The organism is Klebsiella sp. CN_Kp091 (assembly GCF_040065095.1).
GTDB classification, from domain to species: domain Bacteria; phylum Pseudomonadota; class Gammaproteobacteria; order Enterobacterales; family Enterobacteriaceae; genus Klebsiella; species Klebsiella aerogenes.
On record NZ_JBEAIO010000049.1, the window covers coordinates 508,555 to 566,225 of the forward strand.

Sequence of the window (57,671 nt, forward strand, 5' to 3'; positions counted from 1 at the left end):
CTGCGGCAACGACCGTTCCCACGGATATTCCGGCGTATGTACGCCAATCACCACCAGCCCCGCATCGCGATACTTATTGGCCCACGCCCGTACATAAGGCAGCGTATGCTGACAGTTGATGCAATCGCGGGTCCAAAAATCAATCAGCACCACCTTGCCCTTTAACGCCGCATTGGTAAGGGGTGGGCTATTAATCCATGCGGTACCGCCTTGCAATTCCGGCATAGCGCTGGTTGGCCGCGGCGCAACGATCGGCTCCAGCCGAACTCGTTGTTGATCCTGGGGCATAAACGCGCTGAGCCGCTGCTCCAGACGATGGGTTAAACCGCTGGCGCCCTGCAGATAACGATCGCTACCGCTGGCGATTAATGCCACTGCGGCCAACATTGCCACGCCAGCCAGTTGGCGTAACCGCCCACTTATCACCTGGCCACCGCGCAAACGGGAAATCAGCCGCGCGCCGAACCACCCCAATAGCAGCAACATCAGCGCGCATCCGCTGGCATAGGAAAGCAGCAAGATACCGGTAGTCACTGAATTTCCTTGCAACAACGCCAGGCTAAATATCGCCCCCAGCACCGGTCCCGCGCACGGCGCCCAAAGTAGTCCAATCGCCAGTCCGGCGAACACTGAAGCGAGACCACTGCCATAACGATAGCTCTGTTGGTTAAGTTGATTACCCAGCGCCACCGCTGGCGATCCGAGCCAGCCTGCAACGCGTGATGACAGCAAACTGATAGCCACAACGACCAAAAAGCCCAGCGCCAGCCAACGCCCGACGATGGTCAGATTGACTAACCATCCCCCTGCCGCCGTGGCCAGCAGCGATACAGCGGTAAACATCAATCCCATACCGAACAACAACAGGATGAGTTGTCCCTTACGCCCGCGAACGCTGGCAAACACCAGCGGGATCACCGGTAAGGTACAGGGGCTAAGCAGCGTCAACATACCGGCCAAAAATGCAATCACAACAGCCATGATCATTCTCCTTCGCAACGTTGCCGAAGTGGCAACGTCAGCATTACAACAGGCGATTGTATGGCGGATATGTCCGCGAAACGGCGGTTTAGTATAGGGATTTGTCTGCAGTTGGAATGGATACAGAAGGATACAAAACGGCGGCATTGAGACGTACGCGCGCCTCAAGACCGCCCTGTTGCATATTGTGCAGGGTCAAACTTCCCTGCATCTGCCCGGCGAGCTGGGCGGCGATTGCCAGCCCCAAACCGGTACCGCCGGTATCGCGATTACGTGACTGCTCGAGGCGATAGAACGGCTGCAGTACGGCGGTGAGCTCTCCTTCCGGGATGCCGGGGCCGTCATCAACAACGTGAATGATAACATCGCCATTCGGCGGATAACTCAGGCTGATTTCCACCTTTTCGGCGTATTTCAGCCCATTATCGATTAAGTTACTCATGATCCGCCGCAGCGCCTGCGGCTGAAGCGTCATGACGTCCGCCCCTTTACCGGCACGAAAACTGACCGCTTTACCGATATCGGCATAATCACAGGCGATGCTATCCAGTAACGCATTAAGACTCATCCGCTGCGGCGCTTCTGCCAGTGGTTCGGCCGCTCGTGCCAGCGCGATGCCTTCGCGAACCAGTCGGGTCATGCTATCGAGATCCTGTAACAGCTTATCGCGGAGTGCCGGTTGATCGGCCATCTCGACCCTTAGCTTCATGCGGGTAATCGGCGTCTGCAAATCGTGGGAGATCGCCGCCAGGATCCGCGCGCGATCCTGCAAATGGTCCTGTATTCGCTTTTGCATCGCGTTGAAGGCGCGCGCCGCGCGCTGCACCTCTTGTGGTCCCTTCTCGGCCAGCGGCCCTGCAGCCGGAGTAGCCGGTTGCAGCGTATCAATGGCGCGGGTAAAGCGGGTCATCGGCGCGACCACCTGGCGGACGGCGTACCAGGCGCAAAATAGCAGTAACAGAAACTGCGCGACCAGCACCAGCGGTAGCCAACGTGCGATGGCCGGCAGCTTTGGCCACAGGTCAATGCTGAGCGGCGCGCCGTCGCGCAGGGTCACGTGGGCCTGAATATGTTCGCGCGGTCCAGGGACGGCGATAATACTCACAGGATAGCGACCGCTCAGGGCTTCCTGTAACGAGCGTACCGCATCGCGGGTACGCCAGCTGGTGGGATAATCGCCAGTTTGTCCGGCTGAAAGCTGATAGCGGTAGTTACCGCGCGCCAGACGCGCCAACCAATGCGGCCGTTCTTGCGCAGGAAGACGATCAAGGATAGCCACGCTGGTGGCGACATCGTATTCAAGGTTGCCCAGCATGACGCTACGGGCACTGCTCATGCGCTCGTAGAGCAGAAGCGATAGCGTCAGGGCATTAGCGAGCAGCAGAGCGAGAAAAATCATTATCATTAAGCGCGACTGCAATGACGCCGGCCACACTTTCATTATCGCGCCTCGCGGATCGACACCGGCACTGACAGCACATAACCCTCGCTGCGCACGGTTTTGATATAGGCGGGCTCACGCGCGTCCTCCCGCAGGCGCTGACGCAGGCGGCTCACCAACAGATCGATAGACCGTTCAAACAGTTCGGCATCACGCCCCTGGGTAAGATTCAATAACTGATCGCGGTTGAGCACCCGTTGAGGATGATCAAGAAACACCCGCAGCAGGCGATATTCCGCCCCGCTTAGCGCCACAATTGTGCCACTCTCGTCCAATAGATGCCGCGCCGAGGTATCGAGCTGCCAGTCGCCAAAAGCGATAAGCCTGCCGGCTTCGCTGATTTGTAAATTGGGGGGAAGCGCGCGGGCGCGGCGTAAGATGGCTTTGATCCGCGCCAGTAGCTCCCGCGCCACGAAGGGTTTCACCAGATAATCGTCGGCCCCCATCTCGAGACCAAGTATACGGTCGCTATCTTCGCTACGCGCGGTCAACATCAGCACCGGGATATCCTGTTGGTCATCATTGCGCAACTGGCGACAAAGGGTTAAACCATCATCGCCGGGCAGCATGATATCGAGGACAATCAGATCGATTTGATGGTTTTTAAGTACAGACCACATCGCTTTGCCATTCGCTGCGCCGCTGGCGCGATAGCCCGATTTCTCCAGATACCCAACGATCAGTTCGCGGATATCGCGGTCGTCATCGACAACCAGGATGTGGTCAATACGTTCCAAAGGCGGCTCCTGCGGAAAAATAAGCTCATGAAAAGCATATGCGGCTTTTCCGCAAGCGCAACTCTGCGCTTGCGGCGCGGTGAGGCTTATAAGCGATCGGCATCAATAACCGCCTGAACAAATTCCGCTGGCGCCTCCTGCGGCGGGTTATGTCCCACTGCGCCTTTGAAATCCCGATGCTCATATTTACCAGTGAATTTCGCCCGATAGCTATCCGGCGCCGGATGCGGCGCGCCATTGTTTTCCCCCTCGATGGTAATCGTGGGTACGCTAATCGCCGGCAGTTTCGCGAGTCGCTGTTCGTAGGCCGCATATTTCGCTTCACCCTGCTCCAACCCCAGGCGCCAGCGGTAGTTGCTGATGGTGACGGCAACGTGATCCGGGTTATCCAGCGCTTTCGCGCTATTGGCGAACGTGGCCTCCGTGAATGTCCACCGCGGCGAAGCCTGATGCCAGATAAATTTGGCAAAGTCATAGGTATTTTGCCGGTAGCCCGCCTCGCCGCGCGGGGTGGCAAAGTAGAATTGATACCACCACGACAGTTCCGCCTGAGGCGGTAACGGCTTCTCGCCAATTTGCTGGCTGCTAATCAGATACCCGCTCACCGATACCAGCGACTTAACCCGCTGCGGCCAGAGCGCCGCGACGATATCCGCTGTACGCGCGCCCCAGTCAAAGCCGGCGAAATCCGCTTGCTTAATATTTAGCGCATCCATCAGATGCACAATATCCGCCGCCATCGCCGATGGCTGACCGTTACGCGGCGTTTTTTCCGACAGGAATCGGGTGGAGCCGTAGCCGCGCAGATACGGCACGATGACCCGGTAACCCTTCTGCGCCAGCGCCGGGGCCACCTGCGCGTAGCTTTGAATATCGTACGGCCAGCCGTGCAGCAAAATTATCGCCTGGCCATCGCGTGGCCCCATATCGACATAACCGATATTCAAATCGCCGGCGTTGATTTGTTGCACCTTGTCGAAAGCGCCTGCGTCTTCAGCAGCGCACACGCTGGCGGACCACAGCGCGGAGAGACACAGCGCCGCAGCGCTGACATGACGGATTGCGGATAAGCTGTTCATCCTCATTTCACCTTTTATCTGGAAGCGTTAAGCGAGTACGTGAACAGTTAATCAGGCCTGTGTATCCAGCATATGTGGGATTTATCGTGTTTTTGCATCGCCATGTATGAGGTTTGCCGATTGATACAGTGTGATACAAACGCCAGCTTTGGCGATTGTTGCTAAGTTGTGAATTTCCACTTGCCGCAGCGAACAAATCAGTTACCGTGTCAGGCATTTCCAGTACAACCAGCAGAGGGAGCGCGCTATGGCGATTTTTGATGGTCACAATGACCTGCTGCTCAATTTATGGCTTCACCATCGCGAGGATCCTGCAACCGCTTTCTTTGCCGGGATTGAGAACGGTCATCTCGACTATCCGCGCATGCAGCGAGGCGGATTTGCCGGCGGGCTGTTCGCGCTATTCGTGCCGCCGCAGGAATATATTGCCCGTATGGCGCCGCAACACGCCAACCAACGGTGGGATCCGATCGATATCCTCTGGCAGCAGCTGGCCATTCTGAAGCAACTTGTCGCGCAGTCCGCTGGACGCGTGAGATTGTGTCTGAGCGCGGCGGATATCGAACGCTGCCGCCAGGATAATGTACTGGCGATGGTGGCGCATATTGAGGGCGCCGGGGGTTTTGATGGCGAGGGCCGCGACCTGCAGGCCTTTTATGCCGCCGGGGTACGCAGCATTGGTCCGTTCTGGAATATTGCAAACCGCTTCGGCAGCGGCGTTAACGGTTCGTTTCCCGGTAGCCCGGACACTGGACCTGGACTGACAGCGGCAGGTATCTTTCTGATTAAGCAGGCCAATGCCTTGAAGATGCAGATTGACGTGTCTCATATGAATGAAAAAGCGTTCTGGGATACCGCCCATCACTCGACGTCTCCGCTGGTCGCCACCCACTCTAATGCCCATGCGCTATGCCCGCAGCCGCGTAATCTTACCGATGAACAACTGCTGGCGATTCGCGACAGCGGCGGCGTGGTCGGCGTCAATTTTGGCAACGCTTTCCTGCGCGCTGACGGCAAACGCGATAGCGATACCCCATTGCGTACCATCGTTCACCATATCGACTATCTTATTAACATCATGGGCGACGATCACGTGGCGCTGGGATCCGATTTTGACGGCATCACGCTACCGGACGAATTGGACGACGTCAGCGGTTTACCACGGCTAATCAATGCATTGCGCGATAGCGGTTATGAACAATTGGTGCTGGATAAACTGCTGTGGGGTAACTGGCAAAGAGTATTAAAAAATGTTTGGCAACAATAGGTTATATTGTAAACATAAGGTTAAATACTTACATGTTGCCGGTTGACCTTTATCCCCCTGAGGGGCAATATTTGATTGCCATCACAAAACCGACACAACCGACGATGTTGATGTCGCATTTTTATAGAGGAAAAAACAATGTGGAAGAAACCTGCTTTTATTGATTTACGTCTGGGTCTGGAAGTTACGCTGTACATTTCCAACCGCTAATCGCTCCGCCCGCCGTCCGTGCGGGCATTTTGTTTTTTTATCTGGTCCGTCTTCATGTTTATAAAAGTCCTCGGTTCCGCCGCTGGCGGAGGCTTTCCCCAGTGGAATTGTAACTGCGCCAACTGTCAGGGTCTGCGCAATGGCACGATTCAGGCCACCGCCCGTACTCAGTCTTCCATTATCGTGAGTGATAACGGTAAAGAGTGGGTGCTGTGTAACGCCTCTCCCGATATCAGCCAGCAGATTGCCCATACGCCAGAGTTAAATAAACAAGGCGTTCTGCGCGGCACGCATATTGGCGGCATTATCCTTACCGATAGCCAGATTGACCATACTACTGGACTACTGAGCCTGCGCGAAGGCTGCCCCCATCAGGTCTGGTGCACGCCGGAGGTACATGAGGATCTCAGCACGGGTTTTCCCATTTTTACCATGTTACGGCACTGGAACGGCGGCCTGATTCACCATCCTGTGACCCCGTTGAATCGCTTTACCGTTGACGCCTGTCCCGACCTGCAGTTTACCGCCGTCCCCATCGCCAGCAATGCGCCGCCCTACTCGCCGTTTCGCGATAGGCCGCTGCCGGGCCATAACGTGGCGCTGTTTATCGAAAACCGCCGTAACGGCCAGACGCTGTTCTATGCACCGGGGCTTGGCGAACCGGATGAAGCGCTCTTGCCGTGGCTGAAAAAAGCGGACTGCCTGCTGATTGACGGCACCGTCTGGCAGGATGACGAACTGCAGGCTGCCGGCGTCGGACGCAATACCGGTCGTGATATGGGCCACCTGGCGCTTGGCGATGAACACGGCATGATGGCGCTGCTGGCCTCACTCCCGGCAAAGCGCAAAATTCTGATTCATATCAATAACACTAATCCGATCCTTAACGAGCAATCGCCGCAGCGCAAGGCCCTGACGCAACAGGGAATTGAGGTGAGCTGGGACGGGATGCCTATCACGCTTCAGGACTAACTATGCAGATACGCGAAACCCTATCGCCACAGGCGTTTGAACAAGCGCTACGGGAAAAAGGCGCCTACTACCATATCCATCATCCGTACCATATTGCGATGCATAACGGCGAGGCCAGTCGCGAACAAATCCAGGGCTGGGTGGCGAACCGTTTTTACTACCAGACCAATATCCCGCTAAAAGACGCGGCGATTATGGCGAACTGCCCCGATCCACACACCCGCCGCAAATGGGTGCAGCGGATCCTCGACCACGATGGCAGTAATGGCCAGGAAGGCGGTATTGAAGCCTGGCTGCAGTTAGGCGAAGCCGTGGGTCTAAGCCGCGATGAGTTACTCAGCGAGCGCCACGTGCTGCCCGGCGTGCGTTTTGCCGTCGACGCCTACGTCAATTTTGCCCGCCGGGCCAACTGGCAGGAGGCGGCATGCAGTTCACTGACCGAACTGTTTGCCCCGCAAATCCATCAGTCGCGCCTCGACAGCTGGCCGCAGCACTATCCATGGATCAAAGAAGAAGGCTATTTCTACTTCCGCAGCCGCTTAAGCCAGGCCAATCGCGACGTTGAACATGGACTGGAACTGGCGAAGATCTACTGCGATAGCGCGGAAAAGCAGAACCGGATGCTGGAGATCCTGCAATTTAAGCTCGACATTCTGTGGTCGATGCTGGATGCCATGACCATGGCTTACGCGTTGCAGCGCCCTCCCTATCATACGGTCACCGACAAGGCGGCCTGGCACACAACCCGACTGGTATAACTATGCAAAAGAGCGCAATCATTGCCTTTCGTCGCGGCTACCGTCTACAGTGGGAAGCCGCTCAGGATAGCCACGTGATCCTCTATCCGGAAGGAATGGCGAAACTGAATGAAACCGCCGCCGCGATCCTCGAACTAGTCGATGGTCAACGCGACGCGGCAAAAATAATCGCCGAACTCAACGCCCGTTTCCCGGAAGCGGGCGGCGTCGATGACGACGTCATCGAATTCCTGCAGATAGCTTACCAACAGAAGTGGATTATCTTCCGTGAGCCAGAATAAACCCGCCGTTAATCCGCCGCTGTGGCTACTGGCGGAGCTGACCTATCGCTGTCCATTGCAGTGCCCCTACTGCTCTAACCCGCTGGACTTTGCTCAGCAGGAGAAAGAACTCACCACCGAACAGTGGATTGAGGTCTTTCGCCAGGCGCGGGCCATGGGTAGCGTGCAGATGGGGTTCTCCGGCGGCGAACCGCTGACGCGCAAAGATCTGCCGGAGCTGATTCGCGCCGCGCGCGACCTCGGTTTTTACACCAATCTGATTACGTCAGGCATTGGGCTCACCGAGAGCAAACTCGACGCCTTCAGCGAGGCCGGGCTGGATCATATCCAGATTAGCTTCCAGGCCAGCGATGAAGTGCTTAACGCGGCGCTGGCGGGCAACAAAAAAGCGTTCCAGCAGAAGCTGGCGATGGCGAAAGCGGTAAAAGCACGCGACTACCCGATGGTGCTGAACTTTGTCCTCCATCGCCACAACATCGACCAGATCGATAAAATCATCGAGCTGTGTATCGAGCTGGAAGCGGATGATGTTGAGCTCGCCACCTGCCAGTTTTACGGCTGGGCGTTCCTCAATCGTCAGGGGTTACTGCCGACCCGCGAACAGATCGCCCGTGCTGAACAGGTCGTTGCTGATTACCGACACAAAATGGCGGCTAACGGTAATCTGACCAATCTGCTTTTTGTCACCCCGGACTACTACGAAGAACGACCCAAAGGCTGTATGGGCGGCTGGGGCTCGATATTCCTCAGCGTAACCCCGGAAGGCACCGCACTGCCGTGCCACAGCGCTCGCCAGTTACCGGTCGAGTTCCCGTCGGTGCTGGAACAGAGTCTGGAATCGATCTGGTATGACTCATTTGGCTTCAACCGCTACCGCGGATTTGACTGGATGCCGGAGCCGTGCCGTTCCTGTGATGAAAAAGAGAAAGATTTCGGCGGTTGCCGCTGTCAGGCCTTTATGCTAACCGGCAATGCCGATAACGCTGACCCGGTGTGCAGCAAATCGCCGCACCACCATAAAATCCTCGAAGCGCGGCGCGAAGCGGCCTGCAGCGACATAAAAATCAGCCAGCTGCAGTTCCGCAACCGCACCCGTTCACAGCTGATTTATAATACCCGGGAATTGTGATGACCACCGCCACCAGCATCGTGGAACTGGCAGGCGGCATGCGCGCAACGCTGATTCATCAGCCGCAGACGACGCGTGCGGCGGCGTTGGTTAAGGTGGGCGCCGGAAGCCATCACGAAACCGATGCCCTGCCGGGGCTGGCTCATTTGCTGGAACATTTACTGTTTCGCGGCAGCCAGCGTTATCACGATGATGAGCGATTGATGGCGTGGATCCAACGCCAGGGCGGCAGCGTCAACGCCACCACCCTTGCCCGCCACAGCGCCTATTTCTTCGAGGTCGCCGCCAACAGTCTGGCCGAGGGCATCACCCGTCTACGGGATACGCTCCAGGCGCCGCTGCTGTCGCCTGAAGATATCCGTCAGGAACTGGCGGTCATCGATGCGGAAAACCGGCTTATCCAACAGCACGATCCCTCCCGCCGTGAAGCCGCGGCCCGTCACGCGATGGCGGCGCCCGCGGCTTTTCGCCGTTTTCAGGTCGGCAGCATGGATTCGCTGGGCGGAAACTTGCCTGCGTTGCAGAGTGCGCTCGGCGAGTTTCACCAGCGCTATTATGTCGCCAGCCATCTGCAGCTATGGCTTCAGGGGCCGCAGTCGCTTGATGAATTAGCCGAATTGGCCCATTTTTTTGCCGCGGGGTTCCCTGGCGGCCTGCCGCCGGAAAGCCCGCCGTCTGCGTATTTTAGCAACAATGTGGATCTTCAACTGGCCGTTGAAGACAAACCGGCGGTATGGCGTTGTCCGCTGATCGAAATAAGTGACAATGTCACTACTTTTCGCGAATTCTTACTGGATGAAGCGCCCGGCAGCCTGCTGGCCGGGCTGCGTGAATGCGGGCTCGCGGACGATATCGCGTTGAACTGGCTTTATCAGGATGAACGCGTCGGCTGGCTGGCGCTGGTATTTAGCAGCGACCATCCCGACGCCATCCAGCAGCATCTCGAGCGATGGCTGCAGGCATTGCGCCACACCTCGCCTGAACAGCAGTTGCACTATTACAGGCTGGCGCAGAGGCGTTTTAACGCACTCACCCCGCTCGAACAGTTACGTCAGCGGGCATTGGGTTTTGCGCCCGATTCCCCGCCCATCGACTTTGCCCGTTTCTGCGCCAGCTTGCTGACGGCGCCAGCCTCTTCGCTGGTGTGCCGCAAAATAGCGGCTGGCGATGGCGTGGCAACCCAGGGCTTTACCTTGCCGCTCGTCCGCAGGCAACCACGGACAGTCGTGATTGATCCGCTGGCATTTAGCTTTTATCCGCAGGCGGCGACCGCTGAGGCACCTGAACTGCCGCTAACGACCAGCCCGCTGTTGCACGTCATTGCAGATAATCAAACGCCAACGCTGATCGTTCGCAAACCTTTCTATAGCGTGCTTAGCCAGGCGCAAGGGATGGCGATAAGCCAGCAGATCCGTCCCTTGCTCGCGCAACTTCGCCATACAGGCGGCAGCGGCGAGTGGCAAACGGTGGACGGCAACTGGCAGCTTACTCTACAGCTACCTGAATCCGACGGCGTAGCGGAGCGCGTCGTCACCGCGCTCATGCGCCGATTATCGCAACCTGCACTGGGGACGACGGTCGCACCTGAAACCATTGCGATTCGCCAGCTACTGCAACAATTACCTGAACATCTGACTATCGCCCCGGCGCAAGAGGGTTGGCTGGCGGCGATGGTGGGCGGCAGCGGCAATCTGGCGCAGCAGGTTGCCCGTCAGTTGACGCTGCTCAATACCCCGGTTAACGCCGAACTTCACTCTTCGGCGGGCTGTCGCCGCGGTATTCAGCGTATTCCTCACGCCAGCTCGGATAACGCGCTATTAGTTTTTATTCTATTGCCCGAGGGGGCATCGCTGGCCGCGCTGCAACTGCTGGCGCTGCTTTGCGAGCCGCAATTCTTCCAGCGTCTGCGGGTCGAACAGCAGATTGGCTACGTGGTGAGCTGCCGTTATCAGCGGCTCGCCGATCGCGATGGCTTGCTGCTGGCGCTGCAGTCGCCCGACCGTTCCGCCGGTAATCTACTACGCTGCTGTAAAACTTTTCTTCGCCAGTTAACGCTGTGTGGGCAAGCTGAGTTCAGCCAGTTACAACACCAGCTGGCTGAGCAGAACGGTCAGGCGCGGGACGCCAGCGCAACCGCGCTCGCCGCCCTGCGCCAGCGCTATCATCTACCGGTAGCCACGCCGCAGAACGTTAACGACCTACAGCTGGACGAGATCATCGCGCTATGGCGTGAGATAACTCGCCGTCGCCGCAGTTGGCAAATCTTATATAGCGCGCCGACGACGTCCACCACTTAAGGTCGTCACTGCGCATCGGCGCTTTCGACCTGCGGTACGTTGCTTTGTGCGCTATCCGCAGCTGGCGCATTCGCCGGGTCGAAGATATGGTCGAGAATCGCGCGCGCCGTCGGGCCGGCGACAACGCCATCGCCGCCGCCATTTTCGAGAATGAGCGCCATCGCCACCTTCGGATGCTGATACGGCGCAAACAGGGTATAAAAAATGTGGTCGCGCAGACGCACCGGGATCATTTTGGCATTGTAGGTTTGATTCTCCTTCAGGCTAAATACCTGCGAGGTCCCGGATTTCGCCGCAATCTGGTACGGCGCGGTATGGAACAGCTTATATCCCGTCCCGTTCGGCAGGTTCGCCATGCCATACATACCGTTGCGGACAATCCCCCAGTATGGCGATTTCGGGTCGCCAACCTGCGGTAAATTGGCCGGCTGCTGGAAGCGTTCGACCTTATTCCCCTGCTTCATTGAATACAAAAGATGCGGGTTTTGTACCTTGCCGTTGTTGATTAGGGTGGTCAGCGCTTTCACCATTTGAATAGGAGTGGCGATCCAGTAGCCTTGGCCGATACCGACGGAAATCGTATCGCCCTGATACCACGGTTTTTTATGGACCCGCTGTTTCCATTCGCGGCTCGGCAAAACCCCGGCGTATTCTTCATTGAGATCGATGCCGGTCGATTGTCCGTAGCCGAACTTACTCAACCACTCGTGTATGCGATCGATGCCCATTTCAAAAGCGACCTGGTAGAAGAACGTATCCGCCGACTCTTCAATCGCTTTGGTCACGTTCAACATGCCGTGCCCCGTTTTTAACCAGTCGCGATAGCGGCGCTGAGTACCGGGTAACGTCCAGGTCGGTGCGCCAAAGAAGGTGGTATTTGGCGTGATCACCCCGGCAGAAAGGGCTGAGAGCGCCATATACGGCTTGACCGTAGAAGCCGGGGGATACAAGCCCTGAGTGACGCGGTTAATGAGCGGGCGATCCTGGTTATCGAGCAGTGATTTGTAAGCCTGGTAACCAATCCCCTTAACGAAGGGATTAGGGTCATAGCTGGGGCTGGAGACCATCGCCAGTACGCCGCCATCGCGCGGATCGACGGCCACGACCGCGGCGCGCTGGCCCTTCAGGACCGACTCAATATACTGCTGCAAATGCAGGTCGAGCGTCAGATAGATATTTTTGCCGGCGACCGGCGGGACTTCTTTCAACAGGCGAACAACGCGGCCATGATTGTCTACCTCGACTTCCTGATAACCAGTGGTGCCGTGTAGTTCTTTTTCGTAATAGCCTTCAATTCCCTGTTTGCCGATATTGCGGTCAGCCGCGTAGTTTTCTGCTTCGCCGTTTTTCGCCAGCCGTTGCAAATCGTTATCGTTAATTTTAGAAACGTAACCGACGACGTGCGCCAGTTCCGCGCCATAAGGATAACTTCGCTGCTGGTAGCTCTCGACGGTGACGCCAGGAAAACGGAATTCGTTGACCGCGAAGCGCGCCACTTCCACATCGGTAAGATCGGATTTCAGCGTCACTTCTTTATAGCGGCTATTGTGGTGCATATCGTCGCGGAAACTGGCGATATCATCCGCCGTCAGGTCGACAATCGGGCTTAACGCCTGGAGCAGCGCCGACATATCGGCAATCTTGCTGGGGATCACCTGCAGGCGATACAGGGTGATATTTTGCACCAGCGGAATACCGTTGCGGTCGAAAATCAGCCCCCGGCTTGGCGCGATCGGCAGCATTTTAATGTCGTTTTGATTGGAACGAGTCTGATAAAAATCGTGCTGCTCTACCTGGAGATGGTAGAGATTGAAAATCAACACGCCAAAGCAAACCACCACCAACAGGAAAGCAATAACGGCGCGGCGGATAAACAGCATCTCTTCTGCCGAGTGGTCGCGGATCTCATCTCTCAATAGGGGCATTGGCGGCAATTTACCTGCGTCACTGGAAAGCACAAAAAATAAAGGCGGGGAAGAATAGCTTTATTGACGCATTAGCCCTACAGAAAGGTTGCTAATGAACTGGCAGAAATGTATCAGTATGTTAGAACGTGAGATGCCTTTCTCCGGTTGAGAAAGGCATAAGCATGCGGGGTTTGCCAGCAACGGTTATTTTCTGGCCTCAAAAGCTATTTTCACGGCCATTCCGGCAAGTACCGTCGCCATCAGCCAACGTTGAAATTGTTGCCAGCCCGGCCGCCGCCCAAGAAAAAGCGCCACCTGCCCGGCCAGCATAATAATAAGTCCGTTTACCGCCACGCTTATTAGCGCCTGGGTGCAGCCTAGTATGAGCGACTGACTCAGCACGCTGCCGAGTCCGGGGGTGATAAACTGCGGCAGCAAAGACAAATACATAATAGCCACTTTAGGATTCGCCAGGCTGGTAAGAAAGCCCATCAGAAACAGCTTACGCCCGCTATCTGCCGGTAAGTCGCGTACCGCGAAAATCGGCCGCCCGCCGGGTTTAATCGCCTGCCACGCTAAATAGAGTAAATAAGCCACTCCGCAAATTCGCAACGCATCGTAGGCATAGGGTACGGCGAAAACCAGCGCGGTTATGCCAAAAGCGGCGCACAGCATATAACAGAAAAATCCCACCGCAACGCCAGCAAGAGATATAAAGCCGGCGCGTTTTCCCTGGCAAATCGACCGTGAAGTGAGGTACATCATGTTGGGGCCAGGCGTTAACACCAACCCCAACGCCACCGCGGCAAAAGCCGATAATGAAGCTAATTCAGGCATAACTTATCTCCAGATAGGGGTAATGCCCAGGCGCGCGGCGTACTTGACCATGCTCCCCAACAGTATTCTGTCTTTAGCGCCAGTCACATGGTGTCTAAGTATTAGCTTATTCCCGTTCGGTCGACAACCATTTCGCCTTTCCCGACCGTTTGGGTTTACCGGCGTTTTCGGCACTCCGCTTGACTGGCAACGCTAATCCTTTCATCGCAGTAAAATTGTCATATCTCAAACAATTAGCGATCCGTAGCGGTTAACGCATCATAACGTTTCCTTTACCGCTGCGTTACGACTATGTTTAAAGGTGTGGTTTTGAATTTCGCCGATTACACACAATAAAACGCTGGTTTTATTTATGTTTGTTGAACGGTAAAAGCTATTAAATCCGTAGACTCATTCAAATATCGCTTATTGGTAGCAGTGTATATCGTAATGGCATTCACAAAAGCAAACGGAGCCTGATATGAGCACGTCAAATGATCCCACTAACAACCCATCCGCAGGGAAATGCCCTTTCCACGCCGAGACGCCGAAGCAAAGCGCCGGCAGCGGTACCGCTAACCGTGATTGGTGGCCCAACCAACTTCGTGTTGACCTGCTGAATCAGCACTCCAACCGTTCTAACCCGCTGGGTGAAAACTTCAACTATCGGGAAGAGTTTAAAAAGCTCGACTACTCCGCATTAAAAGCCGACCTTCGCGCACTGCTGACCGACTCCCAGGAGTGGTGGCCCGCCGATTGGGGTAGCTACATTGGCCTGTTTATTCGCATGGCGTGGCACGGCGCGGGGACCTACCGTACCGTTGATGGCCGCGGCGGCGCGGGTCGCGGGCAGCAGCGTTTCGCTCCGCTTAACTCCTGGCCGGATAACGTCAGCCTTGATAAAGCCCGTCGCCTGCTGTGGCCGGTAAAACAAAAATACGGTCAGAAAATTTCCTGGGCCGACCTGTATATGCTGGCGGGTAACGTCGCATTAGAAAACGCCGGCTTCCGTACCTTCGGTTTCGGCGCAGGGCGTGAAGACGTGTGGGAACCGGACCTCGACGTTGACTGGGGCGATGAGAAAGAGTGGCTGAAACACCGCCACCCGGAAAGCCTGGAAAAACAAGCACTGGGCGCCACCGAAATGGGTCTGATCTATGTTAACCCGGAAGGCCCTAACGCCAGCGGCGATCCGCTTTCCGCTGCGGCAGCCATTCGCGCGACCTTCGGCAATATGGCGATGGACGATGAAGAAATCGTCGCGCTGATCGCCGGCGGCCATACGCTGGGTAAAACGCACGGCGCCGCACCGGCAAGCCACGTTGGCCCAGAACCAGAAGCCGCCCCGCTGGAATCTCAGGGTCTCGGCTGGAGCAGTACTTACGGCAGCGGTGTAGGCGCGGACGCTATCACTTCGGGTCTGGAAGTGGTATGGACGCAAACCCCGACCCAATGGAGCAACTACTTCTTCGAGAACCTGTTCAAATATGAATGGGTGCAGACGCGCAGCCCGGCGGGCGCAATTCAGTTTGAAGCGAAAGATGCGCCGGAGATTATTCCCGATCCGTTTGATCCGAATAAAAAACGTAAACCGACGATGCTGGTAACGGACCTGACGCTGCGCTTCGACCCGGAATTCGGCAAAATCTCACGCCGTTTCCTGAACGATCCGCAGGCCTTCAACGAAGCCTTCGCACGTGCCTGGTTTAAGCTGATTCACCGTGATATGGGGCCAAAATCCCGTTATCTCGGCCCGGAAGTGCCAAAAGAAGATCTGATTTGGCAGGATCCATTACCGGCACCGACACATAACCCAACCGCCTCCGATATCGCCACATTGAAAACGGCCATTGCGGATTCAGGCCTGTCGGTTAGCGAACTGGTCTCCGTTGCCTGGGCTTCCGCCTCAACCTTCCGCGGCGGTGACAAGCGCGGCGGCGCTAACGGCGCGCGTCTGGCCCTGCTGCCACAGAGAGAATGGCCGGTAAATGCCATTGCCAGCAAAGTGCTGCCAACGCTACAGGCAATCCAGAAAGCATCCGGTAAAGCTTCGTTGGCAGATATCATTGTTCTGGCGGGCGTCGTGGGAGTTGAGCAAGCCGCTGCCGCTGCCGGCGTTCGCGTAAACGTGCCATTCGCGCCGGGTCGCGTTGATGCGCGCCAGGATCAGACCGATGTTGAAGCAATGGATCTGCTGCAGCCGCTAGCCGACGGTTTCCGTAATTACCGTCGCATCGAAGGCGGAGTGTCGACGGAAACGCTGCTGATCGATAAGGCGCAGCAGCTCACCCTGACGGCGCCGGAAATGACGGCGCTGGTCGGCGGCCTGCGCGTGTTGGGCGCTAACTTCGATGGCAGCCAACATGGCGTCTTCACCGATCGCGTCGGCGTCCTCAGCACTGATTTCTTCGTCAACCTGCTGGATATGGGCACGGTCTGGAAAGCCGCTGATGATCAGGCGGAGCTGTTTACCGGTCGCGACCGTAAGAGCGGCGAAGAGAAATATACCGCCACTCGCGTCGATCTGGTGTTCGGTTCTAACTCGGTCCTGCGCGCGTTGGCCGAAGTCTATGCCTGCGCCGATGCGCAACAGAAATTCGTCACGGATTTCGTTGCCGCGTGGACGAAAGTGATGAATCTGGACCGCTTCGATCTGTAATTCCCCTGCCCGCCGGTGAATATCCGGCGGCAGGTTACTCGGTTAAAGCGCCGCTCATTATCGAGAGGCGCTTTTTTTATGCTTCCCGCGCGAGCTGCTGTAACCGACTAAAGGTGCGTTGAATATCATCCAGCTCCACATCCGCCACCAGTGTTTCCAGCCCGCAATCGGTAATTAATATTAAGCGGCACTGCTTTTCATACAAGATATCCACCACGTTGATAAAACGCTGCTGCGCCGCAGGGCTAACTCGCCCCAACGGTGGAACATTCTCGACGAGCCAGTTCTTATGCTGCTCACATAGCGTCAGGTAATCCATGACCGAGGTAGGCGCAAGGCAGAGCTGGTCGAAAGTGAAATGTAAAAAAGCGCTGCCTTGCGATGCCGTTTGCAAGGTCCGGTAACCCACCTCCAGAGTCTGCGCCTGCTGGGCAATATCCGGCAATCCGAGCGCCGCGCGGGTGCTGAGAGTTGGCTGTTCCAGCAGCTTCCCCCGGCAGAAATCATTCTCCAGCGAGGTATGTCGCTCGCGATAATCCTGTTCGCCGTTTAGCGCCGTTACCCTCATATGGTGTTTAATGAGGTTAATGGAAGGCAAAAACCGTTCGTGATAAAGCGGATTCGCCAGCAAACGGTCGGGCGGATAATTGGAAGTCGCTAATAAGACGATATTTCGCGCGAACAAATGCTCCAGTAGCACCTTTATCAACATCGCATCAGCCGGGTCATGAAGATGAAACTCATCAAAACAGAGCAGACGACAGTTGTCGGTCATTTGCGCGACAACTTGCGGCAATCGCGGCGCCGAAGAGGCGTTCAGCCGCTGATGGAGCTCGCGGAAAAAGTGATGAAAATGCACCCGCCGCTTTTCACGCAGCGGCAAGCTGGCAAAGAAACTATCGAGAATAAAGCTCTTCCCGCGCCCGGTTCGCCCCCAGACGTACAATCCTTGTATTGCCGTTTGCTGCCGGAATAACTGCTGGCTCAGCGTTTGCAAGTTGGCGACCAACGCGAGCTGGTCGGCATCAAGGGTGAGATTTTCTTTTGCCGCCCGTTGGGCCATCACGGCGCTAAAACAGAAATCAGCGTACTGTGGCATGCGATTCACTGGCGCTATTTTTATCGAGAATGGCCGCCATGACGTTGTCAAAATGCGGCAGATCCGTAGCCACGCTAAATGCGGGATTCATCGCTTTACGGCCAATCAGGCCATCGATGAACGCAAAGATGGTAAGCGTTGCTTCTTCGACGTTAACGTGTGGGCTGAGCTCGCCTGCGGCAATTCCTTGAGCAATAATCTGTGCCATTCCGTCGCGCATAATCCTGTCGCTTTTGACGAAAATCTGCCGCAGCGCCGGCTTTCTTGCCGATTCCGCAATAATTTCCACCCACAGCTGATGCGAAGAGGGATACCCCACTTCTTCTATACAGGAAACGGCTAAGGCGCAAATCTGCGCAAAATGGGAACCTTCGAAGCGCTCCTGATGCTTAGCTAATGCCGATTTTTGCTCTTCAAGGATAATCGCCTCAATGAGTTCATCTTTGCCTTTGAAGTAGGTGTACATCGCGCCGAGGCTAATACCTGCGCGCAGTGCAATTTCGCGCACGCTGGTTCCATTAAATCCTTTTTCGGCAAAGCACGCCGCCGCGGCGACAATCAGCTTATGGTACGTTTCTGAATTATTTAACATTTCAACTACCTCCGGCGATGGGCAATTCTACCTGCTTCAACCGCTTTTTGGCTAGCAACCTAATGTTAGGGTAAATAACCATTTTTACTTGCCATCACCGACTGTGCGCTTCATTATAAATGAATGAACGTTCGTTCATTTACCATGATAAATATGAGGAGAACCATGATGCCAAATACCCAAGCCAGTCTGCGTTTACTTTTCCCGCAGTGGCAAGGCGGTAACAATCCGCCCTACTTTTTCGGTTCGCAGCTACTGGCCTGGCTGGCGCCCCCAGCGCAAGGCGTCGTTCTGGAAATCAGCGTACCTGAACCCACAGACGCTGAACTGGCAAATGAAGAAGGTATTGTCGGCCGCCGGGCGATCGTTGAACAGTTGCTTGAGGCACAAGACAAAATCACGCGAAATCAGCCAGAGACCATCGTCACCTTAGGGGGTGATTGCCTGGTCTCTCTGGCTCCTTTTGCCTGGCTTGCGGAAAAATATGGCGATAAATTGGGGGTGTTATGGATTGATTCTCACCCTGACGTCATGACGCCCCAGCAGTACCCACATGCCCATGCCCACGTTCTTGGGGCGTTAATGGGCAATGGCGACGTGGAACTAACCCACGTGGTCAGAAAGCCCTTATCGCCTGGCAAAGCCCTTATTGCCGGGATCCATAGCCCGCTGGATATTGAAAGGCAGTTTATCAGCGAACACGGTATTACGACCTTGAGCCCGGCAGAACTACGCCAACATCCTCAAGCAATAGACGAGTGGATTGCGCGGGAAGGTATTGAGTACCTTGCCGTCCATCTCGATCTGGATGTCCTCGACCCGGCCCTGTTTCGCGCGGTGCTGTTTGCCCGACCGGGGCGCGGCGTACACGATTTTGGCGACGTCGCAGAAGGGAAACTAACAATTGACGAAGTGGTTAACCTTATCCACAAGGCCGCCGTGCAGGCCAAACCGGTGGGGCTCACCGTCGCCGAACACTTGCCCTGGGATGCCTTAAACCTGAAGAATATGCTCGAAGCTCTACCATTATTGAGCTAATCGTCGTGGGAAGTGTCTTTTGCCATGTTGCAGGCGCCAGAGCGAATACCGAAGGGACGTTACATCATGCCCGGAGCAATAATGCCCCGGGCCTTAAACTACCTAATCCAGACGGTGAGTAAGACTATCACCACCATCATCAACACAGCCTGGATAAAGATTGGGTCTAACGACGTTTTGCGCATAGTCCCCTCCGCTATTCAAAGATTTGCCGTATCGCCAGCGCCAGTACCAGCAAACCGGCCAGTAAAAACATCCAGGCGATGAGATCCTCCGGTGAACGATTCATCGTCATCCTCCTTTTTGTCATCAGAACCACTGGCCGAAGCGCTTGATATAGAAACGTTTCATACCCTGCGCCACCAGGCAGTAGCTCAGCAGCGTGGCAACCAACCACGGGAAATAACTTAGCGGCAGCGGCTCAAGCCCCACCATGGCGCCAAGCGGCGAGAATGGGATATAAATGCCGATGGCCATAATAGCGGCGGTGGTGAGCAATACAGGGAGCGTCGCGCGGCTTTGGATGAACGGTATTTTCTGCGTCCTCAACATATGCACCACCAGCGTCTGCGACAGCAGCCCTTCGATAAACCAGCCGGACTGGAACAGCGCCTGCGCCTCAACATGATTGGCGGCGAAGACGTACCACATCAGAGCAAAGGTGGTGATATCGAATATCGACGATGTGGGGCCAATCCACAGCATAAAGCGGCCAATGTTCTTCGCATCCCACTTGCGCGGTTTACGCAAAAATTCCTTATCCATTTTGTCCCACGGCAGCGACAGCTGTGAGATGTCGTACATCAGATTCTGGATCAGCAGATGAATAGCCAGCATCGGCAGGAACGGGATAAAGGCGCTGGCGACTAACACCGAAAACACGTTGCCGAAGTTGGAGCTGGCGGTCATGTTCAGGTATTTAATAATGTTGCCAAAGGTCTCACGTCCTTTAATAACGCCCTCTTCCAGCACCATCAGGTCTTTTTCCAGCAGAATAATATCCGATGACTCCTTCGCGATATCCGCCGCGCTATCGACGGAAATACCCACATCGGCATCGCGCAGCGCCGGAGCGTCATTAATGCCATCGCCCAGAAAACCAACGGTATGGCCATTTTTCTGTAGCATCTGCAGAATGCGCGACTTCTGCAGCGGCGTCAGTTTGGCGAACACCGCGCGTTTCTCCACCTCCTGCTGAAGCTGACGGTCAGTCATTGACTCAACCTGTTGGCCGGTGAGAATGTCGTGCGCATCAATACCCACTTCAAGACAAATCCGCGCCGTTACGACCGGGTTATCACCGGTAAGCACCTTAACCGCGACACCGTTATCACGCAGTGCGGTAATGGCTTTGCCCGCGCTTTCCTTCGGCGGGTCGAGGAACGTCAACATGCCTTCGACAGTGAGCCCCTGTTCATCGGCGGCAGTGAGCGGAACGCTTAGCGCGGCATCATCCAGCTTGCGGGTAGCGACCAGCAATACCCGGAAGCCCTGAGCGTTATAATCTTCGGTTTTCGTCAGCAGTAGTTCCCGGCGCAGCGCGTCCAGTTCAACGACCTTGTCGCCCTCACGGATATGGGTCGCGGCTTCGAGCATCTCTTCAACCGCCCCTTTGCAAATCAGGCTCTTATCGCCATAGCGGCTATCTTCCACCGAGACCGATACGCGGCGACGAACAAAATCGAACGGCAGTTCATCGAGCTTCACAAAGCGCTCTTTTTCCGTCGGCGCCAGCCGTCCTTCTCCATAACGAAGCACGGCTCTATCCATCAGATTGCGCGCCCCGCTTTGGCTGCTGCTATTCAGCCACGCCAGCATTAATACCCGATTGCTTTCCGCGCCGCCGACGTCGAGATGATGCTCAAGGATGATATTATCCTGGGTCAGAGTGCCGGTTTTATCCGTACACAGCACATCCATTGCGCCGAAGTTTTGAATGGCATTGAGACGCTTAACGATCACTTTGCGTCGCGACATGGCGATCGCGCCCTTCGCCAGATTCGAACTGACGATCATGGGTAACATTTCCGGCGTTAAACCGACCGCCACCGCCAGGGCGAAAAGCGAGGCTTCCACCCAATCACCTTTACTGAAGCCGTTAATCAACAACACGATCGGTACCATGATCAGCATGAAGCGAATTAACAACCAGCTGACGCTATTCACGCCGCGATCGAAGGCGGTCTGCGTACGGGTGCCGACGATCGATTTTGCCAGTGAGCCAAACCAGGTTCGGTCGCCGGTCGCCACCACTACCGCCTGCGCTCTACCGCTGGTAACGTTCGTCCCCATCAGACAGATATTACCCATCTCTAACAGACTGTTATTTTTATCCGGCGTCGGTAAACGATCGCTGCATTTACCCGACACGCTGGCCATGAGATCATATTTTTCTACCGGTAGTGATTCACCGCTAAGAATAGACTGACTGACAAAGAGGTCCCGTGATTCCAGCAGACGAACATCTGCCGGCACCAGATCGCCTGCGGCAAGAAATATAATATCTCCCGGCACCAGCTCTTCTATGGGTATTTCCTCCTGGCTGGGGCCAATATTGCCCGGCCCGCGGCGCAGTACCGTTGCGGTGGTACGGACCATGGATTTCAGCGCCTGCGCGGCTTTGTTGGTCCTGAACTCCTGCCAGAAGCGTAATAAACCGCTCAAACTTACCATCGTCAGGATAATAATGACGCCGGTAAGATCGGTCTCTTCACCGTTACGCAGCGGTAGCCAGTAATCGGTAATAAAACTGACCGCCGCCAGCGCCATCAGCACGTAAATAAACGGGTTATTAAATGCCTGCAGTAATTGAATAAAAAACGGCGGCGCGGTTTCTCGTGCCACTTCGTTACGGCCATAGTCTTCCAGCCGCTCCAGCGCATCGGCGGTCGTTAGCCCCTGCCGACTGCTATTTAAACGCGACAGCGTGTGATCCGGGCTATTAAAGGCCTCCGTTTCAATCGCAAAGCTCTTTTTATGCTGCTTATCATTTTCTGACGCAGACCGGTTGGTATTCCGGTTTTCTAATTTCATGTCAGTCATGATTCATCCCCAAATTTAGATGTGGTTGTCCCTGCATAAATAAATCATGCATAGCTAGATATTATTTTTCACACTCACCAATTCCACGCAGTAAATATCCCTACGTAGTTTGCTAAACCGCAGTGAGATAGCCTTAAGGGCCTGTGTGAGCGTGTATTACCGCGTCAAAGGCGGAGGGAACAGTGCGTAAAAAAACAATAGCATGATGAATTACCTCGCAAAAAAGCGAATTCCAGTTCTCAGGAGGCAATCGGGTTCGGGAAAGGATTGCTGCCTGCCGGTTGGCAAACAGCGCAGAATAGATAGCGTCAGTTTGCCTTGATGTTTAAATAAGGGTGACTGTCCAACATATCTCTCCTGTGTGAAGTTGTGCTTAGTATAGACGTGACTTGCCGGGAGTAAAGCTCCGTAAGCCCGTCAGTGAGGTTTGGTTTAGATTTGCTCTCGTTTAACGTCTCTCGTCAGAGGAGTCACAGCGCACAATCGTGTCGGCTGCCCATGCGTCAGACCGCCATCATACAACTCTTATCGTGAACATTGTGCCACCCACATCACCAAATCAGACTACATACCTATACGATAAACGTTATTTATATTAACATCTTAAATATTCGCATTATTTATTTATCTGTACGAAATACCATCATAATTTAAGCAAATTTACACAACTACATAAAGGAAACGGTATGAGCAAGAGAGTTTATTTGGTTTCATGTTCCGGAAGACCAAATTATGGCGATGAATTAATCACCGCCACTTGGCTATCTTTCCTTTATAAAAATTATCCACAGTATGAAGTTTGGCTTGATACCCCTGAACCGGGTAACGTGCAATCGTTGTTTATGAAATATCACCCAAATTTCAAAGCCATTAATACTCTGTGGAAAATATGCTGGCGTTCCGTCAACGATCTTAAGGATATAAATCATAAAACCGCCAGTCTTATTAAGGATTATGGTTCTCCTGATATTGACCTGAATATCGATATTTTACGCTCGGCTGATATTGTTCACATACTCGGCGGCGGCTATATCAATGCCAACTGGAAGGAAAACTATGCCATCCTGTTCGCTTGCCAGGCGTTAAAACAGGTCTCTCATGCTAAAACGATTGCTACCGGCATCAGCATTTACCCGCACGAAGAGTTCCTTGCCGCCGAAATTTTTAACGATGCGATAACCTCTTTTGATTACTTTTCCGTTCGCGATCCTGCTACTGCCAGTCGATTTGCGGTTGAAAATACTCAGGACGATGTGTTCCTGGGTTATGACCTGGATGTGGTATACAAAAACGATAGCCCCGATCTGCCGGATATTTTATGCTGCATTCAGAATGAACTCTCTGAAGACGATATATTTCAAAAACTTGTTTCCCAGGTTGCCGATTACCTTCAGCAACAGCATCAATGCGGCAAGAAAATAGGTTATATAGAAGCTATTCCAGGCGCCGACAACACGGCATTTGTCGAACTGCAGAAGGCCATCCCTGATATTGAGTTTTATCCTTTCTCGCATGTCTGGCATAGAGGTATCCCGGTTCAGGCTGATGGTGAGATGATTAGTACCCGTTTTCATCACCATCTGGTAGGCGCTTGCCTTGGGATTAAAGGCACCGCTCTGAATATTGATAGTGAATATTATAAGAACAAGCACGAATCGTTGAGCCTGCTGGGAACCGGCTGGAATGTGCAATCGGCAGACACCCTTGCTGGTAATTTACACTCAGCCATCAATGACGATTTTCAAGCGCAACTCAGTAATATTGCCTCTGCCAAGTCAATAAAGGCTTTGGCGCTGTATCAGGAATAACGGCACTCCAGTCCCCCGGCAACGCCGGGGGCTTCAGGTTTAATCAAATACGTTATTAATAATCGCGGTGACCACAGCGGTACTCAGCGCAATCAGTACCAGATCGTCACCAACGACCCGCCACTCATAGCCAGGATAATAAGGTAATTGGTTGAGCATCGAGGCGGGCACCGCTTTTTTAGCGATGCCCGGAGGTAATGGTTTTCCTCGTGCAAGATTTTTCGCAATCCCCGGAGGCAGCGCCTGATAGCCGGTTAAACCATAGTTCACCGCCAGCGCGCGAGCAGTGGTATAGCTGATATCACTGTTGACGTGATCCGGTTTGCCGTAGTTCTTACGCTGTCCCTTGCCTGCGGCGTTATCGCTTTGGCTGGCGCTATGGCCATTGTTGCTTTTGTCTCCATGGTTGCCACTATTGCCATGGTTGCCGCTATTACCATGACCACCGTTGCCATTACCGTTTCCGGGATTAGCAAGCGCCGGTGCCGCGGCCATTGTTAGCGACAGCACCATAGCCAATGTCGCTTTCACTACCTGACGCTTTAACATGATCTTTTCCTTTAAATGCACAGAGTACACGCTGCAAATGTAGGTGATATTCGCCACCGATACCATTTCACTTATTCTGATTTCTATCGCCGGTCGTTTACTTCAATTCCGCCGTGACTCCAGGCAAAAAACCAGCATATTCGCCATCCATAAACGCATTAAGCATGATTTCTGACTGTTAAATCGTGATGCCGCTAACAATTAAAAATTTAAAACCATTAACAACCAATTAACATTAGCAGGCAAACATTTCTCCTGAGGAAAATAATAATATGTCTACCACCCAGGTTCTCGGCGAGGCCTCCTTTAGCCCGCCAGGACAACATCCCGACAGCTTAACCGCGCGTATCGACGCTTTGCCCTCCTCGCCCAGTCTTTGGTCTTTTATCACCCTGCTGGCATTAGGCGGTTTTTTCGAACTCTACGACCTGTTCCAGACCGGTTATATCAGCACTGGCCTGCTCGCCGAGAATATTTTTCATACCGGAAAAGACGGGGTATTCGGTATTGCCGATCAGGCAGCCTTCGCTTCCTCGACCTTTATGGGGTTGTTTATCGGAGCCAGTCTGCTCGCGCCGCTCGCGGACAGGCTCGGACGCCGCCTGACCTTTATGTTCGCGCTGGCATGGTATGGCATCTTTTCGCTGATTATGGCGCTACAAAATAGCGCTGAAGGGGTCATTTTCTTTCGTTTCCTGGTCGGGGTCGGCCTGGGGATTGAACTGGTAACAATTGATACTTATCTCAGTGAGTGGATGCCGACGCATTTACGTAATAAAGCCTTCGCCTACGCCTTCTTTATTCAGTTTCTCTCGGTCCCGACGGTCGCGCTGATGTCCTGGCTACTGGTGCCAATGACCATCCTCGGCCTGAGCGGCTGGCGTTGGGTGATTATTCTTGGCGCCCTGTGTTCATTGGTCATTTGGGTCATCCGTAAAAAGCTGCCGGAATCCGCCCGCTGGCTGGAAAGCAAAGGCCGCCACGATGACGCGCACCGGGTGATGTGTGAAATGGAAAAGCGCTGCGGTTTATCGCCTTCCCGACGCCCTGCCACGTCGGCGGTAGCGCCGCCGCAGCGCGGTAATTTTAAAGAAATTTGGGCGCCGCAGTACCGGCAACGTACCCTCATGTTAATGGTGATGAACTTTTTCCAGGCCATCGGCTTCTTTGGTTTCGGTAACTGGCTGCCCGCGCTGCTTTCCGGCCAGGGTGCCAGCATTACCCACAGCCTGCTGTACGCCTTCTTTATCACCCTTGCCTATCCGCTTGGTTGCCTGTTCTGCACTCGTTTTGTCCATCGTTTTGAAAACAAATGGCAAATTGTCCTGTCAGCGCTGATGACGGTGATCTTCGGCACACTGTTCGCTTTACAAAATAACCCAGTACTGCTGGTTATCTGTGGCTTTATGATCACCTGGTCTAATGCCTGGCTCACCATCAGCTATCACGCCTATCAGGCCGAAGTGTTCCCGACCCACATCCGCGCTCGGGCGGTAGGTTTTTGCTACTCCTTTAGCCGTCTGTCTACCGCGGTCACCAGTATTATGATTGGTGTGATCCTGCAATATGCCGGTACCCCGGGAGTGATTAGCTTTATCGTCGCCAGTATGTTGATGGTCATGTTGTCGGTAGGCGTATTTGGGCCAAGAACCCGGGGAATTCGCCTGGAGAATATTTAAACCTCACTAACGCCGCCGGGCGCCCGTTCGGCGGCGTTGCGTACGAGTATTTTTTCTTGATAGCGCAGTAAACATGGCTGCAGCAAGGCGCTAACTCCGCTAAATGCAATCAAGCCAGTAGACGCCTGCCGACTCATCTCGCCATCGGCCAGCCACAGTGAGCAGAGCATAAAAGCAAGCGCGGTACTGAATGACATGAAACCGCCTTGCAGAGTGGTAAATCCCGCTCGCCAGTTATCGTCCGGGAACCGAATCGCCACCGCCGAGGAGGCAACCAGCCGGCTATAAGATGCTCCCAGGAAGGCAATCATGAACAGCCAGCTCGCACCGTCCAGCCAAAGCACCATCAGCAAACTGATGATAAAAACTGCGGTTGCCGCCAGGCTCAGCCGATAGCCGCCAAAGCGTTGACATAGACTGCCGCTAAACTTTGTTGCCGCGAATCCCGCGATCCCGCCGAGAAAGAATAACCACGGTAGCGCTTCACTGCTTGCCTGCATATTACCCATCAGCAAAGGCACCAGGATCGGCAGTAACAGCATCGGGCTAAATTGGGTTAACGCATTGCCGCTGGCGAATAACAGCATCGTTGGCGTGATGCGTATCTTTGTACCAGAGCCTGCGCCGCCGGAAGTCTTCGGCAGGCCAAGGTGGATCATGAATAGCGCCAGCAGGCAAAGAACGCCAATCAATGCCGGCGCGGTCTGCCAACCGAAACGTTCGCAGAGAAACAACATGGCGGGCATGCCGATAATACTGACTAGCGAAAAGGCAGAGATGACCGTCGCCAATAAGCGCGCGCGGTGTTGCTGGTCCGCCGCGTTGATCAGTAAACTGCTGGCCACCCCCATCGTCATCCCGCCGAGGAGCCCGGCCAAAAAACGCAGTATCAGCAACAATATGAAGTGCTGGGTAGCCAGAACCATCAGCGTTAACACTCCCAGTAACGCCATATTAACCAGTAGAAACGTTCGCGGATTTAGCCTTCCCACCAGGCGCCATGCCCCAATACCAGAAACGACCGATGCGAGCGTGTAAATACCGCTGACATAACCTGCCCAGCTCACCGGCACCTGAAAAGTTGGCGCCATGTAGACAAATAGCGGATTGAAAATCATATATTCGAGCGCGTTGGTAAATTGGATAAAAGCGATGATCGCGCCCATTCGCCGTAGATTTATGGTCATTACACTTCCTCTCATTAGGGGAAGCGTCAGTTTATCGGCTAGTAAAAATGCGCATAAGGCGGTAAAAATGGGCGGGTTAATTATCAAAAATGGGATAATCAGCAGTGAGTAAACTGGATTTGAATGCACTACGGCTGTTTGTGAATGTCGTGGAAAATGGCAGTTTCAGCGGCGCGGCGCGGGCGTTACGTATGCCATCGTCAAATGTCAGTCGCCAGATTTCTCAACTGGAAGAAAAACTGCAATTGCGGCTTATCCAGCGCAGCACCAGACACATGCATCTCACCGATGCCGGACAGGCATTTTTTAATAGTATGCGCCCCCTGCTCGATCAGCTCGCGGCAACCGAAGCGGCCTTGACTCAACAGCAGGCCGATCCTGAAGGACTGTTGCGCTTATGTCTGCCCAACGAGATTGGACCGACGATTTTTGGCCCCCTGCTGGCGCAGTTCGCCATGCGTTATCCCAACATTGAAGTAAGCTGTGTGGTCAGCCTTGCCGGAGCCGACGCGCTTAAAGAGGATATTGACATTGCCGTCGCCATCGTTCGTGGCAAGATGGATGATGCCAGCTATATCGCCAGGCCGTTAGCGACATTTCCCTGCTGTGTTGTCGCAGCACCTTCTCTGTTAGAAAAATACGGCCAACCAGTACGTTGCGAGCAGCTTGCCTCGCTTCCCTGTATCACCACCGTCAGCGCGCTGAAGGGGCAAGCCTGGCAATTCATAACCGCACGGAACGTGTTTAAAAAAGTGAACGTCCAGGCCCACTTTCGGGTGAATAGCGGAGAGATCGCCCTTTATGCCGCCGTCGCTGGCGTGGGTTTCGCCATCCTTGCTGAACAGGCTTGCCGCCCGTTTATCGCCTCAGGTCAATTAAAGGTGATTGAACTGGAGCTACCGCCGGCGCCGCTACATCTCGTGGCGCTGTATCGCGAACGCCATTTTTTACCCGCCCGATCTCGCGTCTGGCTCGATTTCATGCAACAACATTTTGCCGCCGATTAAGTGTGCGGCGTTTCGCTAAAGATCGCCTGTGCATCGGCGAAACATTTTTCCGCCAGCGACGACACCGGCTCCTGATTGCGCATGATGAGCGCAAGCGTGGAATCTACTTCGGTTTCCGCGATGGGAATAATCGCCAGATTGTCGCTCAGCGCTTCCAGGCCGTTATTGAGCGGCATGATGGCGCAACAGATCCCGGCCTGTACCGCCTGGATTATCTGAAATGTCGAATCGCTTTCAAAGACATATTTCGGCGTTAACCCTTTGGCTTTGAAGCTCATTTCGATCGATTCACGATAATACATTCCCTTGGTAAGGAAACCGAGCGGTAGCCCCGCTAATGTCTCCCACTCGGGTATGCCTGCGTCAAACTGGAAATGGCGACTGTCATGCAGCAGGCCCATTCGCGTTTTCGGCAGCCAGGTGACGTTAAATAATTCGCTATCGACGTGGTGCAAATAGCAGATGCCAAGATCGAGCTGGTTGCGGCTGACGCCGTCAATAATTTGCTCAGAGGTCATCGACAGCAGACTGAACTGCAGTTCTGGGTATTTTTCCGCCAGCGGTTTGATCAATTGCATCGGGTTCAGGCTGGCTAACGGCACCATGCCTACGCGTAACTGGCCCACCATCTGGCCGCGACAAATCGCCGCTTCAGCCGCCAGGCCGTCGTGCGCAGCCAGTAGCGCCCGCGCCCAGGCGAGGATGCGTTCCCCTTCCGGGGTGAAGCCTTCGAAGCGTTGGCCGCGCTGAATCAGCGTGAGATTAAGTTCGTCTTCCAGGTTGCGAATGCGCATTGAAAGCGTCGGTTGGGTGATATGGCAGGCCGCCGCGGCCTGGCCGAAATGGCGCGTCTGATCGAGCGCGATCAGATATTTCAGCTGTTTAATGTCCATCTTAACTTCCAGAATAGTGACGTCCGCTGGTCATTCGTGGACGCGATGCAGAACACAGCTGCGATAAGATATGTTATTTAAATGTTACTTGCGGTAGGGGCTTATTTCAAGATGCCATTTGCCAGTGGCCCGGTCTTAGGCCACTGGCAACATTCAGCAAATTAACGCAGACCGGGGACGGCGCGCACCTCTTTAGAACGCAGCGTCAGGCGGATAGGAACTGACTTGTACGACGGCGTTCCGCTCTCTTCATCGATGTAATCCAGCGGCACCAACACGTTGGCTTCCGGATAATAAGCGCCCACGGTGCCCGGCGCGATGCTATAAGCAACCACGGTGATATCCTCAAGGCGCAGGTCGCTATTCGGGAGCGCGGTGAAAATGTCGACACGATCGCCATGCTCCAGCCCCTGCTCGGCCATATCCTGCTCATTCATAAACAGCACATCGCGGCGGCCAAACACCCCGCGATAGCGATCGTCCATCGCGTAAATCGTGGTGTTGTACTGATCGTGACTGCGCAGCGTAACCAGGCGCATCACGTCGTCGCCGTCAACCCGGCTGTTCTCATGGACGCCTTTGAACACCGAGAACATCGCTTTGCCGGTCGGCGTCGGCCAGATCCGCTCGGTTGGCGGCAGCGGCATACGGAAACCGCCCGGATGACGAATACGTTCGTTATAATCCTCGAACCCGGGGATAGTCTGCTCGATGAGATCGCGAATGCGGTCATAATCCGCCACCAGCGATAACCAGTCGATCTTGCTGTTCGGCAGCGTCGCCGACGCCATCCCGGCGACAATAGCCGGTTCCGAGCGCAGTCGGTCAGAGGCCGGTTTCAGTTTACCTGATGAGGCGTGGACCATCGACATCGAGTCTTCTACGGTGATTGACTGGCGTCCGCTCTCCTGCATATCGAGTTCGGTGCGGCCCAGACAAGGCAAAATAAAGGTCTCTTTGGCTACCAGCAGATGCGAACGGTTCAGTTTGGTGCCGATGTGCACGCTAAGATCCAGCCCACGCATCGCCGGGAACGCCCGCTCATGATCCGGCATCGCCACCGCAAAATTACCGCCAAGGCAGATCAGCGCTTTCGCTTCACCGGCAACCATCGCCTGCAGGGCTTTTACCGCATCATGGCCATGTCCGCGCGGTGCGACAAAGCCGAACACGCTTTCAAGATTATTCAGAAAATCGGCACTCGGTTTTTCGGTAATACCAACGGTACGGTTGCCCTGAACGTTAGAGTGACCGCGCAGCGGGCAGATGCCGGCCCCCGGTTTGCCGATATTGCCGCGCATCAGCAGAAGGTCGGCGATCAATCGGACGTTAGAGGTGCCTTTGTTATGCTGGGTGATCCCCATGCCATAGGTCACGATAGTGGCGTTGGATTTGGCGTAGGCAACGGCAACGCGCTGCAGATCGTCACGAGTTAATCCGGACTCACGCTCAATTTCCGGCCAACTAGTCTGACGTAAATCTTCGGCAAAAGCGTCGAAGCCGAGGGTGTGCTCGTTAATAAACGTCTGGTCCAGCACCTGGCCCTGGTCCGCTTCAATCTCCAGTAACGCCTTAGCGATCCCTTTCAGCGCCGCGGCATCGCCGCCCGCTCTCACCTGGAAATAGGTTGAGGCGATATTCGTCGAGCTGTAGGTCGCCATTTCAATAACGTTCTGTGGGTCGGCAAAACGTTCCAGTGCCCTTTCACGCAGCGGGTTAAAGACGATAATCGGCACACCGCGGCGAGACAGTTCATGCAACGTGCCCATCATGCGCGGATGGTTGGTTCCGGGGTTGTGACCGATGGAAATAACCAGTTCCGTTTTGTCAAAGTCGTCCAAAGACACCGTGCCTTTACCGATACCGATCGATTGTGGTAGACCGACGCTGGTCGCCTCGTGGCACATATTGGAGCAGTCCGGGAAGTTATTGGTGCCGAACTCGCGGGCGTAAAGCTGGAACAGATATGCCGCTTCGTTAGAGGCGCGCCCGGAGGTATAGAACTCAACTTCATCGGGCTGCATGCCCTGTAATACTTCGCCAATGCGGGCAAACGCGCTTTCCCAGGAGACCGGGCGCAGCGTGTCGCTTTCGCGATCGTAAGACAAGGGATGGGTAATACGTCCGTAACCTTCCAGTTCAAAGTCGCTTTTCGCCAGCAGCGAGGTCACGGTATTGGCGGCGAGGAACTCTGGTGTCACGCGTTTGCTGGTGGCTTCCCAGGTAACCGCCTTCGCGCCGTTCTCACAAAACTGGAAGGTTGATTTATGTTCTTTATCCGGCCAGGCGCAGCCGGGGCAGTCAAAACCGTCAGGCTGGTTGGTACGCAGCAGCGTGACCGGGGCGTCAAGCGCGTCCATTTGCGTACGCACGGCGATGGCAGTCGCTTTTAACGCCCCCCATCCACCCGCTGGGCCATCATAGGGATGAACACCGGGGACAGCGCGTTTTTTCTTATTCATATGAACTCCTGAATACTCTCTTCAGCTAACGGATGTTATTAACAACATTGGTCACGGTTTTTTGCGGCGATGTTAAATAACCACAGTAATTAAGCGGGAAATACCACATTTCATTTTGCAATGAATAGCAAATGACAGGGTTAACTCGTTGTTTTTAATCTTTAACTAAATGTCTGGTTAAAATGAAATGAGCAATTTTGTTCGTTAACTAAATAATAACATGCCATTTCGTGTTGTATAATAGATGTTATCTATCGGGTGTTAAATTTAACCTATTTGATAATTAAAGAATTAATTTTAAACTTTATTATCAAGGGCATTAACATATTTCAATGCCCGGCAACGCCGTAATTTAATTGTCATTAACAGGAGGCTTTGCGCAGGTAAAGCCGTATCCGCTATGCAGAAAATATTCCATAAATACAATGAAGTAATGTCGTACAGGGGTGAGCCATGTTCGGATTAGATGCCTTTTATTTAGCCCGGATACAGTTTGCATTTACTGTATCTTTCCACATCATTTTCCCCGCTATTACCATTGGTCTCGCCAGCTACCTTGCGGTACTGGAAGGCCTGTGGTTAAAAACAAAAGAGGATACCTACCGCCAGCTCTATCATTTCTGGTCAAAAATATTTGCCGTTAATTTTGGCATGGGCGTCGTTTCCGGCCTGGTGATGGCCTATCAGTTCGGCACCAACTGGAGCGGGTTCTCGCAGTTCGCCGGTAGTATTACCGGACCGCTATTGACCTATGAAGTCCTGACCGCCTTCTTCCTCGAAGCCGGCTTTCTTGGCGTCATGCTGTTCGGCTGGCATCGCGTCGGCCGCGGCCTGCACTTCTTCGCGACCTGTATGGTGGCGCTGGGCACGCTGTTTTCCACCTTCTGGATCCTCGCGTCCAATAGCTGGATGCATACGCCGCAGGGCTACATTATCGAGAATGGCATCGTGGTGCCGGTAGACTGGCTGAAGGTCGTTTTTAACCCTTCATTCCCGTATCGCCTGCTGCACATGTCCACCGCCGCCTTCCTTGCCAGCGCCTTTTTCGTCGGCGCTTCGGCGGCCTGGCATCTGCTGAAGGGCAATGACACGCCGGCAATCCGCAAGATGTTCTCGATGGCGCTGTGGATGGCGCTGATCGTCGCCCCCATTCAGGCGATGATTGGTGATGCGCACGGTCTGAATACGCTCGAACATCAACCGGCAAAAATCGCCGCGATTGAAGGACACTGGGAGAATAAACCGGGTGAGGCCACGCCATTAGTGCTGTTTGGTCTGCCGGATATGGATGAGGAGCGCACCAAATATAAAATTGAGGTTCCCTATCTTGGCAGCATCATCCTGACCCATAGCCTCGATAAACAGGTTCCAGCCTTAAAAAGTTTCCCGAAAGAAGACCGACCAAATTCCACCATTATCTTCTGGTCGTTCAGGGTGATGGCCGGGCTCGGTATGTTAATGGTACTGCTCGGCGTGGTCAGCGCCTGGCTGCGCTGGCGTGGCCGGCTTTACACGTCAAAACCGTTCCTGCGTTTTGCCCTGTTGATGGGCCCTTCCGGGCTGGTCGCGCTACTGGCAGGCTGGTTTACTACTGAGATTGGCCGTCAGCCGTGGGTAGTCTATGGCGTTCAGCGCACCCGGGATGCGGTCTCCGCCCATGGCGATCTGCATATGTCCCTCAGCCTGCTGGCCTTTATCGTGGTCTACGCCTCGGTGTTTGGCGTCGGCTACGTGTATCTGATTCGCCTGATAAAGAAAGGGCCGGAAAGTGCGCACACGCCGGAAGACCCGACTCAGAACCAAACCCCTGCCCGCCCGCTGTCCGCAGTGCGCGAACCTATGAATACCTCAGGGAGAAAATAATATGGGTATCGACCTGTCAATTATCTGGTTCACGATCATCGTTTTTGCCACCTTGATGTATATCGTGATGGACGGTTTCGATCTCGGGATCGGCATTCTGTTCCCGTTTAATAAAAATGAAACCGACCGCGACATGATGATGAATAGCGTCGCGCCGGTGTGGGACGGCAACGAAACCTGGATGGTGCTGGGCGGCGCGGCGCTGTATGGCGCGTTTCCGCTGGCCTACGCGGTGATCATCGATGCGCTCAGCATCCCGTTAACCGCTATGTTACTGGGGCTGATTTTCCGCGGCGTGGCGTTTGAGTTTCGCTTTAAGGCGACGCCGGAACATCGTCCGTTGTGGGATAAAGCGTTTATCGGCGGTTCGCTATTGGCGACGTTTAGTCAGGGGATCGCCGTTGGCACCCTGCTCAACGGCCTCAGCGTCACGGGTCGTGAATTTAGCGGCTCAACCCTCGACTGGCTGGCGCCCTTCCCGCTGTTTTGCGGCGTCGGGCTGGTGATTGCCTACGCGCTGTTGGGCTGTACCTGGCTGATAATGAAAACCGAAGGCGCTCTGCATCGCAAAATGTCCGAGCTGGCGATCCCGCTGACGCTGGCGTTACTGGCAGTGGTCGCCATTATCAGCATCTGGACGCCGCTGACTCACCCGGAAATCGCTCACCGCTGGTTTACGTTCCCCAATATCATCTGGTTTATGCCGGTGCCGTTGTTGGTGCTGGTTTGCTGCTGGGGGATTGTCCGTAGCGCCTACAATCGTCAGGCCAGTTATGGGCCGTTTTTACTCACCCTGGCGCTGGTGTTCCTCGGGTTCAGCGGCCTTGGGATCAGCATCTGGCCGAATATTATTCCACCGGCAATCTCTATCTGGCAGGCCGCTTCGCCGCCGCAGAGCCAGGGCTTTATGCTGGTCGGCGGGCTGCTGATCATTCCGGTTATTTTGATGTACACCTGCTGGAGCTACTACGTGTTCCGCGGCAAAATCAAACCCGATGAGGGGTATCATTGATGGCGACTCAATCTGATAAAACGTTAACGACGCATCCTCGTCCGTTCTGGCACAAATTGATGTGGCTGGTGATTATCTGGGGGGCCAGCGTGCTGGCGCTCGGCGTGGTCGCCACCTTCTTTAAGTTATTGATGACGGCGGCAGGAATGCGCACTCACTAATACTAAACGCCGGACGGGCTGACCCGCCCGGCGTTTTTTTATGTAAGGTTGTAATAACGGTCAGGCTGCATTTTTTCCGGCAACGGATGTTGCCCGGTCATATCCATCAAATTACGTTCAATGGTATTGCACATTGCATTGAGCGGTAGATCGTTGGCCGAAGTGCCAAACGGATCCTCCAGCTCTTCCGCCAGGGAATCCCATGACAGGAAGGTGTAGGAAATAAATACCGAAACAAACGGCGTCATATAATGCAAATCGCCCACCAGCGCGAACGGCAGCAACGTACAAAAAAGATACACCGTGCGCTGTAAAATCAAGGTGTAAGCAAACGGCACCGGCGTACTCGCCAGACGCTCGCAGCCGCCCAGGACATGGGCTAGCTCGTCGAGTTTATTATCCATCAAGCCGTAGGTAATATCGCTGAGCATACCCTGCTCGCGCAGCTTCCCTAACTCATTACCAATCAATAATAAAATTCGGTTAGTCGGCATTGAGCTGGCGAGAATTTCCGCCACTTTCTCTTTCGGCAACAGGCGATACAGGTCGACCGCCGGGTCGGTTTTACGCAACTGATGCTTAAGGCTCCAGCTGAACGCCACCAGGTAACTGACTAACGTTTTATGCGTTTCCGCCTCGGCTGGAAGGATATTTTTCAGCTGCCGCACCAGCGTTCGTTCGGCAATCAGCACGGTTCCCCATAAATTACGCGCCTCAACGAAGCGGCTGTAGCTCGCGCTATTACGAAAGCCGAGAAAAATCGCAATCGCGATCCCCAACAGGCTAAATGGCGCAACGGTTAAGTGAATGCCAAGTTGTTCATACCATTGATAGCTGATGATGGCGATGACCGACATCAGGACGTTCAATAGCAGGCGGAAAACAATTTTTGACAGCACGGAACCGTGCCAGTCAAACAGACGAAAAAACCAGTGTTGTTCTGGCCGGATGATCATTGTATTACTTCCTGAAGACCCAATGATGCTCAGTACATACCCTAATGAAAAATGATGGGTATATACCCGTCATACTTCAAGTTGCATGTGCGTTGGCTTTCCTCGCTCACCCCAGTCACTTACTGGAGTAAGCTCCTGGGGATTCCCTGCGTCGCCGCCTTCCTGCAACTCGAATTATTTAGGGTATAGATATTATCTATTAAGCCATTGGTTAATTTTATTGTACACAAACACGACATCGCGTTGATAACCGCCATTAATTAGCGATGAATTAATGGTGGTTTAATTATGGGCTGTTTTTATTTTTCACGCAATATTCGGCCTGCAAAGCAGGCCGGAGAAATAAACCATCAGCGGCTGCGTAATGGCGGATATTATGCAGGGTTATTCAGCCTGACGACTGGATAATTCTTCAAGTAGCGTCGCAGAAGGTACAAAGAACAGACTGCCGGTAACCGGGCGGCTATAATCGAGCAGTCGATCGTAATTACCGGCTGGGCGACCGACAAACATGTTTTCCAGCATCTGTTCGATGGGCGCCGGGCTGCGCGCATAACCGATAAAATAGGTACCAAACTCGCCCATGCCGGGTTTGCCGAACGGCATGTTGTCGCGCAGGATTTTAATCTCCTCGCCGTTCTCTTCAAGGGTGGTCAGCGAACTGTGCGAACAACTTGGTTTGACGTCGGCATCCAGTTCGATGTTGGTCATTTTTTTACGCCCGATAATACGCTCCTGCTGCTCGACGGTTAACGCATTCCAGCCCGCCATATCGTGCAGATATTTCTGCACAATCACGTAGCTACCACCGGCGAAATCCGGGTCTTCATCGCCGATAATGGTGAAATCCGCCGCCGCGCGCCCCTGCGGATTTTCACTGCCGTCCACAAAACCGATCATCGCCCGACGGTCGAAATAGCGGAAGCCGTGCACTTCATCGACAACCGTCACCGCGTCACCCAGTTTATCCATCAACTGCGTCGCCAGTTCGAAGCTAAGCCCCATATCATCGGAACGGATATGCAGCAGCAGATCGCCCGGCGTAGAGACCGCCACGCGCTCTCCGCTGCCCACGCGGCGAAAAGGATGCAGCTGCTGCGGGGTGGGCTGGCCAAACAACTGCGGCCAGATTTCAGCGCCAAATCCGCAGATGCAGGAAATCCCCGCCTCCGGCATGCGGGTACCAACGGAACGCACCACCGCGGCGAAATCATCGCACCAGTCGCGCACGCGGCTCAGGCTCTCTGCGCTGCGCGCTACGGTCGCGACGATAAATATCGCCGTTCGCGGCAGGGGTAAAGTAATCGCCTGAGGTTCGTTAATTTTCATATCATCCTCTGTTATTGCCAATTAACGGCAAGGTAGCGTTGGCTCCTGCAGGCAGGAGTCGAAATGTTGTTTACGCGTGAGCCGGTTCGCCGCCGGGCGCTTCGTATGGATCAATGTGAATCATCACCTGTAGCACCGCATGGCGCGCGAGCACATTTTCCCGCACCGCCAGCGCGATAGCATGGCCTGCGCGAACCGACAGCTCGCCCGGAACTTCTATATGGACATCGACGAGGATCAGGTCGCCCGCCTTACGAGTTTTTAGATCATGCAGACCCACTACGCCGCCGGTTGCGGCGATGGTGTCGCGTATCGCATTCTGGGTTTGCGCGTCGACCGATCGATCCATTAAATCATGTAAAGCATCGCCGGCAAAAGTGTAACCCATTCGGGAAATCAATACCCCTACTAACAATGCCGCTACAGGATCCAACCAGACCATCCCCGCGAGATTGCCAACGATCCCCACCGCCACCACTACCGACGATGCTGCATCCGAGCGCGCATGCCAGGCGTTCGCAATTAATAATGACGATTGAATGCGCTTTGCTACCGCCAGCATATAACGGAACAGCGTCTCTTTTGCGATCAGCGCTGCAAGGGCTACCCATAATGCCGTTACATGCACGGATTGAATGGTTTCCGGATGGAGTAGTTTATCCACCGCCGACCACAACATGCCCACGCCGACAACCATTAAAATCGCGCCCAATATCAGCGACGCGCCATTTTCGTAGCGCCAGTGGCCATAATGATGATCGCTGTCGGAAGGTTTACGGCTTTTCTTATTGGCAATCAGAACTACAAAATCAGCAATTAAATCGGAAAGAGAGTGGATGCCATCGGCAATAAGTCCTTGCGACCCTGAAAACAGGCCGGCGATAATTTGCCCGGTCGATAAAAACAGATTAACGACTACGCTGACCAGGGTGCTTTTTCGCGCAGCCTGTGAACGCTGATGATATTTATTTTCACTCTGCTGTTTTTTATTTTCCATCATCCCTCCCGAATAAAGTGTGGATGATAGCCTGATATGAATCAGCGATATTCAATATTAATAGCTTGTTGATAATAAATTTAAAATAAATAGCCTGAGTTATAATATATAAATGCGAATGATTGCGCTTTAAAAATAGCCGACATTGAGCGGCTATTTTTTATTTTTATGACGTTGCCATTCGACGCATAGCGCAGTGATAAGCCCCATTGCGCACCGAAGCGCGGAGCACCCGCGCCACGCCATTGACCGCCACTCTGGCGGTTCGCCGCTGCAACGGATTGATAGGGATCGCCAGCATCTGCTGCGCCCAATCGGGGAGCAGATCGATTCCGGCGACCATCATCCAGCGTCCTACCGGCTGGCTTAGCCGGCCCGGCAGACGGGTGGTGAGCAGCACCTGCGCCACCTCCCGCGTTCGTTCATCACAACGTAACTGAGGGCGCATATCCTGCAAATACTCCGCCACCTGACGTGGCGTTTCGGGGATGTCTTCGGCGCCAAGTCGCCGGGCGACTTCCGCCGCTTCGCGATAGTATTGCTCCTGCCGCGCGGCAGTGACGATGGTGCGCTTATAACGCAGATGAGAGGCCATAAAGCTGCTGCATTCGGCCACGTGAACCCAGGTTAAGAGCGCCGGATCGCTGGCGCGATAAGGCGTACCGTCCGGCGCAACGCCGCTGATACGCTGATGGATCCCCTGTACTTTAGCGATTAATCTTTCGGCATCGTCGGTAGTGCCAAACGTGGTGGCTGAGATAAATTGACTGGTTCGGCGCAGGCGGCCAAAGATATCTTCACGAAAACGCGAATGATCCCACACACCGGCCAGCGCCAGCGGATGCAGCATCTGTAACAGTAGCGCGCTAATGCCGCCGCAGAGCATTGAGGTAAAGTCGCCGTGCACCTGCCAGATAGCCGACTGCGGGCCAAATAAACCCGGCTCGCCCTTGGGGTTTTCAAAATCAATCTCTTTTAGCGCCATCCCGGTTAAACCCAGGACCTGCGATTCAATCATGCCGCGTATGCTGTTCATTGCGTTATCCGTCGCTATCCGTAACGCCACCAACATATCACCATTCGCGGCGGCAGGCATTTGCCGACGGTGACTTTAAACGCCAACGCGCCCGCGCTACCGCGGGCGCGCCACGGATTAAGCGTTGAGCTGATAATCGAGGGAGATGTCGGCTTTCAGCACCTGCGAAACCGGGCAGCCAGCTTTGGCTTTTTGGATAATCGGATCAAAGGCCGCTTTATCGATACCCGGCAGGACAATATTGCTCTGCAGCGCGATCTTCGTGATGGCGAAGCCACCGCCGCTCTTATCCAGCGTGACCACCGCAACGGTATCGATAGAGGTCGCCGTATAGCCCTCTTCGCTGAGCATTAATGACAGCGCCATTGAGAAGCAGGCAGCATGGGCCGCGCCGATAAGCTCTTCCGGGTTAGTCCCTTTAACGCCTTCAAAGCGGGTATTAAAACCATAAGGTTGTTGGTTCAGCGCACCGCTTTCCGTCGAGACGGTGCCTTTACCGCTTTTCAAATCCCCTTCCCAATGCGCCTGACCTTTCTTATGAATTGCCATCGTTTCACTCCTTTTTGACGTTAAAGGAGTAAGTATAGACAGCTCTAGCTGACCTGGGACAACTGTTGCTGAATGGCCTCCAGAAACAGCGGCAGCGCGCTGGGCTGATAATCTCGTGACAGATAGATACCATAGACGGCCAGGGATTTTGGCGTATAGCCAGGCAGCACCTGTTTTAGCGCGCCGCTGTTAAGCGCGCGCCGGGCTTCCAGTTCCGGCAGCATGGCGATGCCGCACCCCGCCACCGCCGCTTCCATCAGCAGAGAGGAGATCCCGGCGCTCAGGTTGCCGGAGACGGCCACCGACACGGGTTCGCCCTGCGGATCGGTAAACTGCCATGTTGGGGTGGCGAAATGGCTATAGTGCAAACAGTTATGTTGACTGAGCTCCTCCGGCGAATTTATCTGGCCATGCTGCTGTAGCCATCGCGGCGATGCGCAGAGTACCGATCGGCAAATGCCGAGCCGCCGGGCTATTGCCCCCGGCTCCGGATTATCGGTGATCCGGATGGCGACATCGATACGCTCGCCAATCAGGCTCACCGGATGGTTGTTGATATCCAGTTCGAGACGCAGTTGGGGGTAACGGGCCAAAAATTCCGGTAGCAGCGGTGAGAGCAACTGCATGGCGGTAAAGTGCGCGCAGGCGACCCGCAACGTGCCGCTCGGCACCGCGCGTTCCGTCTGCCCCGCTATCTCATCCGCCAATTGCGTGAGGCTACGCGTTTTCTGCAATACCTTTTCACCAGCGCTGGTTAAGGTCAGTTTGCGCGTCGAACGATGAATGAGCCGGGTACCGGCCCAATGTTCCATCTGCTCCAGATAGCGACTCACCATCGGCCGCGACATTCCAAGCGCCCTGGCCGCCGCGCTCAAACTGCCCAGCTCGCATATCCGCATGTATACCTGGGCGGCGATAACTCGATCCATATCCGTATCCATCTGCACGTTTTATGAAACTCAGCATCTCTTTTTTCAGGAATTTTCGCAAATCGAGAATGACGTAAAATAAACCTATTCACCTGAAAGAGAGAAAACCAACATGAAAGTATCTGCCCTGGCCATCGCCACCGCCCTGTTCAGCACCACCGCTTTTGCCGCGCCGTTGACCCTGCAAACCTACAACCCGCAGGAGAACGCGATTTTCGCGGTGAACTCCACGCTGGCCTCCGGCCCGCACGAGGCGGTATTGTTTGACGCCCAGTTCAGCGTTAAAGATGGCGAAAAGCTGGTTGAGATGATCAACAAAAGCGGTAAGAAGCTCACGCACATTGTGATCACCTCTGGCGATCCGGATTTCTATTTTGGCCTTGAGCCGCTGGTGAAAGCCTTCCCGCAGGCCAAAGTGGTAGCGACCCCTCAAGTGGTTAAGCATATTGAAGAGACCAAAGCGGCGAAGCTGGCATACTGGGGCCCGCAGATGAAAGACGGCGCGCCGAAGCAGGTCTATGTTCCGCAGGTATTAGCCGCAGATAGCTTCACCATCGACGGCGAGAAAGTGGAAATTCGTCAGCCGCAGAACTACGGCGCATTCGTCTGGATCCCGGCGAATAAAGCGATTCTTGGCGGCACCGGCATCGCCTGGGGCATGCACGTCTGGACCGCCGATACCCAAAGCGCGGCGAGCCGTCAGCAGTGGCGCCAGACCCTTAACGATATGGCTGCGCTGCATCCGCAACAGGTGATCCCGGGCCACTACCTCGGCACGCCGCCGGCGGGCGATAAGGCTATCGTCTTCACCCGCGACTACCTGGAGAAATTCGAGCAGGCGCTGAAAGCGCATAAAGATTCCGCCAGCGTCATTAAAGCCATGCAGGCGCAGTATCCGGGTCTCGCTGAAGAAAGTTCGCTGGAGCTGAGCGCGAAAGTGAACACCGGCGAAATGAAGTGGTAATCGCCCGCGCCTGAATCGAGAACGCTCTTAATCTGCCGACGCAAGGTTGCTATTCGCAAAAAAATGGACCACGATAATCCCGTCGCGTTAAAAAGCGCGGCGTACTTAGGGTTACGTTTCGTCCGGCTTGCGTCGGGCTTGTCCTTGAAACCAGAACAGGATTAAGGAGTAAGAATGAAATCGAACCATCAGGCACGTCATCTTCTCGGTCTGAACTACAAGCTTTCCCGCCAGAAAAAAGTGGTGCTGGAAGGCGACGAAGAAACTACCGTTAACCATATCCATGCTACAGGCCGCAAACGCCGCGGTGGTTAATTTTTCAGCTGAGTGATGATAAAAACACCATCCGCTAAACAGGATGGTGTTTTTTTAAGACAATCCCACGCTTCGCATCCTTCTTTTGTTACCATCTGCTCTATACTCTGCCCGCTGCATTTCCTGCCAGCCCGATCGCTTATCGCCGCGCCCGGGTCTGAAGTGAACATCAAGGAGTTAGTGCGATGCAATTCATCTATAAAAAAAACCGTTCTCTTTATATCCCCTACGCTGGCCCGGTTCTGCTTGAGTTTCCGTTACTCAACAAAGGAAGCGCCTTCAGCATGGAAGAGCGTAGCAGCTTCAACCTGCTGGGCCTGCTGCCGGAAGTGGTCGAAACCATCGAAGAACAAGCTGAACGCGCGTGGATCCAGTATCAGGGATTTAAAACCGAGATCGATAAGCACATTTATCTGCGCAACATCCAGGACACCAACGAAACCCTGTTTTATCGCCTGATTGGCAATCATCTCGATGAGATGATGCCGGTTATCTATACCCCCACCGTCGGCGCCGCCTGTGAGCGTTTCTCGGAAATCTACCGTCGCGCGCGCGGCGTGTTCATCTCCTACCAGAATCGGCACAACCTCGACGATATCCTGCAAAACGTACCGAACCATAACGTCAAAGTGATCGTTGTGACCGACGGCGAGCGTATTCTCGGTCTCGGCGACCAGGGTATCGGCGGTATGGGCATTCCTATCGGTAAGCTGTCGCTCTATACTACCTGCGGCGGTATCAGCCCGGCCTACACCCTGCCTATCGTGCTGGATGTCGGCACCAACAACCAGCAACTGCTCGACGACCCGCTGTATATGGGCTGGCGTCATCCGCGCGTTACTGACGACGAGTATTATCAATTCGTTGACGACGTTATCCAGGCTATCAAAAACCGTTGGCCGGACGTGCTGCTGCAGTTTGAAGATTTCGCGCAGAAAAACGCCATGCCGCTGCTTAACCGCTACCGTAACGAGATTTGCTCGTTTAACGATGATATTCAGGGCACCGCGGCGGTCACCGTCGGCACATTGATAGCCGCCAGCCGTGGCGCGGGCAGCCAACTCAGCGAGCAAAAAATTGTCTTCCTCGGCGCGGGCTCCGCCGGTTGCGGTATTGCTGAACAGATCATCGCGCAAATCATGCGCGAAGGGCTAAGCGAAGAAGAAGCCCGCCAGCGCGTATTTATGGTGGACCGCTTCGGCCTGTTGACCGACGGTATGCCGAATCTGCTGTCGTTCCAGAGCAAGCTGGTGCAGAAGCGCGAAAACCTGCAAGGTTGGGATACGACCAACGAAGCGCTTTCGCTGCTCGACGTGGTGCGTAATGTGAAGCCAAATATTCTGATCGGCGTCTCCGGCCAGCCGGGGCTGTTCACGGAAGAAATTATTCGTGAAATGCACAAGCACTGCCCGCGGCCGATCGTCATGCCGCTGTCGAACCCGACCTCCCGCGTCGAAGCCACGCCGCAGAACATCCTGACCTGGACCGACGGCGAAGCGCTGGTGGCCACCGGCAGCCCGTTCACCCCGGTGACGGTTAAGGGCAAGCAGTACGCCATCGCGCAGTGTAACAACTCCTATATCTTCCCGGGCATCGGCCTTGGCGTGATCGCCGCGGGGGCATCGCGCGTCACCGACGAGATGCTGATGGCGGCAAGCGAAACCTTAGCCAACCACTCGCCGCTGGTGAATAACGGCGAAGGTCCGGTACTGCCGGAACTGAAAGATATTCAGGCCGTGTCGCGCGCTATTGCGTTTGCGGTCGGTAAAGTGGCTCAGGAACAGGGCGTGGCGGTGAAAACATCGGCCGAAGCGCTGCTGCAAGCCATTAGCGATAATTTCTGGCAACCGGAATATCGCAACTATCGCCGAACCTCGATTTAATACGTTATCTCTAACCGGGCCAAATATCGGGCCCGGTTTTTTTGTCCAATTCGCCTGCCGCTTATTTATATTTTTCCTCCTGATATTTCTTACACCAATATATAAATAAAAATACTTGCTACTTTTCCTTACCCATGCAACATTTCAAACCCCACATCAAACAAAGGAATGCAAAGTGGAAAATGTGACTATCAAAGAAAACAAAAAGACACAAACGATGATTCGCATCGTATTAGTCCTGATAGGTTTGAGCGCTATCTTCGCGGGTCTCTCTCTCCTTAGTGGCGATATGTGGCGCATCATACCCGATGCCGACTCGGAAAAAACCACTGCCGGTACTCTTGTTGGTCTTATTGTATATTCACCCAGCAAATTCTTTTTTGCGTTGTTATATATTTTTATCGCCCCTCTAATATGGCTTTTGCTTATTCGTAAAATTAATATTCGTCGCCTGCACCACCCTGTTATCCCTGTAATTCTGTTTCTCTGCGCAGGTGTCTTTGTTTTTTTGCACCCAGAAGTGACACCGGGCGAAGACTTGAGCATTCAGTACAGTCGCCACAATAGTTATCATACTTCTATGTTCTGGCGAGAAAGAATAACCCGTATCTATCTTAATAATACAATTAAATACGAAACATTTATCGAGGCTAAAGATTCCAGATGGGATTTTAGCAAGCATAATATTAAAAGTGCCTGGAACTGTAAAACAATACAATACTCAAGCTTTTTAACTTTAGGATTCTATGAAAGCTGGTTCCCAGGTAGCGATCCTCAACTGCTGGCCACGAACTGTAGCCAAATTACGGACATTGAAGGACTCTCTGAAGAAACACTCTACAGCACCCATCCTATTTCAACTCAAAATGATCAAGCGGGCGTACAGAAAAATGAACAATAAAGAAACAATTCTCAAACCTGCATTAAGAGTTTGGCTTGCGCTGTTTGGGGTTATAGTTTTGGCAAGCGTTTTGAGTGCTATTAATGGGAAACACTTGTATTTGGGTAACAGAGTCGATTTTTTGTTGGCAGAAACAGGAGAAGTTATTATTAATGAACTGTATAGCCCTGCTAAGGTTTTTTTTGCTCTTATCGCTTCCTTTATCCCGCCGATTCTGTGGCTACTGTTCTTGAACAATAAGCCGCAACGCCCATTTTTTTCCATAATCCTTCCGCTGTTACTATTTTTATCAGGGCTATTATTTTTCTTTCTTAAACCTCAAATCATTCCCGGCGAAGAAACAACCGCCTACCGCTACGGCCTCTCTGATCTAAATTATCAGACTATCCGTTGGCAGAAAATGGTTCCCGGAAAATTTATTGATACACATTCAAAATTTCAAATTTTTCTCGAGTATCTGGACCTTATGGCAGGGGAGACCTCCGACAATATAAAAAATGCTTATATCTGTGAAACTGAACGGGAGACTCAGTTTTATACTTTAACTATCAACCAACGATGGTTGCCGGATAAATACCCTCACATTCTGGATGCCCATTGCAGCCAAATAAAAGAAATCAATTCACTGACGGAATCTACCCTTTCACAGGCGCATTGGTTCCTGACAAGAGATTAATACGTTAACCAGACTGGCAGGATAGCTTCCACACTACTCCTGCCATTTTTGCGGCTATAGTAACCAACCGCCGTCCCACATTACTCTCCGGATTGCCATCGCCGAAAAAAAAACAGCACTGCCGCGCTTCATTTTCCCCCCTGTTTACTAAACACCTGCCCATCCTTACGAGGCGCTTCACAGATGTTTTATTTCACTCGCTTGGCGGGTGGTAAATACCTTGCCCGCCTGTTCGCTCATCGATAAATTAGCAATCAGATACCGCGGCGCTGAAATAAGCGCGCAGCAAAAAGAGAAGGTTTTGGTATGGCGAATATTCGTGATGTCGCCCGGCGGGCCGGAGTTTCAATTAGTAGCGTGTCCAACGTACTTAATAATCGCACGCAACAGATGCGCGAAGAGACCCGACAGCGGATAGTCAAAACGATGGCTGAGCTAAATTACCGCCCTGCGCGTTGCGCCCCGCCGGTCGCCGACTCAGCAACCAAAATGCTCGGCCTGATGGTACCGTCTATCGTCAATCCCAGCTTTTCAGCGCTGGCACATGAACTGGATACTGCGGCACGCGCGTTTCGCCACCGGCTGTTATTAGGCATTTGCTGCCGCGATGCCGCCGAGGAGTCAGCCTTTATCGCGGATATGTTCTCCCACGGCGTACGCGGGTTGATTGTCGCCGCCAGCGACGTACGCAAAACCCACTTTGTGCGTGCAGCGGAACAAGGCATGACCATTATTAGCTATGATAACCGGTTGGCCGAAAGCGTCCCGCCTCGGGCACGCTACTTCGATAGTGTCTCAATGGACAACGTTGAAGCGGGACGTCTGGCGGCGCAACATCTGCTGGACAACGGTTGCCGTAATATCGTCTTCGCCACCGAAAGCGGGTTAACGCTGGGACGCAGCCATAAAATCCTCGGCTTTCAGTCCGCGCTTGCCCAAAGTGATACAGCGGCCAGGGGCGTGGTGATAGAAGGCAAAGGCAATCGGGAGTTCGGGGACGCCGAAATGTTCGAACTGGGCGTAAGCCTGGCGCAAAAAATTAGCGCCCTAACGCCGCGAGTGGATGGCGTAGTAGCGATTAACGATGCTCTAGCCATCGGTCTGATGGTTGGGCTACGCGCGCAGGGCCTGAAAATAGCGCAAGATATTTCGGTGATTGGCATCGATAACATCTCCCTGTCGGCGTTATCGTCACCGGGCCTCACTTCGGTAATGGCCCCGCTTTCGGCAATGGCGTCGATGATGGTTGAGCGGCTCGTCCAGAGAATTGCTGAGCCGGGATTACAAACCGACGAATTTATCTTTGCTCCGGAAGTTATTCAGCGGCAGTCGGTAAAAATAAAGCAACCATAGTTGTTTTTATAAAAATAGCATGATGCAGATAATATTTATTATCTGCAGGGAGGCTTACACCCCATCACATTTAAAACGCATATTAATGTCGGGATTCCTATCCCATTCTTTTGTACTTTAACGAGTATAACCGGAAATAATGATGAACCTACAATCTGCGCAAGATATAGAAAAGAGCGCCATTAAGAAATTGACATGGCACATTGTTCCATTAATGATATTGCTTTATTTTCTGGCTTTTCTTGATCGTAATAATATGGCCTACGCCGCAATGGCGCTGGAAGATAGCCTTGGCCTGACGGCCACCGCCTTTGGCTTTGCTTCGGGAATATTTTTCATCGGTTATTTTATGTTTGAAATCCCCAGCAACGCCGGCACGATTAAGTTCGGTCCGCGGCTGTGGTTTGCGCGTATTCTGATAACCTGGGGAATCTTTGCCACTTTGATGGGTTTCGTCAGAACGCCGACCGAACTCTATATCTGTCGTTTTATGCTCGGCGTGTGCGAAGCCGGTTTCTTCCCTTCGGTGGTGTACTACTTCACGATCTTTTTTCCGCCCGCCTGGCGGACCAAAATTCTCGGCATGTTCATTATTGTTCAGCCGCTATCCAATGCCGTCGGCTCACCGATTTCAGGCTTAATTCTGCATATCGATAACGGCTGGTTTGGCCTTGAATCCTGGCAGTGGTTATTTATCCTCGAAGGTATTCCGCCGATCGTTATCGGCCTGTTCATCCCTTTTATTATTAAGAATTCACCGCAAGAAGTCGGCTATCTCAACGCTGAAGAAAAGGCGTGGTTAATGAGTAGTACAAACCGTTCAAAATCAGGTAGCAAAGTCTCGCTGGCTGAGTTTGCCAGCGGTATTAAAAATCCCAAATATCTGCTTTATGCGCTGCTGAACTTCGGGATGGTTTGCGGGATTTACGGCTTCGGGATGTGGCTACCGTCGATTATTACCGCCATTTCCGGCGATGATATTCTGCGCGTTAGCCTGATTGCCCTCATCCCCTACGGCCTGGCGGCGCTACTGGTTTATCCATGGAGTATGCTGGCCAGTAAAACGCGAAAAATCGCCGTTTTTGCCGGTATCAGTATGGTCGTCGCCGCATTAGGACTCGCCGGCGCGGTGGTGTTCTTTAAGTTCAACGTCGCGATTTCACTCTCATTCCTGACCATTGCCGCCATTGGTATCTATACCGCGGTACCGTGTTTCTTATCGATGCCTGCCAACGTCTCGGCAGGCGCAGCGACGGCCGCGGGTCTCGCCGTGGTGAGCTGCATCGGCAACCTGGGCGGCTTCGTCGCTCCCTACGTGGTCGGCCTCCTTAACGATTTAAGCCACAGCAGCACGCCGGGCCTGATATTCCTCGCTATGTGCCTGCTGATCACCGGCCTGATTTGCATTTTCTACTGCGCCAGACAGCGCGAAGGCGTCATTCAATCCTGAAAATTTAAGGAAACATCATGGGAACTCTTATTGGAAAAAAAGCATTTATCACCGGCTCTGAACAAGGTATCGGCTGGGCTACGGCGGAAAAACTGATTCTGGCGGGATGCGATGTCTTTTTGCACTATCACAGCGGAGAAGAAGGCCCGCAAAAATTGGCGGCTATCGCCAGCGCGCGAGGGCAAAAAGCGGCCTGGCGCTATGCGGATTTGATTGACACTGAGGACGCGACCGCCTGCGTGCAGGCCGCCGCGGAATTCCTCGGCGGTATCGACATCCTGGTGAATAACGTTGGCGGGATCGTCGGGCGTAAGTGGCTTGGCGAAATTGATCGTCAGTTCTGGCAAACGGTATTAGACGTCAATATGACCACCATGCTTAACGTCACCCAGGCGGCGCTTCCCTGGCTTAAATCGGCAACAGATGGCGCCAGCATCATTAACCTCGCCTCGCTGGCGGGGCGCTCCGGGGGGCATGCCGGTTCTCTCGCCTATTCAACCACAAAAGGGGCCATCCTGACCTGGACACGCTCGCTGGCGGCTGAACTGGGCGAGCACGGCGTGCGCGTCAATGCGGTTGCGCCGGGGCTTATTCTCGGCACCCGTTTTCATAACCGCCACACCACACAGGCTTCGGCTGACGAAACCATCCGGCAAATTCCGCTTAAGCGCGCGGGAACGCCCGATGACGTCGCCCGCGCTATCACTTTCCTTGCCGGCGAGTATGACGGATTTATCTCCGGCGCCACTATCGACATTAACGGCGGAATTTATCGCATGTAATGCAAACCGGGCGGCCAGAAATCGCCGCCCGCCAGGGAGTTCCTGATGATCAAATTCGAAATTATCCATCCACAACTGCTGGCTGCTCTGGCGTGCTGCGGCCATAAATCACAAATTCTCATCGCGGATAGCAATTTTGCCTGTCGCGTTAATGCCAATGCCGATGCCACGTTGATTCAGCTCAACCTCGCGCCAGGCATGGTTCCGGCAACTTATATCGTCGAAAAACTGCTTACCTGCGTTAATGCCGAACACGCGACGCTGATGGCATCGCCAGCGGAATTCACTAACACCATCGCCAGTGAATACCGGGAACTTCTACCGACAAACTGCCCGCTTGAATATGTCGAACGCGAAGCTTTCTACGCAAAGTCCCGGTTGCCATTGACCCAACTGGTCATTGCTTCCGGCGAACAGCGTCGTTTTGCCAACCTACTTCTCACCGTGGCCCCGGCCTAACCGTCATACCCGCCGCCGATGAGACCGGCGGCGCGATCCTCAATGCTGGTATCTGGTCAAAAGACAATTTAGCCACTACACTCCCTGCATCCATCAACCTACTGAAAAAATAAGGAGGATCCCCATGCTGTACTGTGAACTGTTTAATGTTTCACATACATTTGGCGATCGCACCAGCTCAAGCGTTATCGGTATCGTGCTGCGATAACTTTTAGCTTGAGCGAAGAAGCCAACGTCTAAATCCCTTCCTCGGGCTTACCGGGTTATCGTCAGCGATGTTTGACGAGGCATTCTCATGCCTGTAACTCTTGAGTAAGTTCACAATGAGCACACTTTTAAGCGCACAATCTCTCCACGTTGATACGGCCTTTGGCCCACTTTTCAACGACCTCTCCTTTACCCTGAAAAAAGGCGATCGCATTGGCCTGATTGGCTATAACGGTTGCGGGAAAAGCACGCTATTGCAGGTGCTGGACGGCACTCTCACGCCGAATTCTGGCAGCGTATCGCGGGCTAATCACTGCCTGCTGGCGCGCGTGGAACAACATCTGCCTGACGCCCTACTCAGCCAACCGCTATTGCAGGTGGTACTGGAAAAACTGGCGCCTGGCGAACGGGATTCGCTGCGCTGGCAAGCGGAGCGGCTGCTCGCTGAAATGGGTTTTACCGTTCAACAGACCCAACAGCAAGCCGCCACCCTGAGCGGCGGGCAACATACCCGTCTGTTGCTCGCCCGCGCGTTGATCCAACAACCCGATTTGCTGTTACTGGATGAGCCTGGCAACCATCTCGATCTGCCGACCCTGCTGTGGCTGGAAAGCTTCTTGCAAACCTGGCAGGGGAGCTTCGTGGTGGTGTCGCACGATAACCTCTTACTGGATGCTGTAACTAATACCAGTTGGATTTTACGCGATAAAACGCTGCACGCTTTCTCACTACCCTGCAGCGCCGCCCGTCGGGCGCTGCAGGAGCAAGATGCAAGCGATGCTCTGCGCCACAAAGCGGAACAAAAGGAGATCGACCGCGTCGCTGCCAGCGCCAAACGGCTGGCCATCTGGGGCCGGGTTTACGATAACGAAGATCTGGCGCGTAAAGCCAAGCAGATGGAAAAACAGGTTTCACGCTTGAAGGATAGCCAGACGGAGCTCACCGCCGGCACGCCGTGGCGTCTGGAGGTGCATGGCGACGCCGTTCGCGCCGATCGTCTGCTGGAGATGGAAAATCTCCCCGTGCCGCCGGCGCCCGGTCTCCCCGCCCTGTTCACCACCGGTCTGGCGCGGCTGCAAAGCGGCGACCGGGTAGCGATAATGGGGCGCAACGGCGGCGGGAAATCGTCGCTGCTGCGCCTGTTATGGCGGCAAATGCAGCAACCGGCTACCGAAGCCGGGTTGCGTTTACATCCGCGGCTACATCCGGGTTATTACGATCAAACCCTGCATCAACTGGCGGATGAGGCCAGCCTGCTGGAGGCGCTGGAGCCCTTTGAGCCTTCGCCGGAAACGCGCAAGCGCGCGCTGATTTCCGCCGGCTTCGGCTGGGCGCGACACGGACAGAAGGTCAGCACTCTCAGCGGCGGCGAACGTTCGCGGCTGCTATTTGTCGGCCTGTCGCTGGCGAGCTATAGCCTGCTGCTGCTCGATGAACCCACCAACCATCTGGATATGGAGGGTAAAGAGGCGCTGGCGGCGACGTTGCGGGATTATCCCGGCGGCCTGCTGCTGGTTAGCCACGATCGACAGCTCATCAGCCAGAGCTGTAACCGCTTCTGGCTAATTGATGAAGACGGGTTAAGCGAGTGGCACGACGTCGACGAGGTGTACGCCCGTCTGCGCGGCTACGAGCGCCTTCCGAGCCCGGCGACGCAAACGCCGCCGCAGGCGCCGCCCGTCGACGAGCTGCAAGAGGATTTGCTGGAACGTCTGGTGATGCTGGAGCAGTTGTTGGCGGACGACCTGCAGCGCAAAGCGAAACATCAGAAGCCGCAGCTACAGGCGCAGTGGCGTCAGGAGATTGAGGAGATAAATATACAGTTGAGTTAAATGCCTATGCCACCGGAGCGTCAGCGCCCCGGTGGCATGACGGCTTTAGCGGCGGGTAAACTGCTGCTCAAGCATGGTCTTCCCCCATTGATCGCCCTGCCACTCTTTACTCAGCGTAAACCCAAAGGATTCATATAATTTACGCGCCGCCTGCAAGCCGCTAAATGTCCATAGCTGAACCGCATCGAAGCGCTGATTATCACAAAAGTTAATGGCTTCAGTCAGCAAGCGCCGCCCCACGCCGCTGCCCCGACAGCCATCGCCGAGAATAAACCAGCGCAGATGCGCTTCATTATTACCAAGATCTTCGCCATCAATGGCGACAGAGCCGACGACGACGCCATTTTTGACCGCCAGCCAAATCTGGTTACGTTGGTTGTTCAGACGGCCAGAAAACTCAGCCAGACCGCTGGCGACTTTACCTTCAAAAAAATGGCCAAAACCGTAATGATGGGCATAATACTCACCGTGCATTTGCGCAATGCGGCCAATCATTCCCGGCTGATAGCCGGTAACTATCGTGATGTCGTTTGGTCTGCTCGTAACCGGCTGCTGACGACAGCGCTCAAGCGCCCACGAATAGGCCGTCAACCCCTCGGCAACGATCTGCTGCTGTGCGCTATCCAAATGCGCCAGCGCCTCAATCACCCGTATGGCGCCGTACTCATGAATGCGGGTGACCGTCACCTGCCCTTTGGTTGTCAATGAGAGTTGTTTAAAACGCCCGTCATCAACACAACCATTTTCCTCTATCTCGTTAGCGGCCTGCAGGCGCGAAAGCATGCGGCTGACGCTCGATTTGTCCAGCCCCAATACCTGCACAAGTTGCGCGGCGGTCATCGCGCCATGAGTAGAAATCTCCAGCAGCGCATGCACCGCGGAAGGCGAATAGTCGGTCGCCGCCAGCGTGCTGTTCATAAAACCGAGCTCGCGCACCATCAATCGTGATGCGGAACGAATTTGATTGATAAGTAAAGTGTCAGGCATGGTGATATCCATGAATAAAGATAGTTGCACAATACAACCATCATTCACTCCCCCCTGTCAATAAATCTGACGCACGCAGAGCAATGCCGATCAAACCCCCTAAAATTGGTATAAACGGATGAATATTGTGCCAAATATGCGGCAAATCCCCCCATTCCCAACCATACCGCTTGTAATTAGCGACATAAGATCTAATCCTTAATGAGTATTATTTTCGCTGCTAGCACCTTCGTATCATTAACAAGGAGAAACGCATGAAAGCTGCTGTAGTCACCCACGACCACCAGATTGATGTAACCGATAAAAAGTTACGCCCGCTGGAGCATGGCGAAGCGCTGCTGAAAATGGAATGCTGCGGGGTCTGCCACACTGACCTGCACGTGAAAAACGGCGATTTCGGCGATAAAACCGGCGTCATTCTCGGCCATGAGGGCATCGGCATCGTGGAAAAAGTCGGCCCTGGCGTGACGTCGCTGAAGCCGGGCGATCGCGCCAGCGTGGCGTGGTTCTTCGAAGGCTGCGGCCACTGCGAATACTGTAACAGCGGCAATGAAACCCTGTGCCGCTCGGTGAAAAATGCCGGTTATACCGTCGATGGCGGGATGGCCGAAGAGTGCATCGTCACCGCCGATTACGCGGTCAAAGTGCCGGATGGGCTGGATTCAGCCGCCGCCAGCAGCATCACCTGCGCCGGCGTTACCACTTATAAAGCGGTGAAGGTCTCGCATATCAAACCCGGCCAGTGGATTGCCATTTATGGCCTCGGCGGCCTTGGCAACCTGGCGCTGCAGTATGCCAAAAACGTCTTTAATGCCAAAGTGATCGCCGTTGATGTCAACGACGGGCAGTTGGAGCTTGCCGCCTCGATGGGCGCCGATCTGACCGTGAATTCACGCAATGAAGACGCCGCCAAAATCATTCAGGAGAAAACCGGCGGCGCCCACGCGGCCGTGGTTACCGCCGTTGCCAAAGCGGCATTTAACTCCGCCGTGGATGCGGTTCGCGCCGGTGGCCGCGTCGTCGCCGTTGGCCTACCGCCAGAAGCGATGAGCCTCGATATTCCGCGCCTGGTGCTGGACGGAATTGAAGTAGTAGGTTCGCTGGTAGGTACCCGTCAGGATCTGATTGAAGCCTTCCAGTTTGCCGCCGAAGGCAAAGTGGTGCCGAAAGTCACTCTGCGACCGCTTGGTGATATCAACGCCATCTTTAAGGAGATGGAACAGGGGCAAATCCGCGGCCGCATGGTTATCGATTTCCGCCGTTAATTCTGTCTGACTCTGCCAGACGAAAAAGTCTAACCTGCTGACTATTCCCGCATCTTGGGAATAGTCAGATTTCGCAAATGCTTAGCGCAAATCGTTGGTTCCTTTGTATTCCGTCGCGCCCGATGATGGCAAGACAATAGATAACAAAGGAATTCACCATGCAAAATCGCTTTCGCCTGCCTACGCTTGCCGCCCTTTTTATCGCAGGCGCGTTTTCGGTTTCGGCTGCGCAAACGCCGATCAAAGGCGGCACCTTAATTTATCTGGAACAACAGCCGCACACCAATCTCTATCCGCCGGCCGGCGGTTTTTACCCTAACGGCGGGATCCTCAATCAGATAACCGACAAGCTGACCTGGCAGAACCCGGAAACGCTAGCTATCGAGCCGTGGATCGCCGAAAGCTGGAGTAGCAACGACGAGAAGACCGAATATACCTTTAAGCTGCGGCCTGGGGTCACCTTCTCTGACGGTACTCCGCTCGATGCCAATGCGGTCGCAAAGAATTTTGATACCTACGGTTTGGGCAATAAAGCACTGCGCCTGCCGGTTTCCGAAGTGATCAACAATTACGATCGTAGTGAAGTCATCGATCCGTTGACCGTCAAATTCTATTTCAAAAAGCCCTCACCGGGATTCCTGCAAGGGACCGCAACGATTGGCTCCGGGCTGGTTTCCCTCAGCACCCTGGCGCGGAGCTTTGAGGCGCTGGGCGATGCCCGCAATATCATCGGTTCAGGCCCCTTTACGGTAAAAGATGAAAAACCGGGACGCGAATTAACGCTGGTGGCGCGTAAAGATTATCAATGGGGGCCGAAAAATCTTGCTCAGCAAGGCCCGGCGAACCTCGACGGCATTACCTATATCGTAACGCCGGAAGATAGCGTACGTATTGGCGCGCTGCTGGCGGGACAGGCCGGATTTATTCGCCAGGTGCAGGCCTATGATGAAAAACAGGCAACCGGCCAGGGCTTTAATATTTATGCCGCGCCGACGCGCGGCGTTAACGATAGCCTGAGCTTCCGTCCGGATAACCCGCTGGTTGCCGACCAGCGAGTACGCCAGGCATTACTGCATGCGACCAACGCCAAACAGATTGTTGAGACCCTTTTCTCGCCAAACTATCCGCAGGCAAGTTCCGTTATCGCCCGCACCGCGGCGGGATACGTCGATTTGAGCGACAAACTGGCCTTCGATCAGCAGAAAGCTAAACAGCTGCTGGATGAGGCGGGCTGGACAGCGGGCGCGGATGGTATCCGACAAAAAGCGGGACAACGGCTGGCGCTAACCGTCTATGAATCCCTGCCGCAGCCGCAGAACAAAGAGGTGCTACAGCTGGTCGCGCAGCAATGGCGTCAGGTTGGCGTGGCCTTAAGCGTGAAAGCCGGCGACGCCGGCAGCCGGGTACTGGATAATCTCGACCCGCTGAAAACGCCATTGACCGTTTCTGAAGTCGGCCGCGCCGACCCGGATGTGGTGAAGAGTATGTTCTTCCCCGCCAACCGCGATGCCCTACTGCAACAGGGCGGTTCGAGCGACAAAGTAAAAACCTTCCGTGACGATAAGCTCAACGCCCTGTTAACCGCAATCTCTGCCGAAGTGGATGCGCAAAAGCGTCTGCAGTTAACTGGCGATGCGCAGCGTTATCTGCTGGATAACGCCTACGTCATTCCCATCTTTGAAGAACCGCAGGTCTTTGCCGGCGCGCCATGGGTAAAAGGCGTACGTTTTGAAGCCGTGGGCCGTCCGTCGTTTTACGGCGCATGGCTGGATAAACACTAAGGGGGCGCCATGAGCCACTATCTTTGGCGACGGTTGGCACAAGGCGTACTGGTGCTGTGGGCGGCCTTCACCCTGACCTTTTTTCTGCTGCAGGTCCTGCCCGGCGACGCGATTTTGATTAAGTTTCAGAACCCCGACCTGGGGCTGAGTCCGCAACAGATCGCCGAAATGCGCGTGGCCTATGGTGCTGACAGTCCGCTGTGGCGGCAATATTTCCACACTTTATTGGCCATGCTGCGGGGAGATTTCGGCTATTCACTGCAAGCGGGACTGCCTGTCAGTTCCCTGATTGCCAGCAATTTACCCGACACGCTGGCGCTGGCGTTGCCGGCCTTTGCGCTGGCGGTTCTGCTGGCCTTTGCGATTGCTATCGCTTCGCGTTTGCCGGGGCTACGCGGTATCAGCAATTTGCTACAGTCGTTGCCGGTGCTGTTTATTTCACTGCCGACCTTTTGGCTCGGCATCGCCTTAATCCAGATCTTTTCATTCCAATTGCACTGGGTTCCGGTTATCAATCCCGGACCACTGCAAGGGCTGGTGCTGCCGGTTATCGCGGTGGCGATACCGATTTCCGCGCCGCTGGCGCAAATTCTGTTACGCGCCATGGATCATATCGCCGCACACCCCTTCGTTGCCGTTGCTCGTGCCAAGGGAATGAGCGAAACGCGGGTGTTATGGCGGCATGTCATCGGTAATGCCCTGTTGCCGACATTAAACATTGCCGGCCTGCTGTTGGGAGAACTGATTGCCGGGGCCTTAATTACCGAAACCGTTTTTGGCCGCAGCGGGCTCGGCCAACTGACGCAACAGGCGGTGAATAATCAGGATATTGCCATTCTTCAGGCCGTGGTGATGATTTCAGCGCTGGGCTTTGTCGCGATCAATCTGCTGGTCGATCTGCTGATGCCGATGCTCGACCCGCGCTTAACCCCCCTGCGCGGAGGTGCGCTATGAGTCTGGTCGATTACGCCTCGGCGGTGCGACGCCGTCCGGTCAACTGGCGCCGTTTTTCCTTCCAGCCGGGGCTGTGGCTGGCATGGTCGGTGATGACGGTTGCGGTACTAATGGCTTGCGCGCCGCAATGGTTCACCGCGTTTAATCCGCTCGACGGCATCGCCGGCGCTCAGCGTCTGGCGCCGCAGGCCGGACACTGGTTGGGTACCGACCAGCTCGGGCGCGATGTGTGGAGCCGCATCGTCTACGGCGCTGGGCATTCGCTTTCCGCGGCCCTGGCCGCCGTCGCCATGGGACTGGTTGTCGGCACCGCGTTGGGCACCGTTGCCGGCGCGTTGGGCGGACGGGTCGAAGCGGTCGTCATGCGGATTGTCGATATTCTGCTGGCTATCCCCTCGCTCCTGCTTTCGCTAACGGTAATCATACTGCTCGGTTTTGGCACCCTGAACGCCGCCATGGCGGTCGGGGTTGCCGCTATCGCCAGTTTCGCCCGTCTGTCGCGCGCCGAAGTCGTCCGCATTCGTCACAGCGACTATGTCGAAGCGGCCTACGGAAGTGGAGGCACTTTTTTAGCCGTATTCTGGCGGCATATTCTGCCTAACTCGCTTTCGCCGGTGCTGGCTTTCGCCACCCTACAATTCGGCCAGGCTATTCTCGCCCTCTCAACCCTGAGTTTCCTCGGCTACGGCACTCCGCCGCCGGTGCCGGAATGGGGATTACTCATCGCCGAGGGACGTAACTATCTTTCCACCGCCTGGTGGCTCACCACTTTCCCAGGGATCGCGGTCATTGCCGTGGTACTGGCAGCCAATCGTATCAGCCAACAACTCAATAGGGATCGCCGATGAACGTGCTTAGCGTAGAAAATCTGACCATCAGCTACCGCTCGGGCGGGCAGTGGCGCGAAGTGGTTCATCGGGTCAGTTTTACGGTTAAACGCGGCGAGATGCTGGCGTTCGTCGGCGAATCCGGTTCGGGTAAAACGACAACCGCTCAGGCGATTATCGGCCTGCTGGCGGAAAACGCCCGCCTCGATGCCGGGGCGGTTCGCCTCAACGGTGAAGAGATTAGCCGCTGGTCTGGCAAGCGGCTGAATAGCCTGCGCGGGGCCAGAATCAGCCTGGTGCCGCAGGATCCCGG

General features: G+C 54.4%; 52 protein-coding genes and 1 riboswitch (2 of these 53 only partly in view). Of the genes, 30 read left to right on the forward strand and 22 right to left on the reverse strand.

The window, feature by feature from the left end:
- The 4 genes from ABLV17_RS23050 to ABLV17_RS23065 form a co-directional block, all read right to left on the reverse strand.
- Positions 1–981 carry the 5' portion of a cytochrome c biogenesis protein DipZ gene (locus ABLV17_RS23050; RefSeq protein WP_348854687.1) on the reverse strand. 210 nt of this gene lie to the left of the window's left edge, so the window shows 981 of its 1,191 coding nt (coding positions 1–981); the start codon lies at positions 979–981; the stop codon falls past the left edge of the window.
- 88 nt (positions 982–1,069) lie between these two features.
- The gene (locus ABLV17_RS23055) at positions 1,070–2,422 is read right to left on the reverse strand and encodes an ATP-binding protein (RefSeq protein WP_308959067.1); all 1,353 of its coding nucleotides are present in this window, start codon (positions 2,420–2,422) and stop codon (positions 1,070–1,072) included.
- Positions 2,422–3,159 carry a response regulator gene (locus ABLV17_RS23060; protein ID WP_213316112.1) on the reverse strand — a complete coding sequence of 246 codons (738 nt, stop codon included), beginning with the start codon at positions 3,157–3,159 and terminating at the stop codon, positions 2,422–2,424. Before ABLV17_RS23060 ends, ABLV17_RS23055 begins: the two co-directional genes overlap by 1 nt.
- An 86-nt stretch (positions 3,160–3,245) precedes the next feature.
- Positions 3,246–4,238, reverse strand: a complete 993-nt coding sequence (locus tag ABLV17_RS23065; RefSeq protein ID WP_308959066.1) for an alpha/beta hydrolase — start codon at positions 4,236–4,238, stop codon at positions 3,246–3,248.
- A 247-nt stretch (positions 4,239–4,485) separates the two neighbouring features.
- Between ABLV17_RS23065 and ABLV17_RS23070 the strand changes: the two genes are divergently transcribed.
- The 7 genes from ABLV17_RS23070 to pqqF all read left to right on the forward strand — a co-directional run bounded on the left by ABLV17_RS23070 (position 4,486) and on the right by pqqF (position 11,152).
- Positions 4,486–5,505, forward strand: a complete 1,020-nt coding sequence (locus ABLV17_RS23070) for a dipeptidase (RefSeq protein WP_348854688.1) — start codon at positions 4,486–4,488, stop codon at positions 5,503–5,505.
- A 138-nt stretch (positions 5,506–5,643) separates the two neighbouring features.
- The gene (pqqA, locus tag ABLV17_RS23075; RefSeq protein ID WP_002905689.1) at positions 5,644–5,715 is read left to right on the forward strand and encodes a pyrroloquinoline quinone precursor peptide PqqA; all 72 of its coding nucleotides are present in this window, start codon (positions 5,644–5,646) and stop codon (positions 5,713–5,715) included.
- Between the two features lie 54 nt (positions 5,716–5,769).
- Complete coding sequence (pqqB, locus tag ABLV17_RS23080; RefSeq protein WP_113373334.1) at positions 5,770–6,687, forward strand: pyrroloquinoline quinone biosynthesis protein PqqB; 918 nt, start codon at positions 5,770–5,772, stop codon at positions 6,685–6,687.
- 2 nt (positions 6,688–6,689) lie between these two features.
- Positions 6,690–7,445: a pyrroloquinoline-quinone synthase PqqC gene (pqqC, locus tag ABLV17_RS23085; protein ID WP_020078733.1), complete on the forward strand. Its 756-nt coding sequence runs from the start codon at positions 6,690–6,692 to the stop codon at positions 7,443–7,445.
- Positions 7,446–7,447: 2 nt separating this feature from the next.
- Positions 7,448–7,726, forward strand: coding sequence for a pyrroloquinoline quinone biosynthesis peptide chaperone PqqD (gene pqqD / locus ABLV17_RS23090; RefSeq protein WP_015366526.1), 279 nt, complete (start codon positions 7,448–7,450; stop codon positions 7,724–7,726).
- Entirely contained in the window at positions 7,713–8,855 is a 1,143-nt protein-coding gene (pqqE, locus tag ABLV17_RS23095; protein ID WP_348854689.1) for a pyrroloquinoline quinone biosynthesis protein PqqE, read from the forward strand. The genes pqqD and pqqE overlap by 14 nt, the downstream gene beginning before the upstream one ends.
- Positions 8,855–11,152 (forward strand): pyrroloquinoline quinone biosynthesis protein PqqF, encoded by a 2,298-nt coding sequence (gene pqqF / locus ABLV17_RS23100; protein WP_348854690.1) that lies wholly within the window; start codon positions 8,855–8,857, stop codon positions 11,150–11,152. The genes pqqE and pqqF overlap by 1 nt, the downstream gene beginning before the upstream one ends.
- A 5-nt stretch (positions 11,153–11,157) precedes the next feature.
- Here the strand turns inward: pqqF and mrdA are convergent, their stop codons facing one another.
- Positions 11,158–13,077, reverse strand: a complete 1,920-nt coding sequence (gene mrdA / locus ABLV17_RS23105) for a penicillin-binding protein 2 (RefSeq protein WP_183269073.1) — start codon at positions 13,075–13,077, stop codon at positions 11,158–11,160.
- A 186-nt stretch (positions 13,078–13,263) separates the two neighbouring features.
- Positions 13,264–13,896 carry a LysE family translocator gene (locus ABLV17_RS23110; protein WP_087859615.1) on the reverse strand — a complete coding sequence of 211 codons (633 nt, stop codon included), beginning with the start codon at positions 13,894–13,896 and terminating at the stop codon, positions 13,264–13,266.
- A gap of 17 nt (positions 13,897–13,913) precedes the next feature.
- Positions 13,914–13,993, reverse strand: a riboswitch (ZMP/ZTP riboswitch).
- A gap of 363 nt (positions 13,994–14,356) precedes the next feature.
- Between ABLV17_RS23110 and katG the strand changes: the two genes are divergently transcribed.
- Positions 14,357–16,534 carry a catalase/peroxidase HPI gene (gene katG, locus ABLV17_RS23115; protein ID WP_087859614.1) on the forward strand — a complete coding sequence of 726 codons (2,178 nt, stop codon included), beginning with the start codon at positions 14,357–14,359 and terminating at the stop codon, positions 16,532–16,534.
- 76 nt (positions 16,535–16,610) lie between these two features.
- Here the strand turns inward: katG and zapE are convergent, their stop codons facing one another.
- On the reverse strand, positions 16,611–17,633 hold the full coding sequence (zapE, locus tag ABLV17_RS23120; RefSeq protein WP_308958723.1) for a cell division protein ZapE: 1,023 nt from the start codon (positions 17,631–17,633) through the stop codon (positions 16,611–16,613).
- Positions 17,617–18,225, reverse strand: a complete 609-nt coding sequence (locus ABLV17_RS23125) for a TetR/AcrR family transcriptional regulator (protein ID WP_308958722.1) — start codon at positions 18,223–18,225, stop codon at positions 17,617–17,619. Before ABLV17_RS23125 ends, zapE begins: the two co-directional genes overlap by 17 nt.
- A 168-nt stretch (positions 18,226–18,393) precedes the next feature.
- Between ABLV17_RS23125 and ABLV17_RS23130 the strand changes: the two genes are divergently transcribed.
- The gene (locus ABLV17_RS23130) at positions 18,394–19,263 is read left to right on the forward strand and encodes an arginase family protein (RefSeq protein WP_308958726.1); all 870 of its coding nucleotides are present in this window, start codon (positions 18,394–18,396) and stop codon (positions 19,261–19,263) included.
- A gap of 98 nt (positions 19,264–19,361) precedes the next feature.
- Here ABLV17_RS23130 and mgtU read toward each other — a convergent pair whose 3' ends face one another.
- From mgtU to mgtA, 3 genes are read right to left on the reverse strand one after another with little or no spacing between them, the layout of a single operon-like run.
- Positions 19,362–19,448 carry a magnesium transporter protection protein MgtU gene (mgtU, locus tag ABLV17_RS23135; RefSeq protein ID WP_257880777.1) on the reverse strand — a complete coding sequence of 29 codons (87 nt, stop codon included), beginning with the start codon at positions 19,446–19,448 and terminating at the stop codon, positions 19,362–19,364.
- Positions 19,449–19,459: 11 nt separating this feature from the next.
- Complete coding sequence (gene mgtR, locus ABLV17_RS23140; RefSeq protein ID WP_020078726.1) at positions 19,460–19,552, reverse strand: protein MgtR; 93 nt, start codon at positions 19,550–19,552, stop codon at positions 19,460–19,462.
- A gap of 20 nt (positions 19,553–19,572) precedes the next feature.
- Positions 19,573–22,305, reverse strand: a complete 2,733-nt coding sequence (mgtA, locus tag ABLV17_RS23145; protein ID WP_308958721.1) for a magnesium-translocating P-type ATPase — start codon at positions 22,303–22,305, stop codon at positions 19,573–19,575.
- Between the two features lie 686 nt (positions 22,306–22,991).
- Between mgtA and ABLV17_RS23150 the strand changes: the two genes are divergently transcribed.
- On the forward strand, positions 22,992–24,113 hold the full coding sequence (locus ABLV17_RS23150; RefSeq protein WP_348854691.1) for a polysaccharide pyruvyl transferase family protein: 1,122 nt from the start codon (positions 22,992–22,994) through the stop codon (positions 24,111–24,113).
- Between the two features lie 39 nt (positions 24,114–24,152).
- Here ABLV17_RS23150 and ABLV17_RS23155 read toward each other — a convergent pair whose 3' ends face one another.
- A complete protein-coding gene (locus ABLV17_RS23155) occupies positions 24,153–24,662 on the reverse strand; it encodes an anti-virulence regulator CigR family protein (protein WP_308958720.1) in 510 nt (169 codons plus the stop codon).
- A 272-nt stretch (positions 24,663–24,934) separates the two neighbouring features.
- On the opposite strand from ABLV17_RS23155, the gene ABLV17_RS23160 reads away from it, so the two are divergent.
- Entirely contained in the window at positions 24,935–26,341 is a 1,407-nt protein-coding gene (locus ABLV17_RS23160) for an MFS transporter (RefSeq protein WP_348854693.1), read from the forward strand.
- On the opposite strand, the gene ABLV17_RS23165 is transcribed toward ABLV17_RS23160, so the two are convergent.
- Positions 26,338–27,528 carry an MFS transporter gene (locus ABLV17_RS23165; RefSeq protein ID WP_348854694.1) on the reverse strand — a complete coding sequence of 397 codons (1,191 nt, stop codon included), beginning with the start codon at positions 27,526–27,528 and terminating at the stop codon, positions 26,338–26,340. The genes ABLV17_RS23160 and ABLV17_RS23165 overlap by 4 nt on opposite strands.
- Before the next feature lie 104 nt (positions 27,529–27,632).
- On the opposite strand from ABLV17_RS23165, the gene ABLV17_RS23170 reads away from it, so the two are divergent.
- Entirely contained in the window at positions 27,633–28,535 is a 903-nt protein-coding gene (locus tag ABLV17_RS23170) for a LysR family transcriptional regulator (RefSeq protein ID WP_308958718.1), read from the forward strand.
- On the opposite strand, the gene ABLV17_RS23175 is transcribed toward ABLV17_RS23170, so the two are convergent.
- Positions 28,532–29,428, reverse strand: coding sequence for a LysR family transcriptional regulator (locus ABLV17_RS23175; protein ID WP_087859606.1), 897 nt, complete (start codon positions 29,426–29,428; stop codon positions 28,532–28,534). The two genes, ABLV17_RS23170 and ABLV17_RS23175, sit on opposite strands and share 4 nt — an antisense overlap.
- A gap of 161 nt (positions 29,429–29,589) precedes the next feature.
- Positions 29,590–31,890, reverse strand: a complete 2,301-nt coding sequence (locus ABLV17_RS23180; RefSeq protein ID WP_308958717.1) for an FdhF/YdeP family oxidoreductase — start codon at positions 31,888–31,890, stop codon at positions 29,590–29,592.
- Positions 31,891–32,343: 453 nt separating this feature from the next.
- On the opposite strand from ABLV17_RS23180, the gene ABLV17_RS23185 reads away from it, so the two are divergent.
- From ABLV17_RS23185 to ABLV17_RS23195, 3 genes are read left to right on the forward strand one after another with little or no spacing between them, the layout of a single operon-like run.
- Positions 32,344–33,753 carry a cytochrome ubiquinol oxidase subunit I gene (locus tag ABLV17_RS23185; protein ID WP_015366505.1) on the forward strand — a complete coding sequence of 470 codons (1,410 nt, stop codon included), beginning with the start codon at positions 32,344–32,346 and terminating at the stop codon, positions 33,751–33,753.
- 1 nt (position 33,754) lies between these two features.
- A complete protein-coding gene (gene cydB, locus ABLV17_RS23190; protein ID WP_015705494.1) occupies positions 33,755–34,765 on the forward strand; it encodes a cytochrome d ubiquinol oxidase subunit II in 1,011 nt (336 codons plus the stop codon).
- The gene (locus tag ABLV17_RS23195) at positions 34,765–34,926 is read left to right on the forward strand and encodes a DUF2474 domain-containing protein (protein ID WP_308959179.1); all 162 of its coding nucleotides are present in this window, start codon (positions 34,765–34,767) and stop codon (positions 34,924–34,926) included. Before cydB ends, ABLV17_RS23195 begins: the two co-directional genes overlap by 1 nt.
- Positions 34,927–34,964: 38 nt before the next feature.
- Here the strand turns inward: ABLV17_RS23195 and ABLV17_RS23200 are convergent, their stop codons facing one another.
- The 6 genes from ABLV17_RS23200 to ABLV17_RS23225 all read right to left on the reverse strand — a co-directional run bounded on the left by ABLV17_RS23200 (position 34,965) and on the right by ABLV17_RS23225 (position 40,722).
- The gene (locus tag ABLV17_RS23200; RefSeq protein ID WP_113373325.1) at positions 34,965–35,882 is read right to left on the reverse strand and encodes a bestrophin family ion channel; all 918 of its coding nucleotides are present in this window, start codon (positions 35,880–35,882) and stop codon (positions 34,965–34,967) included.
- 384 nt (positions 35,883–36,266) lie between these two features.
- On the reverse strand, positions 36,267–37,211 hold the full coding sequence (locus tag ABLV17_RS23205; protein WP_015366501.1) for a Dyp-type peroxidase: 945 nt from the start codon (positions 37,209–37,211) through the stop codon (positions 36,267–36,269).
- A gap of 70 nt (positions 37,212–37,281) precedes the next feature.
- Positions 37,282–38,208: a cation diffusion facilitator family transporter gene (locus tag ABLV17_RS23210; protein ID WP_348854695.1), complete on the reverse strand. Its 927-nt coding sequence runs from the start codon at positions 38,206–38,208 to the stop codon at positions 37,282–37,284.
- Between the two features lie 166 nt (positions 38,209–38,374).
- Entirely contained in the window at positions 38,375–39,244 is an 870-nt protein-coding gene (locus ABLV17_RS23215) for an oxygenase MpaB family protein (protein WP_308959093.1), read from the reverse strand.
- Between the two features lie 117 nt (positions 39,245–39,361).
- Positions 39,362–39,793 carry an OsmC family protein gene (locus ABLV17_RS23220; RefSeq protein WP_015366497.1) on the reverse strand — a complete coding sequence of 144 codons (432 nt, stop codon included), beginning with the start codon at positions 39,791–39,793 and terminating at the stop codon, positions 39,362–39,364.
- 44 nt (positions 39,794–39,837) lie between these two features.
- The gene (locus ABLV17_RS23225; RefSeq protein WP_015366496.1) at positions 39,838–40,722 is read right to left on the reverse strand and encodes a LysR family transcriptional regulator; all 885 of its coding nucleotides are present in this window, start codon (positions 40,720–40,722) and stop codon (positions 39,838–39,840) included.
- Positions 40,723–40,834: 112 nt separating this feature from the next.
- Between ABLV17_RS23225 and ABLV17_RS23230 the strand changes: the two genes are divergently transcribed.
- The 10 genes from ABLV17_RS23230 to ABLV17_RS23275 all read left to right on the forward strand — a co-directional run bounded on the left by ABLV17_RS23230 (position 40,835) and on the right by ABLV17_RS23275 (position 51,544).
- Positions 40,835–41,686 (forward strand): Vmh family MBL fold metallo-hydrolase, encoded by an 852-nt coding sequence (locus ABLV17_RS23230; protein ID WP_087859600.1) that lies wholly within the window; start codon positions 40,835–40,837, stop codon positions 41,684–41,686.
- A 174-nt stretch (positions 41,687–41,860) separates the two neighbouring features.
- The gene (gene sra, locus ABLV17_RS23235) at positions 41,861–42,001 is read left to right on the forward strand and encodes a stationary-phase-induced ribosome-associated protein (RefSeq protein ID WP_015366494.1); all 141 of its coding nucleotides are present in this window, start codon (positions 41,861–41,863) and stop codon (positions 41,999–42,001) included.
- Between the two features lie 185 nt (positions 42,002–42,186).
- Complete coding sequence (locus tag ABLV17_RS23240; protein ID WP_015366493.1) at positions 42,187–43,884, forward strand: NAD-dependent malic enzyme; 1,698 nt, start codon at positions 42,187–42,189, stop codon at positions 43,882–43,884.
- 175 nt (positions 43,885–44,059) lie between these two features.
- Positions 44,060–44,785: a glycosyl transferase gene (locus tag ABLV17_RS23245; RefSeq protein ID WP_308959090.1), complete on the forward strand. Its 726-nt coding sequence runs from the start codon at positions 44,060–44,062 to the stop codon at positions 44,783–44,785.
- Positions 44,775–45,461, forward strand: coding sequence for a hypothetical protein (locus tag ABLV17_RS23250; protein WP_308959089.1), 687 nt, complete (start codon positions 44,775–44,777; stop codon positions 45,459–45,461). The genes ABLV17_RS23245 and ABLV17_RS23250 overlap by 11 nt, the downstream gene beginning before the upstream one ends.
- Before the next feature lie 306 nt (positions 45,462–45,767).
- Positions 45,768–46,814, forward strand: coding sequence for a LacI family DNA-binding transcriptional regulator (locus tag ABLV17_RS23255; RefSeq protein WP_213316127.1), 1,047 nt, complete (start codon positions 45,768–45,770; stop codon positions 46,812–46,814).
- 142 nt (positions 46,815–46,956) lie between these two features.
- On the forward strand, positions 46,957–48,264 hold the full coding sequence (locus tag ABLV17_RS23260) for an MFS transporter (protein ID WP_087859598.1): 1,308 nt from the start codon (positions 46,957–46,959) through the stop codon (positions 48,262–48,264).
- Positions 48,265–48,281: 17 nt separating this feature from the next.
- A complete protein-coding gene (locus ABLV17_RS23265; RefSeq protein ID WP_087859597.1) occupies positions 48,282–49,046 on the forward strand; it encodes an SDR family NAD(P)-dependent oxidoreductase in 765 nt (254 codons plus the stop codon).
- A 45-nt stretch (positions 49,047–49,091) separates the two neighbouring features.
- Positions 49,092–49,505 carry an RbsD/FucU domain-containing protein gene (locus ABLV17_RS23270; RefSeq protein WP_348854696.1) on the forward strand — a complete coding sequence of 138 codons (414 nt, stop codon included), beginning with the start codon at positions 49,092–49,094 and terminating at the stop codon, positions 49,503–49,505.
- Positions 49,506–49,828: 323 nt separating this feature from the next.
- Positions 49,829–51,544: an ABC-F family ATP-binding cassette domain-containing protein gene (locus tag ABLV17_RS23275; RefSeq protein WP_348854697.1), complete on the forward strand. Its 1,716-nt coding sequence runs from the start codon at positions 49,829–49,831 to the stop codon at positions 51,542–51,544.
- Between the two features lie 45 nt (positions 51,545–51,589).
- Here ABLV17_RS23275 and ABLV17_RS23280 read toward each other — a convergent pair whose 3' ends face one another.
- Positions 51,590–52,531, reverse strand: coding sequence for a helix-turn-helix domain-containing GNAT family N-acetyltransferase (locus ABLV17_RS23280; protein WP_348854698.1), 942 nt, complete (start codon positions 52,529–52,531; stop codon positions 51,590–51,592).
- Positions 52,532–52,785: 254 nt separating this feature from the next.
- Here ABLV17_RS23280 and adhP point away from each other — a divergent pair, with 254 nt between their 5' ends.
- From adhP to ABLV17_RS23305, 5 genes are all read left to right on the forward strand, one after another.
- Entirely contained in the window at positions 52,786–53,796 is a 1,011-nt protein-coding gene (gene adhP / locus ABLV17_RS23285) for an alcohol dehydrogenase AdhP (RefSeq protein ID WP_015366486.1), read from the forward strand.
- Positions 53,797–53,954: 158 nt separating this feature from the next.
- Positions 53,955–55,577, forward strand: a complete 1,623-nt coding sequence (locus tag ABLV17_RS23290) for a TIGR04028 family ABC transporter substrate-binding protein (protein ID WP_213316130.1) — start codon at positions 53,955–53,957, stop codon at positions 55,575–55,577.
- A gap of 9 nt (positions 55,578–55,586) precedes the next feature.
- Complete coding sequence (locus ABLV17_RS23295) at positions 55,587–56,531, forward strand: ABC transporter permease (RefSeq protein WP_348854700.1); 945 nt, start codon at positions 55,587–55,589, stop codon at positions 56,529–56,531.
- On the forward strand, positions 56,528–57,379 hold the full coding sequence (locus tag ABLV17_RS23300; protein WP_113373316.1) for an ABC transporter permease: 852 nt from the start codon (positions 56,528–56,530) through the stop codon (positions 57,377–57,379). The genes ABLV17_RS23295 and ABLV17_RS23300 overlap by 4 nt, the downstream gene beginning before the upstream one ends.
- Positions 57,376–57,671: the start of an ABC transporter ATP-binding protein gene (locus ABLV17_RS23305; RefSeq protein WP_213316132.1), read on the forward strand. 1,306 nt of this gene lie beyond the right edge of the window; the window shows 296 of its 1,602 coding nt (coding positions 1–296); its start codon is at positions 57,376–57,378; the stop codon falls past the right edge of the window. Before ABLV17_RS23300 ends, ABLV17_RS23305 begins: the two co-directional genes overlap by 4 nt.

Excerpts from the sequence above, each read along its gene's own strand:
- ABLV17_RS23155 (WP_308958720.1), bottom strand. The coding sequence starts at position 24,662 with ATGTTAAAGCGTCAGGTAGTGAAAGCGACATTGGCTATGGTGCTGTCG.
- ABLV17_RS23175 (WP_087859606.1), bottom strand. The coding sequence starts at position 29,428 with ATGGACATTAAACAGCTGAAATATCTGATCGCGCTCGATCAGACGCGC.
- zapE (WP_308958723.1), bottom strand. The coding sequence starts at position 17,633 with ATGCCACAGTACGCTGATTTCTGTTTTAGCGCCGTGATGGCCCAACGG.
- ABLV17_RS23195 (WP_308959179.1), top strand. The coding sequence starts at position 34,765 with ATGGCGACTCAATCTGATAAAACGTTAACGACGCATCCTCGTCCGTTC.
- pqqD (WP_015366526.1), top strand. The coding sequence starts at position 7,448 with ATGCAAAAGAGCGCAATCATTGCCTTTCGTCGCGGCTACCGTCTACAG.
- ABLV17_RS23290 (WP_213316130.1), top strand. The coding sequence starts at position 53,955 with ATGCAAAATCGCTTTCGCCTGCCTACGCTTGCCGCCCTTTTTATCGCA.
- ABLV17_RS23225 (WP_015366496.1), bottom strand. The coding sequence starts at position 40,722 with ATGGATCGAGTTATCGCCGCCCAGGTATACATGCGGATATGCGAGCTG.
- ABLV17_RS23160 (WP_348854693.1), top strand. The coding sequence starts at position 24,935 with ATGTCTACCACCCAGGTTCTCGGCGAGGCCTCCTTTAGCCCGCCAGGA.
- ABLV17_RS23130 (WP_308958726.1), top strand. The coding sequence starts at position 18,394 with ATGCCAAATACCCAAGCCAGTCTGCGTTTACTTTTCCCGCAGTGGCAA.
- ABLV17_RS23205 (WP_015366501.1), bottom strand. The coding sequence starts at position 37,211 with ATGAAAATTAACGAACCTCAGGCGATTACTTTACCCCTGCCGCGAACG.
- mgtU (WP_257880777.1), bottom strand. The coding sequence starts at position 19,448 with ATGCGCAAAACGTCGTTAGACCCAATCTTTATCCAGGCTGTGTTGATG.
- ABLV17_RS23055 (WP_308959067.1), bottom strand. The coding sequence starts at position 2,422 with ATGAAAGTGTGGCCGGCGTCATTGCAGTCGCGCTTAATGATAATGATT.
- ABLV17_RS23230 (WP_087859600.1), top strand. The coding sequence starts at position 40,835 with ATGAAAGTATCTGCCCTGGCCATCGCCACCGCCCTGTTCAGCACCACC.
- ABLV17_RS23255 (WP_213316127.1), top strand. The coding sequence starts at position 45,768 with ATGGCGAATATTCGTGATGTCGCCCGGCGGGCCGGAGTTTCAATTAGT.
- ABLV17_RS23250 (WP_308959089.1), top strand. The coding sequence starts at position 44,775 with ATGAACAATAAAGAAACAATTCTCAAACCTGCATTAAGAGTTTGGCTT.
- pqqB (WP_113373334.1), top strand. The coding sequence starts at position 5,770 with ATGTTTATAAAAGTCCTCGGTTCCGCCGCTGGCGGAGGCTTTCCCCAG.
- ABLV17_RS23200 (WP_113373325.1), bottom strand. The coding sequence starts at position 35,882 with ATGATCATCCGGCCAGAACAACACTGGTTTTTTCGTCTGTTTGACTGG.
- ABLV17_RS23295 (WP_348854700.1), top strand. The coding sequence starts at position 55,587 with ATGAGCCACTATCTTTGGCGACGGTTGGCACAAGGCGTACTGGTGCTG.
- ABLV17_RS23270 (WP_348854696.1), top strand. The coding sequence starts at position 49,092 with ATGATCAAATTCGAAATTATCCATCCACAACTGCTGGCTGCTCTGGCG.
- ABLV17_RS23265 (WP_087859597.1), top strand. The coding sequence starts at position 48,282 with ATGGGAACTCTTATTGGAAAAAAAGCATTTATCACCGGCTCTGAACAA.
- ABLV17_RS23210 (WP_348854695.1), bottom strand. The coding sequence starts at position 38,208 with ATGGAAAATAAAAAACAGCAGAGTGAAAATAAATATCATCAGCGTTCA.
- mrdA (WP_183269073.1), bottom strand. The coding sequence starts at position 13,077 with ATGCCCCTATTGAGAGATGAGATCCGCGACCACTCGGCAGAAGAGATG.
- ABLV17_RS23150 (WP_348854691.1), top strand. The coding sequence starts at position 22,992 with ATGAGCAAGAGAGTTTATTTGGTTTCATGTTCCGGAAGACCAAATTAT.
- ABLV17_RS23070 (WP_348854688.1), top strand. The coding sequence starts at position 4,486 with ATGGCGATTTTTGATGGTCACAATGACCTGCTGCTCAATTTATGGCTT.
- ABLV17_RS23110 (WP_087859615.1), bottom strand. The coding sequence starts at position 13,896 with ATGCCTGAATTAGCTTCATTATCGGCTTTTGCCGCGGTGGCGTTGGGG.
- mgtA (WP_308958721.1), bottom strand. The coding sequence starts at position 22,305 with ATGACTGACATGAAATTAGAAAACCGGAATACCAACCGGTCTGCGTCA.
- ABLV17_RS23125 (WP_308958722.1), bottom strand. The coding sequence starts at position 18,225 with ATGTTAAATAATTCAGAAACGTACCATAAGCTGATTGTCGCCGCGGCG.
- pqqC (WP_020078733.1), top strand. The coding sequence starts at position 6,690 with ATGCAGATACGCGAAACCCTATCGCCACAGGCGTTTGAACAAGCGCTA.
- katG (WP_087859614.1), top strand. The coding sequence starts at position 14,357 with ATGAGCACGTCAAATGATCCCACTAACAACCCATCCGCAGGGAAATGC.
- ABLV17_RS23240 (WP_015366493.1), top strand. The coding sequence starts at position 42,187 with ATGCAATTCATCTATAAAAAAAACCGTTCTCTTTATATCCCCTACGCT.
- cydB (WP_015705494.1), top strand. The coding sequence starts at position 33,755 with ATGGGTATCGACCTGTCAATTATCTGGTTCACGATCATCGTTTTTGCC.
- ABLV17_RS23260 (WP_087859598.1), top strand. The coding sequence starts at position 46,957 with ATGAACCTACAATCTGCGCAAGATATAGAAAAGAGCGCCATTAAGAAA.
- ABLV17_RS23065 (WP_308959066.1), bottom strand. The coding sequence starts at position 4,238 with ATGAACAGCTTATCCGCAATCCGTCATGTCAGCGCTGCGGCGCTGTGT.
- ABLV17_RS23275 (WP_348854697.1), top strand. The coding sequence starts at position 49,829 with ATGAGCACACTTTTAAGCGCACAATCTCTCCACGTTGATACGGCCTTT.
- ABLV17_RS23280 (WP_348854698.1), bottom strand. The coding sequence starts at position 52,531 with ATGCCTGACACTTTACTTATCAATCAAATTCGTTCCGCATCACGATTG.
- ABLV17_RS23185 (WP_015366505.1), top strand. The coding sequence starts at position 32,344 with ATGTTCGGATTAGATGCCTTTTATTTAGCCCGGATACAGTTTGCATTT.
- ABLV17_RS23220 (WP_015366497.1), bottom strand. The coding sequence starts at position 39,793 with ATGGCAATTCATAAGAAAGGTCAGGCGCATTGGGAAGGGGATTTGAAA.
- ABLV17_RS23180 (WP_308958717.1), bottom strand. The coding sequence starts at position 31,890 with ATGAATAAGAAAAAACGCGCTGTCCCCGGTGTTCATCCCTATGATGGC.
- pqqF (WP_348854690.1), top strand. The coding sequence starts at position 8,855 with ATGACCACCGCCACCAGCATCGTGGAACTGGCAGGCGGCATGCGCGCA.
- ABLV17_RS23300 (WP_113373316.1), top strand. The coding sequence starts at position 56,528 with ATGAGTCTGGTCGATTACGCCTCGGCGGTGCGACGCCGTCCGGTCAAC.
- ABLV17_RS23165 (WP_348854694.1), bottom strand. The coding sequence starts at position 27,528 with ATGACCATAAATCTACGGCGAATGGGCGCGATCATCGCTTTTATCCAA.
- ABLV17_RS23215 (WP_308959093.1), bottom strand. The coding sequence starts at position 39,244 with ATGAACAGCATACGCGGCATGATTGAATCGCAGGTCCTGGGTTTAACC.
- sra (WP_015366494.1), top strand. The coding sequence starts at position 41,861 with ATGAAATCGAACCATCAGGCACGTCATCTTCTCGGTCTGAACTACAAG.
- mgtR (WP_020078726.1), bottom strand. The coding sequence starts at position 19,552 with ATGAATCGTTCACCGGAGGATCTCATCGCCTGGATGTTTTTACTGGCC.
- adhP (WP_015366486.1), top strand. The coding sequence starts at position 52,786 with ATGAAAGCTGCTGTAGTCACCCACGACCACCAGATTGATGTAACCGAT.